Source organism: Bradyrhizobium sp. JR4.3 (genome assembly GCF_040547695.1).
Taxonomy (GTDB): domain Bacteria; phylum Pseudomonadota; class Alphaproteobacteria; order Rhizobiales; family Xanthobacteraceae; genus Bradyrhizobium; species Bradyrhizobium canariense.
On sequence record NZ_JBEPQF010000005.1, the window covers coordinates 282,622 to 326,602 of the forward strand.

At 64.3% G+C, this 43,981-nt stretch carries 39 protein-coding genes (1 of these 39 cut by a window edge); 27 read left to right on the forward strand and 12 right to left on the reverse strand.

The genetic code is table 11. The features are described 5' to 3' along the window. Positions 1-125, reverse strand: the start of a protein-coding gene (locus ABIB91_RS11760) for a hypothetical protein (RefSeq protein ID WP_354168042.1). 313 nt of this gene lie to the left of the window's left edge; 125 of the gene's 438 nt are visible here — the first part of the coding sequence; it begins with the start codon at positions 123-125; its stop codon lies beyond the left edge, outside the window. Positions 126-207: 82 nt separating this feature from the next. Then, positions 208-996, reverse strand: a complete 789-nt coding sequence (locus ABIB91_RS11765) for an SDR family NAD(P)-dependent oxidoreductase (protein ID WP_354168044.1) — start codon at positions 994-996, stop codon at positions 208-210. 151 nt (positions 997-1,147) lie between these two features. Here ABIB91_RS11765 and ABIB91_RS11770 point away from each other — a divergent pair, with 151 nt between their 5' ends. The 5 genes from ABIB91_RS11770 to ABIB91_RS11790 all read left to right on the forward strand — a co-directional run bounded on the left by ABIB91_RS11770 (position 1,148) and on the right by ABIB91_RS11790 (position 3,839). Then, entirely contained in the window at positions 1,148-1,513 is a 366-nt protein-coding gene (locus ABIB91_RS11770; protein ID WP_354168046.1) for a nuclear transport factor 2 family protein, read from the forward strand. Positions 1,514-1,591: 78 nt separating this feature from the next. Further along, complete coding sequence (locus tag ABIB91_RS11775; protein ID WP_354168048.1) at positions 1,592-1,996, forward strand: YciI family protein; 405 nt, start codon at positions 1,592-1,594, stop codon at positions 1,994-1,996. Positions 1,997-2,034: 38 nt separating this feature from the next. Then, entirely contained in the window at positions 2,035-2,397 is a 363-nt protein-coding gene (locus tag ABIB91_RS11780; protein ID WP_354168050.1) for a YciI family protein, read from the forward strand. Between the two features lie 95 nt (positions 2,398-2,492). Further along, the gene (locus tag ABIB91_RS11785; RefSeq protein WP_007596325.1) at positions 2,493-3,233 is read left to right on the forward strand and encodes a TetR/AcrR family transcriptional regulator; all 741 of its coding nucleotides are present in this window, start codon (positions 2,493-2,495) and stop codon (positions 3,231-3,233) included. A 120-nt stretch (positions 3,234-3,353) separates the two neighbouring features. After that, positions 3,354-3,839, forward strand: a complete 486-nt coding sequence (locus ABIB91_RS11790) for a DUF2852 domain-containing protein (protein WP_007596323.1) — start codon at positions 3,354-3,356, stop codon at positions 3,837-3,839. Between the two features lie 188 nt (positions 3,840-4,027). Here ABIB91_RS11790 and ABIB91_RS11795 read toward each other — a convergent pair whose 3' ends face one another. Beyond that, positions 4,028-5,191: an acyl-CoA desaturase gene (locus tag ABIB91_RS11795; RefSeq protein ID WP_354168052.1), complete on the reverse strand. Its 1,164-nt coding sequence runs from the start codon at positions 5,189-5,191 to the stop codon at positions 4,028-4,030. A gap of 317 nt (positions 5,192-5,508) precedes the next feature. Between ABIB91_RS11795 and ABIB91_RS11800 the strand changes: the two genes are divergently transcribed. Continuing rightward, positions 5,509-6,276 carry a serine acetyltransferase domain-containing protein gene (locus ABIB91_RS11800; RefSeq protein ID WP_354168053.1) on the forward strand — a complete coding sequence of 256 codons (768 nt, stop codon included), beginning with the start codon at positions 5,509-5,511 and terminating at the stop codon, positions 6,274-6,276. A gap of 35 nt (positions 6,277-6,311) precedes the next feature. Here ABIB91_RS11800 and ABIB91_RS11805 read toward each other — a convergent pair whose 3' ends face one another. Further along, the gene (locus tag ABIB91_RS11805; protein ID WP_007596320.1) at positions 6,312-6,830 is read right to left on the reverse strand and encodes a DUF2231 domain-containing protein; all 519 of its coding nucleotides are present in this window, start codon (positions 6,828-6,830) and stop codon (positions 6,312-6,314) included. 423 nt (positions 6,831-7,253) lie between these two features. On the opposite strand from ABIB91_RS11805, the gene tolQ reads away from it, so the two are divergent. The 11 genes from tolQ (at position 7,254) to ABIB91_RS11860 (ending at position 21,121) form a co-directional block, all read left to right on the forward strand. Beyond that, positions 7,254-7,970 carry a protein TolQ gene (gene tolQ / locus ABIB91_RS11810; protein ID WP_007596319.1) on the forward strand — a complete coding sequence of 239 codons (717 nt, stop codon included), beginning with the start codon at positions 7,254-7,256 and terminating at the stop codon, positions 7,968-7,970. Positions 7,971-8,013: 43 nt separating this feature from the next. Further along, complete coding sequence (gene tolR / locus ABIB91_RS11815; protein WP_018453789.1) at positions 8,014-8,463, forward strand: protein TolR; 450 nt, start codon at positions 8,014-8,016, stop codon at positions 8,461-8,463. A gap of 3 nt (positions 8,464-8,466) precedes the next feature. Next, entirely contained in the window at positions 8,467-9,426 is a 960-nt protein-coding gene (gene tolA, locus ABIB91_RS11820) for a cell envelope integrity protein TolA (protein WP_007596315.1), read from the forward strand. A gap of 41 nt (positions 9,427-9,467) precedes the next feature. Beyond that, the gene (tolB, locus tag ABIB91_RS11825; RefSeq protein ID WP_007596313.1) at positions 9,468-10,814 is read left to right on the forward strand and encodes a Tol-Pal system beta propeller repeat protein TolB; all 1,347 of its coding nucleotides are present in this window, start codon (positions 9,468-9,470) and stop codon (positions 10,812-10,814) included. 243 nt (positions 10,815-11,057) lie between these two features. Continuing rightward, positions 11,058-13,388, forward strand: coding sequence for a putative bifunctional diguanylate cyclase/phosphodiesterase (locus tag ABIB91_RS11830; RefSeq protein ID WP_354168056.1), 2,331 nt, complete (start codon positions 11,058-11,060; stop codon positions 13,386-13,388). Between the two features lie 165 nt (positions 13,389-13,553). Continuing rightward, positions 13,554-14,318: an N-acyl amino acid synthase FeeM domain-containing protein gene (locus ABIB91_RS11835; protein WP_007596306.1), complete on the forward strand. Its 765-nt coding sequence runs from the start codon at positions 13,554-13,556 to the stop codon at positions 14,316-14,318. 245 nt (positions 14,319-14,563) lie between these two features. Continuing rightward, a complete protein-coding gene (gene pal, locus ABIB91_RS11840; protein WP_007596304.1) occupies positions 14,564-15,052 on the forward strand; it encodes a peptidoglycan-associated lipoprotein Pal in 489 nt (162 codons plus the stop codon). A gap of 187 nt (positions 15,053-15,239) precedes the next feature. Next, positions 15,240-16,295 (forward strand): tol-pal system protein YbgF, encoded by a 1,056-nt coding sequence (gene ybgF, locus ABIB91_RS11845; RefSeq protein WP_354168059.1) that lies wholly within the window; start codon positions 15,240-15,242, stop codon positions 16,293-16,295. 76 nt (positions 16,296-16,371) lie between these two features. Next, positions 16,372-17,427 (forward strand): tRNA lysidine(34) synthetase TilS, encoded by a 1,056-nt coding sequence (gene tilS, locus ABIB91_RS11850; protein WP_354168061.1) that lies wholly within the window; start codon positions 16,372-16,374, stop codon positions 17,425-17,427. A 268-nt stretch (positions 17,428-17,695) separates the two neighbouring features. Continuing rightward, positions 17,696-19,618 (forward strand): ATP-dependent zinc metalloprotease FtsH, encoded by a 1,923-nt coding sequence (ftsH, locus tag ABIB91_RS11855; protein WP_007596301.1) that lies wholly within the window; start codon positions 17,696-17,698, stop codon positions 19,616-19,618. A gap of 288 nt (positions 19,619-19,906) precedes the next feature. After that, complete coding sequence (locus ABIB91_RS11860; RefSeq protein WP_354168093.1) at positions 19,907-21,121, forward strand: ABC transporter substrate-binding protein; 1,215 nt, start codon at positions 19,907-19,909, stop codon at positions 21,119-21,121. A 132-nt stretch (positions 21,122-21,253) separates the two neighbouring features. Here ABIB91_RS11860 and ABIB91_RS11865 read toward each other — a convergent pair whose 3' ends face one another. Both ABIB91_RS11865 and ABIB91_RS11870 read right to left on the reverse strand, forming a co-directional pair. Next, the gene (locus ABIB91_RS11865; protein ID WP_354168064.1) at positions 21,254-22,504 is read right to left on the reverse strand and encodes a glycosyltransferase family 87 protein; all 1,251 of its coding nucleotides are present in this window, start codon (positions 22,502-22,504) and stop codon (positions 21,254-21,256) included. Further along, positions 22,501-24,015 (reverse strand): hypothetical protein, encoded by a 1,515-nt coding sequence (locus ABIB91_RS11870; RefSeq protein ID WP_354168066.1) that lies wholly within the window; start codon positions 24,013-24,015, stop codon positions 22,501-22,503. The genes ABIB91_RS11865 and ABIB91_RS11870 overlap by 4 nt, the downstream gene beginning before the upstream one ends. A 298-nt stretch (positions 24,016-24,313) precedes the next feature. Here ABIB91_RS11870 and ABIB91_RS11875 point away from each other — a divergent pair, with 298 nt between their 5' ends. Continuing rightward, complete coding sequence (locus ABIB91_RS11875; RefSeq protein WP_007596297.1) at positions 24,314-24,478, forward strand: Flp family type IVb pilin; 165 nt, start codon at positions 24,314-24,316, stop codon at positions 24,476-24,478. A 236-nt stretch (positions 24,479-24,714) separates the two neighbouring features. Here the strand turns inward: ABIB91_RS11875 and ABIB91_RS11880 are convergent, their stop codons facing one another. Continuing rightward, the gene (locus ABIB91_RS11880; protein ID WP_219681697.1) at positions 24,715-25,698 is read right to left on the reverse strand and encodes a phosphatase PAP2 family protein; all 984 of its coding nucleotides are present in this window, start codon (positions 25,696-25,698) and stop codon (positions 24,715-24,717) included. Between the two features lie 269 nt (positions 25,699-25,967). On the opposite strand from ABIB91_RS11880, the gene ABIB91_RS11885 reads away from it, so the two are divergent. Continuing rightward, on the forward strand, positions 25,968-26,648 hold the full coding sequence (locus ABIB91_RS11885; protein ID WP_007596290.1) for a TetR/AcrR family transcriptional regulator: 681 nt from the start codon (positions 25,968-25,970) through the stop codon (positions 26,646-26,648). Between the two features lie 151 nt (positions 26,649-26,799). On the opposite strand, the gene pyk is transcribed toward ABIB91_RS11885, so the two are convergent. Both pyk and ABIB91_RS11895 read right to left on the reverse strand, forming a co-directional pair. Next, positions 26,800-28,236 (reverse strand): pyruvate kinase, encoded by a 1,437-nt coding sequence (pyk, locus tag ABIB91_RS11890; RefSeq protein ID WP_354168069.1) that lies wholly within the window; start codon positions 28,234-28,236, stop codon positions 26,800-26,802. Then, positions 28,233-28,826 carry a DUF1036 domain-containing protein gene (locus ABIB91_RS11895; protein WP_007596288.1) on the reverse strand — a complete coding sequence of 198 codons (594 nt, stop codon included), beginning with the start codon at positions 28,824-28,826 and terminating at the stop codon, positions 28,233-28,235. The genes pyk and ABIB91_RS11895 overlap by 4 nt, the downstream gene beginning before the upstream one ends. A gap of 181 nt (positions 28,827-29,007) precedes the next feature. Here ABIB91_RS11895 and ABIB91_RS11900 point away from each other — a divergent pair, with 181 nt between their 5' ends. Further along, complete coding sequence (locus ABIB91_RS11900; RefSeq protein WP_007596287.1) at positions 29,008-29,310, forward strand: DUF1244 domain-containing protein; 303 nt, start codon at positions 29,008-29,010, stop codon at positions 29,308-29,310. 209 nt (positions 29,311-29,519) lie between these two features. Next, on the forward strand, positions 29,520-29,792 hold the full coding sequence (locus ABIB91_RS11905) for a DUF2312 domain-containing protein (RefSeq protein WP_007596286.1): 273 nt from the start codon (positions 29,520-29,522) through the stop codon (positions 29,790-29,792). Between the two features lie 171 nt (positions 29,793-29,963). Here ABIB91_RS11905 and ABIB91_RS11910 read toward each other — a convergent pair whose 3' ends face one another. The 3 genes from ABIB91_RS11910 to ABIB91_RS11920 form a co-directional block, all read right to left on the reverse strand. Then, complete coding sequence (locus tag ABIB91_RS11910) at positions 29,964-31,586, reverse strand: peptidoglycan L,D-endopeptidase MepK (protein ID WP_354168072.1); 1,623 nt, start codon at positions 31,584-31,586, stop codon at positions 29,964-29,966. Positions 31,587-31,874: 288 nt separating this feature from the next. Then, the gene (locus ABIB91_RS11915; RefSeq protein WP_354168074.1) at positions 31,875-34,055 is read right to left on the reverse strand and encodes a L,D-transpeptidase scaffold domain-containing protein; all 2,181 of its coding nucleotides are present in this window, start codon (positions 34,053-34,055) and stop codon (positions 31,875-31,877) included. A gap of 358 nt (positions 34,056-34,413) precedes the next feature. Continuing rightward, positions 34,414-35,907, reverse strand: coding sequence for a sigma-54-dependent transcriptional regulator (locus tag ABIB91_RS11920; protein ID WP_354168076.1), 1,494 nt, complete (start codon positions 35,905-35,907; stop codon positions 34,414-34,416). Between the two features lie 127 nt (positions 35,908-36,034). Here ABIB91_RS11920 and ABIB91_RS11925 point away from each other — a divergent pair, with 127 nt between their 5' ends. The 6 genes from ABIB91_RS11925 to ABIB91_RS11950 all read left to right on the forward strand — a co-directional run. Beyond that, positions 36,035-37,957, forward strand: a complete 1,923-nt coding sequence (locus tag ABIB91_RS11925; protein WP_354168078.1) for a M3 family oligoendopeptidase — start codon at positions 36,035-36,037, stop codon at positions 37,955-37,957. A gap of 211 nt (positions 37,958-38,168) precedes the next feature. Continuing rightward, positions 38,169-41,060 carry a patatin-like phospholipase domain-containing protein gene (locus ABIB91_RS11930; protein WP_354168080.1) on the forward strand — a complete coding sequence of 964 codons (2,892 nt, stop codon included), beginning with the start codon at positions 38,169-38,171 and terminating at the stop codon, positions 41,058-41,060. A 185-nt stretch (positions 41,061-41,245) separates the two neighbouring features. Continuing rightward, entirely contained in the window at positions 41,246-41,398 is a 153-nt protein-coding gene (locus ABIB91_RS11935; RefSeq protein WP_007596280.1) for an aa3-type cytochrome c oxidase subunit IV, read from the forward strand. Positions 41,399-41,535: 137 nt separating this feature from the next. Next, a complete protein-coding gene (locus ABIB91_RS11940; RefSeq protein WP_219681691.1) occupies positions 41,536-42,663 on the forward strand; it encodes a Re/Si-specific NAD(P)(+) transhydrogenase subunit alpha in 1,128 nt (375 codons plus the stop codon). Between the two features lie 11 nt (positions 42,664-42,674). Continuing rightward, a complete protein-coding gene (locus ABIB91_RS11945; protein WP_007596278.1) occupies positions 42,675-42,992 on the forward strand; it encodes a proton-translocating transhydrogenase family protein in 318 nt (105 codons plus the stop codon). Positions 42,993-43,034: 42 nt separating this feature from the next. Beyond that, positions 43,035-43,981: NAD(P)(+) transhydrogenase (Re/Si-specific) subunit beta (locus ABIB91_RS11950; RefSeq protein WP_354172683.1), on the forward strand; the 947-nt coding region annotated here is incomplete at its 3' end.

Here is a 43,981-nt window from a genome sequence, read left to right on the forward strand (position 1 = left end):
AAATCGAGGAACGGCCCGACCTGTCCACCGGGCGACTGGATGATGCGGATTTCGGCCAAGGCAGGCGTGGCGGCGAGCAGCGCGGATACGAGCATCAAGGCGCTGAGGAAGGTGACGCGTCGCATGAAGCCTCCGCGAATTCGAGTCCGTAGGATTGGCCGACGAGAAGAGGTGGGTGACGCTTCGCTAGGCCAACCTACGCCGTGCCTACCCGTTCCGCCGTTCGCCGCGCAGCGTCGGCAGGCCGATGCCCGCCGCATCGAAGCCGCCATCGACGGCCAAAATTTGTCCGGTGATGTAGCTGGATCGTTCCGAGCACAGGAAGTAGATCGCTTCGGCGAGTTCCTCTTCCAGGCCGTAGCGGTTGAGCGGGATGGCGTCGTGGTAGTCGGCGCGGATCTCGCTGGTGTGCACCTGCTTCGCCATCGCGGTATCGACCGGTCCCGGCGCGACCGCATTGACGCGGATGTTGAGGGACGCGAGCTCGACCGCGAGCTGTTTGGTGAGGTGCGCGAGGCCCGCCTTGCTGGTGCCGTAGGCCGAGCGCAGCGTCGAGGCGCGCACCGCCGAGATCGAGGTGATGTTGACGATGGCGCCGCCATTGCCGTCGCGCATCAGCGGCACCGCCGCCTTGGTGCAGAGAAACGGGCCGGTGAGGTTGACCTCGAGCACGCGCCGCCAATCGGTCTCCGACGTCTCCATCAGCGGCGCGAACACGGCAATGCCGGCATTGTTGACGAGCGCGTCGAGCCGGCCGAACCGCCTTTCGACCGACATCATCGCGGCGGCAACCGCGGCTGCGTCCGAGACGTCGCAGGTCAGCGCCAGCGTGGCCTCGTCCCGGCCGATCTCGGCGACCGCGCGGCCGAGCAGCTCGCCCTCGATGTCGAGCAACGCAACCCGCCAGCCCTCGGTCAAAAACTTCTTCGCGGTCGCAAGCCCGATGCCACGCGCGGCTCCGGTGACGAGGGCAACGCGGTGCGGGGTAGGGGGCATTGGCTGATCGGTCCTTATGAAAGATCGCGCGAGCGCGAGCCTCTTTTACTTCGCTTTCGTTCCGACGAGGAAGGCCTTAACTCGAAGCCACGATGTCGGGACGGTCCTCGATGGATCGTCTTCCAGGGGATCATTGCCAGGGAGACCCGGAATGTCCAACGATCACGAGCGCCTGATTCGAGACCTTTTCGCCGCATATCTCGACAACGACCGGCAACGGGTCGCCGACGCGTTGGCGGACGATTTCCGCTTCACCAGCCCGTTCGACGACGACCTCGACAAGGCGGCCTATTTCGAGCGTTGCTGGAGGGACACCGGCTGGATTGCGCGGCACGACATCGAGCGGATTTTCGTCCAAGGTGACGAGGCCTTCGTCACCTATCTCTGCCTGGCGACAGATGGCAGGAGCTTTCGCAACACCGAGTTCTTCACCTTCGCCGGCGGCAAGGTTCGCCGCATCGAGGTTTATTTCGGCGCTGCCCGGCAGGACGGGCGTTTCCTGCCGCAGGCGCGCTAAATAATTGTCGCCACGCTGTCGGTTCCGTCAGGGTTCGCTCGTCTTGGGTAAGGGCGACTAAGCAAGCAAGGAACCTCCATGCGATTCATGATGCTGATGATCCCGCTCGGCTACGAGACCGCAGCGCCCGACGTTCAGCTCGATCCCGAGCGGGTCGCTGCGATGATGCGCTACAACGAGGTGCTGAACGACGCCGGCGTGCTGATCACGCTCGACGGCCTGCACCCGCCCTCGATGGGCGCGCGCGTCTCGTTTGCGGCCGGCAAGCCCATCGTGACCGATGGCCCGTTCGCCGAGGCCAAGGAGGTCCTGGGCGGGTACTGGATGATCGAGGTTGCATCGCGTGCCGAGGCGATCGCCTGGGCCAAGCGGTGTCCGGCCGCACCGAACGAAATCATCGAGATCCGTCAGGTGCAGGAGATGAGCGACTTTCCGCCTGACGTGCAGGAGGCCGCCGCCGGTTTCGGCGACCTCAAGAAATAGCCGCAGCTTTGTCTATCCATCAGCAAAGGAGAGAACCGATGAGCACCGATACCTATCTCGCCGTTTTCCTCGGCAGCAAGACCAGCTCCAAATGGGCCGCATGGGATGCGATGCCCGAGGCCGAGCGCAAGGCGAAGGAGCAGGAGGGCATGGCGGCCTGGAAGGGCTGGGTCGAAAAGCACCAAGGCGCGATCCAGGCCATGGGCGGGCCGCTCGGCAAGACCAAGAAGGTCGACGGCAAGGGCCTCGCCGACATCGCCAACGAGATGGGCGCCTTCACCGTGGTGCGTGCGGCCTCGCACGAAGCCGCGGCGAAGATGTTCGAAAAACACCCGCACTTCACGATCTTCCCCGGCGAACGCGTCGAGATCATGCCGGTGCTGCCGATCCCTGGCGGCTAGGGCTTCGGCCGCTGCCCCGGACCGGGGAGAATACGGGCTGATCAACCCGTCGCCGCTAGTGACCTTCCTGCCCAGCTCATGTAAAGGTCGTTCACATGAGCTGGCGCAAGGAGACGCGCCGCGCCGAGCGCGGCTATCACCACGGCAATCTGAAGGAAGCCCTGCTGCAGGCCGCCCTTGGATTGATCGCCGAGAAGGGCGCGGCCGGCTTCACCTTTGCCGATGCCGCGCGCATGGCCGGCGTCAGTGCGGCGGCACCGTACCGGCATTTTCGCGACCGTGACGAACTGCTGTCCTCGATCGCGCAGCGCGGTTTCGAGCAGTTCGAATCGCGCCTGACCGCGGCCTGGGACGACGGACGGCCCGACACCGTCACGGCGTTCGAGCGTGTCGGCAGGGCCTATCTCGCCTTCGCCCGCGAGGAGCCCGCGTTCTACAACGCGATGTTCGAATCGGGCGTGCCGGTGGATGTCAATCCGGCGCTACAGGCCGCTAGCGAGCGTGCTTTCAACGTCATTCGTGCCGCGGCGGAGCGGCTTGCCGCGCTGGCGCCGCCGGGCACGCCGCGGCCTCCGGCGATGATGATGGCGCTGCACATCTGGTCGATGGCGCATGGCGTGGCCTCGCTGTTCTCCCGCGGCGATGCCGCGCGTCGAAAGCTGCCGATGTCGCCGGACGAGCTGCTCGAAGCCGAGGTGCTGATTTATCTCCGCGGTCTCGGCTTCCCGACCGATCGCCGTCCTCCGGCGAAAAGCGCCGAGCCGCCGCCGGTGCCACCGGAGGCATCCTCCGGTTCCGGCGTGCCGCCCGGTGGTCCCTGGGGCAAGCCGAAATAAAGTTACCCAAATAATTGCCTCGCCCTGTCAGGCGGTCGGCTTGACAAAATCGCGGGATGATCTACCTATGTAAATGTTATTTACATTCACAACGGCGCTGATGCCGTCATGGAGAGGGAAATGGCCTACACCGCTGATGTCAATCGATGGCGCGGCCCTTCGGACCAACACTACGAGCGCCCCCACATGCTCAACACGCCCTGGCATCCCGGCTGGATCGCCGTGACCATCCTCGGCTTCATCATCTGGTGGCCGATCGGACTTGCCCTTCTCTTTTTCACACTCGGGAGCAGAAGAATGTCGTGCTGGAGCAACCAGGATCGCTGGCAGAACAAGATGGAGCGGATGCAGTACAAGATGGACCGTATGCGCGGCCGCATGGAGCGCCACGGTTTCGGCTTTGGCTTCGGCCCGCCCTCGAGCGGCAACCGCGCCTTTGACGAGTACCGCACCGAGACATTGCAGCGGCTCGAGGAAGAGCAGGTCGAGTTCAAGAACTTCCTCGACCGTCTGCGTCACGCCAAGGACAAGGAAGAGTTCGACCAGTTCATGGCGCAACACAAAACGCGCCCGACACCGCCGCCGACCGACCAGCAGCAGGGTTGATCTCAAGGTTGATCTCGAGACTGACGCTTCTCAAAGCCGTCAGGCGCATGCCCCCAAAGTCCTGATGGCCCCAAGCCGCCCGCCTGCGCAACCCGCAGGCGGGCGGTTTGGTTTTGGGAATGCGCGGCAGGCCGCCGCGACGTCCGGATTGCCTTGGTTTGGAAAAATCTTGTCCGCAGAGACCTTGCTCAGCGCGCCGTGGCGAGCTGCGCGCGAACCGACTCCAGGAAGTGTTCGTAGGCGTAGTCCACGATCTCGTTGAGTGATCGCGTACGCGCGAACATCGCCTTGGCCTCGGCGAGAAACTCCTCGCGGGTCGGGATCTTCGGCAAATGCAGATGCGTCAGTGCATCGACGCCTTCATGCGCGCGACTGAGGATGTCGTGCAGCGTCGGCAGTTGCAACTGGGCCAGATCGGCTCGGCGTAGCGCCGACGAGATCGCGTGCGCCAGGGTCTGCGCATCGAACCGTCCGGCAAGCTCGCGGGCCGCCCGGTTGATGACGCGTGCGCCGAGCGGCTGCTCGTTGCGCAGCACCTGCTCGGGCGGCGACTTCATGTTCCAGACGACGCCGAACCAGGACAGCACCTTCAGGATGTAATAGGTGACATCGATTTCCCACCAGCGAAAACCCTGCCGCACGCTGCTCTGGTAGGCGTGGTGATTGTTGTGCCAGCCCTCACCGAGGGTGAATAAGGCCAGCAGCCAATTGTTGCGGGAATCATCGCCGGTCACGTACCGCTTGCGTCCATGCACGTGGGCGAGGGAGTTGATACAGAAGGTCGCGTGATAGACCAGCACGGTGCTCCACAGGAAGCCGACGACGAGACCGGACCATCCGCCGACCAGGAAGCAGAGCGCAGCCAGCGTCACGGCCGGCAGGAGTTCCAGGCGATGCAGCCACATCAGCTCCGGATAGGCAGCGAAATCGCCGACTTTCACGAGGTCGGTGCCATCGTGCTCCCGGTAAAAAATCCAGCCGAGATGGCTATAGAGGAAGCCTCGGTGACGCGGCGAATGCACGTCGTCCTCGGTATCGGAATGCAGATGATGATGTCGATGCTTGGCCGCCCACCACAAAACGCTTTTTTGCGCGGTGCTTTGCGCAAGCCAGGCCAGGATGAACTGAAACACCCGGCCGGTCGCAAAAGCCCGATGGGAGAAATAGCGGTGGTAGCCCGCTCCGATCGCAAACATGCGCACGACATACAGCGAGGCGCAGATCGCGACGGCCTGCCAGGTAATGCCGGTCCAGATGGCGGCAACGCAGCCGAGATGAACCAGCAGGAACGGCAGGGCGGAGGGATACATGATGTCGTCGTGTTGGTCGTCGGCGGGGGCGTTGGGCGACATGTATTGGCGTGACCTTGGATGACAGAGATTCGAGTTTCGCTTCGGCAGCATTGAGGGCCGCTGTGTACGAAAAACCCGGCGATGGCGGACCACCGCGGGGTCTTGAACGAGGTGCTTGGACAACCCTGGCCCAAGGCGGCCGCACGCGGCAAAGTCAACCTGAGGCCATAGCTTCGACCGCGAACTCGACGGCCTATATATGATCCAGGCCGCTTGGCATGCAAGCTCGTAGCGTCACGGGGTCCGTGGCGCGCGGGCTGCCGACGGTTTATATCCGACAGTGAAAAGGAAGCGTCAAAATACCGCAGGCAGCAACGATGGCGGAAGCGGCGATGACGGCGAGCGATACCCTCTGGCAGAAGATCCGCGACGAGGCGCAGCGCGCAGCGGCAGCCGACCCCATATTCGGCAAGGCTCTTGTCGGACTCATCCTCGTCCATGACGATTTTACCGCCGCACTGTCCGACCTGATCGGACGCCGGCTTGGCGACAGCGAGGCCGAACGCGAGCGCTTCACGACGTTTTCCCGCGACGCCTTCCATGGCCAGCCGGATCTGATCGAGGTGGCCGGCTGCGACTTGCAAGCCATCGTTCTCCGCGATCCCGCCATCACCGGACTGTTGGCGCCGCTGCTGCATTTCAAGGGCTACGTCGCCTTGCAGGCATGGCGCGTCTCGAACTGGCTCTGGCATCACGACTATCGCGACGCGGCGCTGCTGTTTCAGAACGAGGCCTCCAACGTCCTGCAGGTCAGCATTCATCCGGCGGCGAGCTTGGGATTATCGGTGTATCTCGACCACGCCACCGGCATCGTGATCGGTGCAGATGTGGCGATCGGCGACGACGCCACCATCCTTCAGAACGTCAGCATCGGTCGTGGCACGGAACTGCCGGCGCGCTCGCCTCGCATCGGTCGCGGCGTCTTCATCGGCTCCGGCGCCACAATTCTCGGCAACGTCAGGATCGGCGCTTGTGCGAAGATCGGCGCCGACACCGTCGTGACGAGCGACGTGCCCCCGGGCTGCACCGCAATCGGCAATCCGGCGCGGCTGACCAATTGCCCCGAACCCGCCTCGGCGGCCTGACTCGCCCTCACGTCATCAAGCGACGTACTCCTCGTTCAGGCGGCGCGGCGGCGGCTCTCGCCGCCATGATGCGGGGTGACCGGTTCCGAACTGGTCTGGCCCGGCGCGTCCAGCACCGCGACATGATGCCGGTAGACCATTTCCCAGCCTTTCCATCCCGTGAACAGGAGGATGCCGACCACGATCAGCGAGAGCACCACGCCCCACGGCTTGACCGCAGCCTCCGCGCCTTGCGCGTAGCGGAGGTAGAAATTGATCGCAGCCAGCACCACCGCCACGAGATTGCCGATCATGTGATACCAGGCATCGTTGAGGCTGCGGATACGGGCGTCGCTGAAGAAGTCGGTGAATCCTGCCACGGCAGCAACGAGCGCCATCACGATGCCGGCGCCGATCAGCCACATGGCGGCTCTGGCCCAGAAGCCGTCGCCGGTTCCGATGAAGGCGAGATCGGCGATGGGCGCGCCGACCAGGAAGGCGACGGGGAACGGGATGATCATGGGGTGGAGCGGATGATCGCCGATGGCGGCGGTCGTCTTGGGGTTGACGCTCATGGCAAAACCTCGCGAGAAGTGATTTTCCAGACAATTTTTCGGGCGAGGGCTGGTTCCTCCGACGTGATGTCAGCAACAGCCGGGGCCGGCAGCTTGCCAACCGCCTGCGCCCGCTCGCTTTCCGGCAGCCAAATCCGCCCGCGGTAACCCAGCATTAACCATCGCCGGGCTCTGGTAATTGCGGACAATCGCGCCCAAAGCCTGAAGTCTGAGCCTTGGGGTCGGGCCCATAGTTTTGACATCTTGGCAGGGAATGCAGGCGGCTGGCTTTGGACGAGCCCTGCACCCCAGAAAGACGAGGCTTTGAGCGGGCTTGCCGGCCGCGCCGGTTCTAGCGCGGCTATTGGGGAACCGGCGGCCATTTGCTGGCCGGGACATTAGGTCGGGACATCAGGTAACGATCGCCTTGAGAGGATACTGCTTATGAATCCGGCCGACGTGGCTCAGTCAGCCCTTCCGGTTGCCGCTTCCGCGGACGTGTCGCTGATCGCGCTGTTCTGGCAGGCTCACTGGATCGTGAAAGCGGTGATGCTGGGGCTGCTCGCCTGCTCGGTCTGGGTCTGGGCGATCGCCATCGACAAGATCTTCCTGTTTGCCCGCACCCGCCGCTCGATGGACCGTTTCGAGCAGGCTTTCTGGTCCGGCGAGTCGATCGAGGACCTCTATCGCACGCTCTCGGCCAAGCCGACGCATTCCATGGCGGCCTGCTTCGTCGCGGCGATGCGCGAGTGGAAGCGTTCGTTCGAGAGCCAGGCCCGCTCGGTCGCAGGCCTTCAGATGCGCATCGACAAGGTCATGAATGTCTCGATCGCTCGCGAGGTCGAGCGGCTGGAACGCAGGCTACTGGTGCTAGCCACCGTCGGCTCCGCCGGCCCCTTCGTCGGCCTGTTCGGCACCGTCTGGGGCATCATGTCGAGCTTCCAGTCGATCGCGGCGTCGAAAAATACCTCTCTGGCGGTGGTGGCCCCTGGTATCGCGGAGGCGCTGTTTGCGACCGCCGTCGGCCTTATCGCCGCCATTCCTGCCACTATTTTCTACAATAAGTTCACCTCCGAGGTGAACCGGCAGGCCCAGCGCCTCGAAGGCTTCGCCGATGAATTTTCAGCCATCCTGTCGCGCCAGATCGACGAGCGGGGCTGACGGACGGCATGTATAGTGTGAAGGGCAATTTGGGCACCAGACCATGGGCATGAACGTCGCGAGTTCGTCCGGAGGCGGTGGGCGCCGTGGCCGGCGTAAGCCGGTCGTGGCCGAAATCAACGTCACGCCGATGGTGGACGTGATGCTGGTGCTGCTCATCATCTTCATGGTGTCGGCGCCAATGCTGACGGTCGGCGTGCCGCTCGACCTGCCGCAGACCCAGGCCAAGAGCCTCGAAAACAACGACCAGAAGCCGATCCAGATGTCGGTCGACATCAAGGGCAAGGTGTTCATCAACGACGCCGAGATCGCGATCAACGAACTGATCCCCAAGCTGAAGGCGATCACGGACGCGCGCGGCGGGCTCGAGGAGCGCATCTATCTGCGTGCCGACAAGAAGGCGGATTACGGGACGGTGGCCAAGGTCATGGGCCAGTTGTCCGGCGCAGGCTTCAAGAAGCTGGCGCTCGTCACGGAAGCGGATCAGGGGTAGACCGTGAAGGTGAAGGTCGACAAGACACTCGTTGCGTCGATTGCCCTCCACGTCCTCGTGCTGGGATGGGGGCTCGTCACCTTTAGCAGCAGGGCTTTCGTTCCGGCCGAAGAGTCGCTGCCGATCGACATCATCTCCACCGACCAGCTCGCGCAGATGATGTCGGGGCAGAAGACCGGCGACAAGAAAGAGCCGAAGCCGAAGGTCGAGAAGATCGCGGAAGCCAAGCCCGAGGAAGACGCCGTCGGCAAGGTCACCGAGAAGAAAGAGCTGATCAAGACCAACTCGACGCCCGAACCGCCGCCAAAACCCGTCGAGAAGCCGGTCGAGAAGAAGCCCGAGCCGCCCAAGCCCGTCGCCGAGGCGAAGCCCAAAGAAGAACCGAAGCCGCCGGAAAAAAAGCCTGACCCGGCCAAGGAAGATCCGATCGCCGAGCTCCAGAAAAAGCTCGAAACCAAGAAGCCGCCGCCCAAGCCGCCGGAGCAGAAGGTCGCAGCGGTGCAGCCGCAGCAGGTGCCGAAGCCCAAGGAGCGCAGCTTCGATCCCGCGCAGATCCAGCGCGATCTCGACAAGCGCGCGGCGACCCGGCACGAACTCGCCGGCTCGACGCTGAATGCGTCGGCCTCGCTGGGATCGACGAGCGGAACGGCCGCCAACAACATTGCGACCTGGCGGGGGGCGTTCCAGGGAGCGGTGAAGCGCTGCTTCACGCCGACCTATAACGGGCAGGATGCAGATCAATACGAAGCCGACATCGACATTCCCATGAAGATCGACGGATCGCTCGCGTCCGAGCCGATCGTCGTCGCGGTGAGGGGGCCGTCGCGGTCGATCGCACAGGCGGTGGCGGAGAGTGCCAGACGCGCCATCGTGCAGTGTCAGGTCTATTCGTTCATGCCGAAGCAGCAATACGAGAGCTGGAAGCTCATTCCGATGACTTTCGGCCTGAAAGACATGTTGTGACATCCGAACAAAAGAATTTTGCGATGAATGACGTCCGCTCGATGAACCGCCGCCGCTTCATGACCCTGACCGGATCGACGCTCGCGATGCTCGGAGGCGGGCAGGCCTTCGCCCAGCAGCCGCAGGGACGCCTTCGCATCGATCCCACCGAGTTTCGGCCGATTCCGATCGCGATCACCAACTTCGTGCCCGGCTCGCCCGCCGACGGCGACGTCGGCAACGGCGTCACGCAGGTCATCACCAACAATCTGAAACGCTCGGGCCTGTTCGCGCCGGTCGACCAGGCCGCCTTCATCGAGCGCATCAGCAACATCGACGTCGCGCCGCAATTCGAGAACTGGAAGACGCTCAACGCACAGGCCCTCGTCACCGGCCGCATGACGCGGCAGCCGGACGGGCGCCTCAAGGCCGAATTCCGCTTGTGGGATGTGGTCACCGGCCAGCAGCTCGCCGGCCAGCAATATTTCACCTCGCCGGAATATTGGCGCCGCATCGCCCACATCATCTCCGACCAGATCTATGAGAAGCTGACCGGCGAGAAGGGCTATTTCGACAGCCGCGTGGTGTTCGTCGACGAGACCGGGCCGAAGGAGCGCCGCGTCAAGCGGCTCGCGATGATGGACCAGGACGGCGCCAATGTGCGCTATCTGACCCGCGGCTCCGACCTCGTGCTGACGCCGCGCTTCTCGCCGAACTCGCAAGAGATCACCTACATGGAGTTCGGGCAGGGCGATCCGAAGGTCTACCTGTTCAACATCGAGACCGGCCAGCGCGAGATCGTCGGCAACTTCCCGGGCATGACCTTTGCCCCGAGGTTCTCGCCGGACGGCCAGCGCGTCATCATGAGCCTGCAGCAGGGCGGCAATTCCAACCTGTTCGTGATGGATCTGCGCTCGCGCTCGACCACGCGCCTCACCGACACGCCCGCGATCGACACCTCTCCGTCCTACTCCCCGGACGGCGCCCGCATCTGCTTCGAGTCCGATCGCGGCGGCAGATCGCAGATCTATGTCATGGCCGCGGGCGGCGGAGCGGCGCAGCGCATCTCCTTCTCCAAGGACGACAACAACGCCACCTATTCGACGCCGGTGTGGTCGCCGCGCGGCGATTACATCGCCTTCACCAGGCAAGGTGGCGGGCAGTTCTCGATCGGCGTCATGAAGCCGGACGGCTCCGGCGAACGGCTTCTCACCTCCGGCTACCACAACGAAGGCCCGACCTTCTCGCCGAACGGCCGCGTGCTGATGTTCTTCCGCGATCCCGGCGGCAGCGGCGGGCCATCGCTGTTCTCGGTCGACATCTCGGGCCGCAACGAGCTGAAGGTGCCGACGCCGGGCTTCGCCTCCGACCCCGCATGGTCGCCGCTATTGTCCTCGACATCGGGCTAGCCGCCCGTCCTCGATGCGCAATGATTTGACCGCGCGCCTTTTTCGAAAACTTGGCGCGATGTTTCCCCGCGATAATTGTTCTTTAAGGTTGCACTCGGCAAACTTTTCCCATGGGTTTGTTTCTATTGATGTATTTCGACTGTTGCTCGTTCAAAACAACTCGACTTTAACGATATTCCCTCAGAAAGACTTCATACCGGATCGGTAAAACTGCGCTCCAGACAGGACGCGCGTAAACACCAGATGCAGTTTGCAAGTCAGAGCGGAGAGCCGGAACAGCGGCCGCCGAAAACTTCGGCGGCGCAAATCGATTCGCTGTTCGAAGCGCCTGGTCCGTTGCTGGCCGGACTCATTTTCGTGTCGATCGGTGCGGCCCTGACCGCGCTGAGGACGGGCGAGCCTCTGATCTGGGCGTGCGTCGCACTTCTTGTCCTGGCCGGGACTGCGCGGGCGATCGACCTGCGCCTCTATCAGGCACGTCAGTCGGTCATGACCATCGAGGCGGCAGCACGCTGGCAGAAGCGCTATCAGATCGGGGCAAAGATCCAGGCGGCTGCGATCGGCATCTGGTGCGCCACCGCCCTGCTGGCCACGGACGACGCTGTGGCCCACATGATCGCCTTGTCGGTCACCACCGGAATCGCGGCGGGCGGCGCGGGCAGGGCATATGGCCGGCCTGCGATCTTCCACCTCCAGGCCGTGCTGATTTTCGGTCCGGCCGTGCTTGCCTTGGCACTGCGTGGAACGCCCTACTACATCGCGATGGCGCTGGTCAGCGCCGCGTTCCTGATGGCGATCATGCAGCTCTCGGTGAATCTGCACCGAATCTTCATGGGAGCGGTCGTGGCACGGGAGCGTGAAGCCGCGCTCGCCGGCCAGTTCGATACGGCGCTGAACAACATGCCGCACGGCCTCTGCATGTTCCGCGTCGACGGACAGCTGGCGGTCATGAACCACCGCTTCGGCGCAATGATGAATCTGCCGGAAGGTCTGGCGCAACGCGGCGTCAACGCGCGTGACATCGTCGCGGCATGCGTCAGCGCCGGATCCATCTCGGCTGGGAGCGGCGAGCGGATCGTCACGGACATCGAGAGTTCGCAAGCCAAGGAGATCATCACAGCCGATCCCGATACGCAGCGAAACAGGTCGTTGTCCTGGACTGTCCAGCCGATGGCTGACGGTGGCGCGGTGGTGCTGCTCGAGGACATTACCGACCGTCGCAGCGCCGAGGCCAAGATCACGCATCTGGCGCGCTACGACGACCTCACCGCGCTTCCCAACCGCGTTCATTTCCGCGACGAGATCGAAAGGCTGCTGGCGATCTCGCACGACGCCGAGCGCCTGTCCGCGCTGCTGTTCGTCGACCTCGACCAGTTCAAGCAGGTCAACGACACGCTCGGCCATCCCTGCGGCGACCAGCTGCTGTGCGCGGTCGCCAACCGTCTGCGCGAGATGCTGCGCCCCGAGGATTTCGTCGCCCGCTTCGGCGGTGACGAATTCGTCGTGTTCCAGGAGAACATCTCCTCGCCCGAGGACGCCGCTGCGCTGGCGCGCCGGATCGTCGAGCGGCTGAGCGAGCGTTACCGCATCGACAATCATCTGGTCGAGATCGGCGCCAGCGTCGGCATCGCGTTGACCGCGCCGGAGGGCATCAGCGCGGACACGCTGCTCAAGAACGCCGACATGGCGCTGTACCGGGCCAAGGCCGACGGTCGCGGCACCTTCTGCTTCTTCCGCGACGAGATGGCGGCGACCGTCGAGGCGCGCCGCATCCTCGAGCTCGATCTGCGCAAGGCGCTCGCCAACGAGGAGTTCGAGCTGTTCTACCAGCCGCTGGTCAATCTGAAGTCCGGCAAGATCACGACTTGCGAGGCGCTGCTGCGCTGGAATCATCCGGTGCGCGGCACGGTCTCGCCGGTCGACATTATCCCGGTCGCCGAGGACATGGGGCTGATCGTCGATCTCGGCCGCTGGATCCTGCGCCGCGCCTGCATGGAATGCATGAAATGGCCGGAGGGTGTCAGCGTCGCCGTCAACTTCTCGCCGCAGCAATTCCACCAGCGCGACGTCTTGAGCGAAATCCGCTACGCGCTCGAGGTTTCGGGGCTGCCGGCGCATCGGCTGGAGATCGAGATCACCGAATCCTCGCTGTTGCGCAACACCCAGCTCACGCACGACATCCTGTCGCAATTGCATGCGATCGGCGTGGGCATTTCGCTGGATGATTTCGGCACCGGCTATTCGAGCCTCAGCTACCTGCACAATTTCCCGATGCAGAAGGTGAAGATCGACCGCTCCTTCCTCGAAGGCATCGATGCCGACCGGCCGCTGACGCTGCTGCGCGGCGTGGCGCGGCTGTCGGCCGATCTCGGCATGGCCGTCGTGGTCGAGGGCATCGAGACCAATGATCAGCTCGAGCTGATCAGCGCCGACGGCACCGTGACCGAAGGGCAGGGCTATCTGTTCAGCCGGCCGGTGCCGGCAGTCCGGATTCGCCAATTGCTCAATGCCTCGCATGGCCGTCGCGGGGCTGAGGACCAGATCGTCATGGTGTCCTCGCGATCGATCGCCTGATCTTTCGCTGCCCCACTTCTTCAACGCCCTTGGCTCTCGTTCGCGCCCCGTGTTTTTGCGGGCCGCAAAGGTTAACCCTAACGTTTCTAAGCCTTTGCAATTCCGTTAATGAACCATTAATCTCGTCACACTCGCAGAAGTTGCTTTGGAGTGTAGGGGTACTGGATGACGTCTGGGGCTGAACCGCAAACGGTGCTCCTTCCGCGGGGAGCCGCTCTGTTTGACCGCATCGATTACCGCCTGATCGAAACTCCTGAGGACCGAGACAACCTCTATCTGATGCGGTACCGGGCCTATCTGCACGCCGGACTGATCGAGCCGTCGGAGTCGCGGCGCGTGACCGATCGCTTCGACGATGCGCCCAACACCTGGAATTTCGGGGTCTATGTCGATGGAGAGCTCTGCAGCTCCGTTCGCATTCACGTCCTGACGTCCGACTGGCGAATGTCCTACACGACCGAAGTGTTTGGCGACGTCCTGCATCCCCGGCTCGACCGCGGCGAAGTCCTCATCGATCCGTGCCGGTTTGTTGCCGATCCCGAAAAGCACCAGCGTTTTCCGGAGCTGCCCTATCTGACGGTGCGGCTGGCTTTTGTGGCTTGCGATCATTTCAACGCCGATACCGGGCTGGCCATGATCCGGACCGATCATCAGGCGTTCTATCGTCGCATCTTCCTGCACGAGACCATTTCACCGGAGCCACGCGGGTTTCCGGGCTGGCCCACCAAGAAGGCCGTGCTGATGGCGTCCGATTTCCGCAACCAGCGGGAAAAGGTTTTGACGCGCTTTCCGATCATGCGCTCCAGCGCTTTTGAGCGGCGCATGTTGTTTCAACGCAGCGGCCCGCGCCAGGCGGCCCCGCGCCCGGTGTCGCTCGCCACGCAGCGGACGCCGGACGTAGCGGCCTCGGCAACGGGTTCTGCCCGCTAGGCGCTAGGGTCTCCACACGACGAGCCTAAAATTCCAGCAAAGCCCGCGGTTTTTGCCGGTCGGCGCGGCTTGCCTTCACCATCGCGCCACATTTACAACCCATTAACCATGACCGTTGCTTTTCGCTGGTTGGGGGCATTTGACCGGCTGTGGCAAGGTTCCATCAAGGTTGACGGAACGTTCGCTTAACCAACCCCCTGTAGACCGGACAGCAGTGGACGAAACGTGAGCGTGGAGGCTCCGGAATGAAACATCCTATGCGCATCCTCCAGGGATTGAAGCTGGCCGCGGTGCTTGCCGTCGCGTTGTCGATGGGGGCCTGTGCCAACAAGAACGCTGCCACGGATGCGATGGCCAACGCGGCGACGCCGGGCAGCCAGCAAGACTTCGTCGTCAATGTCGGCGACCGCGTGTTCTTCGAAAGCGACCAGACCGATCTGACCCCGCAGGCGATCGTGACCCTGGAGAAGCAGGCGCAGTGGCTCCAGAGCTATCCGCGCTACAGCTTCACCGTCGAAGGTCATGCCGACGAACGCGGCACCCGCGAATACAATATCGCGCTCGGCGCCCGCCGTGCCCAGTCGGTCCGTTCGTTCCTCGCCTCGCGCGGCATCGATCCGAACCGCATGCGAACGATCTCGTACGGCAAGGAGCGGCCGGTGGCCGTTTGCAACGACATCTCCTGCTGGTCGCAGAACCGCCGCGCCGTCACCGTGCTGAACGCGAGCTCCTGACGATCGGTCAGGCGCCGTTCATCTTCAGAAACCGATTATGCCGGCGCCCTCTTGGGCGCCGGTTTCGTTTCAGCGATCTGTGACAGAAACCCGTTTGTTACAGTCACAGTTTTGGCGTACTCCCCTTCAATGTGTGGCGCGTCGAATGTTCGGTCGCAGGCCATTTCGCTTTCGTCGTCAGGGCAAGATGTCATCCAGATTTAAGGTTTTCACCGGCACCGTGGCGATCGCCGCGCTGCTCTCTTTGTGCTCGCCCGCCCTCGCACAATCGGACGATGCAGATCCCGAGATGCGGATCGAGCGGCTGGAGAATCAGCTGCGCCAGCTCACCGGCCAGAACGAAGAGCTGCAATATCGCAACCGCCAGCTCGAAGAGCGGCTGCGAGCGCTCGAGGGCGGCGCGCAAGCTGCACCCGGCCAGGCGCCGGTCCAGCCCAATGTCGCGGCCATGCCGCCCGCGCAAGCCTCGCCGGCCTATCGCCAGCCGCCGCACCAGCAGGCGGCCCAGCCGAATTACGAGCAGCCGCAGATCGCCTCTCCCGCGCCGATCGTTCAGGAGCAGCCTGCGCCCGGCGCGCCGGGCACGCGCCGCCGCGGAGATGCCTTCGACCCGAACCAGAGCCCGAATGCGCCGGGTGCGCCACGCGCGCTCGGCGGCGGGCAGCAACCGATGCCCGCAGGTGCCCCGAGCGGCGCGCCCGGTGGCCGTGGCGCTGGCGAACCGCTCGATCTCGCCAACAGCAGCCCCCGCTATCCGCAAGCGGCCGCGCCTCAGGCCGCGCAGCCCGGCTATCCGCCGGCCCCATCCGGCTCTCCCGCGCCAGCAGGCGCCCCGGCGCTGACGACGCTGCCGCCCTCGGCCACGCCGCGCGACGAATTCGACCTCGGCATCGGCTACATGCAGCGCAAGGACTATGCGCTGGCCGAGCAGACCATGAAGAATTTCTCGCAGAAATATCCGAGCGACCCGCTGCTCGGCGACGCGCAATACTGGCTCGGCGAGAGCTATTTCCAGCGCCAGCAATATCGCGACTCCGCGGAAGCCTTCCTCGCCGTCACCACCAAATACGACAAATCCGCCAAGGCGCCGGACGCCCTGCTGCGGCTCGGCCAGTCGCTGGCGGCGCTGAAGGAGAAGGAGGCCGCCTGCGCCGCCTTCGGCGAAGTCGGCCGCAAATATCCGCGCGCTTCCGCCGGCGTCAAAGCCGCGGTCGACCGCGAGCAGAAGCGGGTGAAGTGCTGACTGGCGGCGATTGATCCTGACAAGATTGATGGCGCTGCGCTAAACATTCGGTCCATCCGCGGACGATTGCAGCGCCATGTCTGACGACGATAATTCACCGATCTCGGCGCGTGAAGCCAAGCGCCTCTTCGCAGGCCTGAAAGGCGCGCGGGGACTGTTGCTCGCGGTCTCCGGCGGGCCCGACTCGGTGGCGCTGATGTGGCTTGCGGCGCGCTGGCACCGCAGCCTCGCGCGCGGCCCGCGTCTCACCGTCGTCACCATCGACCACGGCTTGCGGGCGGAAGCGGCGCGCGAGGCGCGCGAGGTCAAGCATCTCGCGACCGGGCTTGGCTTGCCGCACCGGACGGTGCGCTGGCGCGGGGCAAAGCCGAAAACGGGACTGCCGGCCGCCGCGCGCGAAGCCCGCTACCGCCTGCTCACGCAGGCCGCGCGCAAGGCCGGTGCGAGCCACGTGCTGACCGCCCACACCCGAGACGACCAGGCCGAGACCCTGTTGATGCGGCTTGTCCGCGGCAGCGGATTAGCCGGGCTGTCGGCGATGGCCCGTCTCACCGAGCGCGACGGCGTCGTCCTTGCGCGTCCATTGCTCGACGTTCCGAAGTCGCAGCTGATCGCGACCTTGAAGCGGGCGAAGATCGGCTTTGCCGACGATCCCACCAACCACGACGCTGCCTTCACCCGGCCGCGGCTGCGTGCGCTGCTGCCGCAGCTCGCGGCCGAGGGCGGTGATGCCCGCAGCCTGGCTCGGCTCGCGGCAAGGCTGGCGCGCGCCAATGCGGCCGTCGAGGTGCTGACCGATGGAGCCGAGCGCTTCCTCCGTTTGCGGGATCGCGGCGATGCGCCGCAGGCCGGCGTTCGAAGCTTCGAGGCCCCCGTGTTTGCCGCCCTGCCGGAGGAGGTCCGGCTGCGGATCCTGCTGCGGGCCATCAACGCGTTCGGGCATGAGGGACCGGCGGAACTCGGCAAGGCCGAATCTCTCCTGGCCGTGCTCGATCAGGCCATGGCGGCGGGAAGTACGGCTGCAAATGGCCGGCCGGTGCTGAAGCAGACCCTTGCGGGAGCCTTGATCAGCCTTGCTGGGGGGCGTATCCACATCGCGCCGGCGCCGGCGCGGCGGCGCAAGGAGAGCTAAGCCGCGGACCATGACACCAGCCGTTTCGGCGGCGCGGCGTCAGGTCACCTTAACCAGGCGGGAAAAACCCCTGTCCGGGCGCCATTATTTCAGCGGGAATCGCTCTAAGATGGGATAAATAGTCCCATCTCGTTCCCTTGGCAGCGACCGGGGCGGCACCTAAATTGTAATGCGTCTAACCGAGAGGATTCCTTGGGATTTCCTCGTACGGCTTAAAGTAACTGCCCGAGGATCAGGCCGCGATCCGCGCGACCACGAAGGAAGATCGATGAACGCCAATCTGCGCAATTTCGCCCTCTGGGTCATCATTGTCCTGCTGCTGTTGGCGTTGTTCACGCTCTTCCAGAATCCGGGTCAGCGCGCCTCCTCGCAGGACATCGCCTTCTCCCAGCTCTTGAGCGAGGTTGATCGCGGCAATGTGCGCGACGTCGTGATCCAGGGGCCGGACATTCACGGCACCTTCACCAACGGCTCGAGCTTCCAGACCTATGCCCCGAGCGACCCGACGCTCGTGAAGCGCCTCTATGACAGCAAGGTGCAGATCACCGCGAAGCCGCCCGGCGACAACGTGCCGTGGTTCGTCTCGCTGCTGGTCTCCTGGCTGCCCTTCATCGCGCTGATCGGCGTGTGGATCTTCCTGTCGCGGCAGATGCAGGGCGGCGCCGGCAAGGCAATGGGCTTCGGCAAGTCGCGCGCAAAAATGCTGACTGAAGCGCATGGCCGCGTCACCTTCGAGGACGTCGCGGGCGTCGACGAGGCCAAGCAGGACCTGCAGGAGATCGTCGAATTCCTGCGCGACCCCGGCAAATTCCAGCGCCTCGGCGGCCGCATTCCGCGCGGCGTGCTGCTGGTCGGCCCTCCCGGCACCGGCAAGACCCTGATCGCGCGTGCGGTCGCGGGCGAAGCCAACGTGCCGTTCTTCACCATTTCGGGTTCTGACTTCGTCGAGATGTTCGTCGGCGTTGGCGCTTCCCGCGTCCGCGACATGTTCGAGCAGGCCAAAAAGAACGCGCCCTGCATCATCTTCATCGACGAAATCGACGCCGTCGGTCGTCACCGTGGCGCCGGCCTCGGCGGCGGCAATGACGAGCGCGAGCAGACGCTGAACCAGTTGCTGGTCGAGATGGACGGCTTCGAGGCCAACGAGGGCGTGATCCTGATCGCCGCGACCAACCGTCCCGACGTGCTCGACCCCGCGCTGCTGCGTCCCGGCCGCTTCGACCGTCAGGTCGTGGTGCCCAACCCGGACGTCGTCGGCCGCGAGCAGATCCTCAAGGTCCACGTCCGCAAGGTGCCGCTGGCGCCCGATATCAACCTCAAGACCATCGCGCGCGGCACCCCGGGCTTCTCCGGCGCCGACCTGATGAACCTCGTCAACGAAGCTGCGCTCACCGCCGCCCGCCGCAACAAGCGGATGGTGACCCAGGCCGAGTTCGAGGAAGCCAAGGACAAGGTGATGATGGGCGCCGAACGCAAGTCGCTCGTCATGACCGAGGAAGAGAAGCTTCTGACGGCCTATCACGAGGGCGGCCACGCCATCGTCGGCCTCAACGTCGTCGCGACCGATCCGATCCACAAGGCGACCATCATTCCGCGCGGTCGTGCGCTGGGTATGGTCATGCAGCTGCCCGAGCGCGACAAGCTGTCGATGTCGCTGGAACAGATGACATCGCGCCTTGCCATCATGATGGGTGGCCGCGTCGCCGAAGAGCTGATCTTCGGCCGCGAGAAGGTGACTTCGGGTGCGTCGTCGGACATCGAGCAGGCGACGCGTCTTGCGCGCATGATGGTGACGCGCTGGGGCCTGTCCGAGGCGCTCGGCACCGTGTCCTACGGCGAGAACCAGGACGAGGTTTTCTTGGGCATGTCGGTGTCGCGCACCCAGAACGCATCGGAAGCGACGGTTCAGAAGATCGACACCGAGATCCGGCGCTTCGTCGAAGAAGGCTACAACGAAGCAACGCGTATTCTCACCGAGAAGCGCGCCGATCTCGAAGCTCTCGCCAAGGGTCTGCTCGAATTCGAGACGCTTTCCGGCGACGAAATCATCGACCTGCTCAAGGGCAAGAAGCCGAACCGCGAATCCGTGCTCGAGCCGACCACGCCGCGCGCCTCGGCCGTGCCGCCGGCCGGCAAGTCGCGTCCGCGGCCCGATCCGGATCCCGGCCTGGAGCCGCAGCCGCAGGCGTAATCGCGTACGGCAGATAGAATTGAAAAACGCGGCGGAAACGCCGCGTTTTTTGTTGGGTGATGCTTTTCGAACGTGGCAGCTGAGCATCTCGCGACGAACAGGTAGGTGCGCAAAGCCGCCCTTGCGCAGTGCCGACCATCTATGGGGCGCCGCAGTTGGGGCACCCTTACCTTTGCTCGCTCTCCGATCCCCGCGACTCATAGCGATTGGAGTCTGCGGTGAAGTCGTGGCATGCTCTTCCCAATTAAGGCGCGGCTCGACCGCGCAGACAAAGGGGAGGGCAAGCCGATGCGCTTTGCGAGGGCATTGGGCGCGCTTGGCGCCGTTTCGTCCCTGATAGTCTCATTCCCGTCCGCTCCATCCGCCGCCGCCGAAATGCGCGGCGTCACCGCGACCGAGATCAAGATCGGCCAGACCATGCCCTACAGCGGGCCGGTGTCGGCCTTCGGGGCGCTCGGCAAGGGCGAGGTCGGCTATTTCAAGATGCTGAACGAGAAGGGCGGCATCAACGGCCGCAAGGTCAATCTGATCTCGCTCGACGACAGCTATGCGCCGCCCAAATCGGTCGAGCAGACCCGCAGGCTGGTGGAGAGCGACGAGGTCGCGCTGATCTTCTCCTCGATCGGTACCGCCCACAACACGGCGATCGCGAAATACCTCCAGTCCAGGAACGTGCCGCAGCTCTTCATCGGCTCCGGCGCCTCGAAATTCGCCGACGTCGCGCAATATCCGCAGGCGACGATGGGCGTGCAGGCGCCGTTCCGCTACGAAGCGCGGCTCTATGCGCGTTATGCGCTGGCGAAGAATCCGAACGCGAAGTTCGCCGTTATCTCGCAGAACGACGATTACGGCCGCGATTATCTCGCCGGGCTGAAGGACGTGCTCGGCGAGAAATACGATACAGTGGTTACCGGCGCGACCTACGAAATCCAGGACCCGACCATCGATTCCCAGATCGTGAAGCTCAAGGCGTCGGGCGCCGATGTATTCGTGATCGCGGCGACCCCAAAATTCGCGGCGCAAGCGATCCGCAAATCCTTCGAGATCGGCTGGCGACCCATGACGTTCCTGTCAAACGTTGCGGTGTGGGTTTCGACGGTGATGGAGCCTGCGGGACTGGAAGCCGGCACCGGCATCCTCTCCACCGCTTACGTGAAGGACCCCGACGATCCCGCCTGGAAGGACGATTCCGGCGTCATGGGCTGGCGCGAGTTCATGACCAAATATTTGCCGGAGGCCGACCAGCACGACACCAATTATGTCAACGCCTACAACAGTGCGATGGCGCTGGAGGCTGTGCTGAAAGCCTGCGGCAATGATCTGTCGACCGAGAACATCCTCAAGCAGGCTTTTGCAATTCGCGATCTCGAATTGCCGATGCTGCTGCCCGGCATCAAGGTCAACACCGGCACGACCGACCATGTCCCGGTCGACCAGATGCAGTTCATGCGCTTCAACGGCAAGAGCTGGGATAGATTCGGCGAACTGCAGACGGGCAATTGATGATTGATCGGGCCGATGCGAGTCCAGAACTCGGATCATCTTTCCCTACCGATAAGTCCGATCTGCCCGCGAATGCATGTCCTGTCCGCTACTCATCACTTCGGCGTCCCCATCGCCAGCCGCAGATTGGATTCAGGAATGCGGCGACATTGCCGGCTCGCCAGACCCTGCCGGACCGCGCAACGCGCCGAAGACGATGCCAATGAGAGCGACGATGAGGAGCGGCGATAGTCGTCCCGCCGGAATATACACCGCCGGGCTGAGCAACGGCACCATCCAGATGCCGAGCCCGATCAGCCAGTCGCGAAAGCGTGGAGCATCGATCGATGCGGCAAGCCACAGCACGACGGCGACCGTCAGCAGCGTCGCGTCATAAGGGCCCGAATGCGGGGCCGCCAGCACGGTTGCCGCAAGCAGTACGATCAGCTTGTTGTTGGTGCTGAGCGAGGAGCGAAAGGCCGCGAACGTCGCCGCCGAGCTCGAAAGGATCGCGGCCAGCTGAAGGATGGAGGCCAGCCGCTCCGGCAGGCCCAGCAGCATTGCGCAGGCCCACACGCTGTGACCCCAGATGCGGCCATAGGCGAGCCATTTCGCGTCGGGGTTGACCAGATTGTTGTATGCCTGCGGTATCCACCAAAGCCACAATTCGACGCCAAAAATCATGGCACTTGCAGCCGCCAATGCGAATGCCGAGCATGCAGCAGCGCACAGGCTGCCATAACGGCGCGACCCCACCAGCGCGAGCGGGACGAGCAGGAAGAATTGCGGCTTGAAACTCAGCAGCCCGAGAATTGCCCCGGCCAGGAGCGGTCGTGATCCGAGCAGCCTGACACCCGTGACCAGCAGTGCGGCAACGAGAAAAGCGCATTGTCCATCGGCCAGGTTGAGAGATGCCGATGGCGAGACCAGCACGGCCGCGATGATGTAGGGCGTCAGTTGCGGCTGATCGGCCCGGTTGCGAAGCGCCCAGGCCAGGAAGCCTGCGGTCGCGGCCTGGAATGCGACATAGGAGCCGATGAAGCCAAGCGGCGCGAATGGCAGCAGCAGAACGAGGAAGCCGGGCGGATAGAACCATGGACGGAACTCCAGAGGCACCGTGAGCCATGATGCCAACGACTGGTTGAGATAGGCCGTGAACGCCTCACCGTCGATGACCAGCGCAAGATTGCCGGCGAGCAACGATCTGACGGCGCCGTAAAACACCATCCAGTCGGTGCCGGGCGCGACGTGGTTCAGCCCGATCCAACCGGGATGGGTGAAGGTGGAGATCAGGACGCCCCAGCCGAAGAGCGTTGCGATCGAAAACGCTGGCAACATCACGAGGGGAATTCCGATCCAGCGGCGCGATGGACCGGATATCTGCTGTTGAGCGGACGCGCTCACTTGACGGCTTCCTTCGAGGACTCCTCTTCCGGCGTCGCCCCGGCCTCTGCGCCGCCGCTTCGCACGTGGATCACGGCGATGTTGTCGGCGTAGAGCCGCTTCCAGCCCTTGATGTGGTCCAGCACCTGGGCGGCCGGCGCGTCCGCGACCATGAGCGTGGCGTCGATCTTGTACGCGTCGAGGAGCCGCGTCAGGGTGTCGAGCTTCTTGAGCTCCACGGCCTTGAAGACGTCCATGGCGAAGGTTTCGCCGTAGAGCTCGGCGCGGCCGTCGATGAAGACAGGGATGTCGCGCGAGATCAGATAGCCGCCGAACTGGTAGGCGTTGAAGATGCGCTGCGCCTGGCGTTTCTCGAGCAGATCGACGGCAGCGACCGGTGTCTGATCCATCGTGAAGGTGAAGCGGTGATGCGCCATGTAAAGTGAGGTCGAGGTCCAGCCGGCGGCCACGATCATCAGCGCACCGGTTGCGGTGACGTAGCGGGCGGCCCAACTCTCGCCGCCCTGCGTGCCAGGCTGTAGCAGCGCAGTCCGTTCGCCGAGGGGCTTGGCCAGCACCAGCGGTACCAGGAAGGCAAAGGCCTCGATGCTCCTGACGTGGGTGAGCGCCATCCAGGTCAGAAGCAGGATCAGAAGAATACGCGGCGGCGAGAGCGTCAGGCCGCGATACAGCCCGATCGCAATCAGGCCGAACAGCGCGCCTTCGAATGCGTTGAAGGATGCGAAGCTCGCGGGCGACCATTCGGAGATGACCGTCAGCAACTCGCCGAGATTGAGGATGTTGATCGCGCCGAGCAATGTGCGCCAGCCATAGGGCGTGACGCAGCTTGCGGCGAGTGCCGCAACACCGAACAGGAACCAGCGCGACAGCAGCCGGACCTGCTTGCTGGACTCCATGCCCCAGAGCGCCACAAACGACATCGGGCCGATCAGCGCCAGGCCCAGCACGAAGCCGCCATGCAGGTTCGACCACAGCGACATCAGCGGCAGCCAGTACCATGACGGGGCGCCCTTGCGGTCGGCTGCGGCCATCAACACGCCGACCCACGCGATCATCACGGGCAGCGCCAGCATATGCGGCCGCGCCAGAATATGGTGCAGCGATAGCAACAGCGCGAACATCGCGAACAGGACCGCGCGCGGAATTTCCAGATGGGCCTCGAGCAGACCGACCAGGATCGCCGCCGACAATGCGACAGCAAGTGCGGTGAGGATCACCGGGCCGGCCCAGTCCCATTGCGCGTAGGAGAGAGCGAACAGCACCTGCGACAACCACGAAGTCGAAACCCAGGGCGCCCCCGGCCGGGTGAAGGAATAGAAGTCGGTGTAGGGAAGCGCGTGGTGATCGAGGATCCATTGCCCGATCTTGATCTGCCAGAGCGAGTCGGAGTCCTGAAGCAGCGTGTCGCCGACATACAGGAAGAAGAGATAGGCGCCCGCACCGACGCACAGCGGCACCAGCGCTCGCGCACGACTCTGCACCGTGATGCTGTTGGCAAAGGAAAGGGACATGCCGCCTCGTCGTCCTGGTGTTTTTGTCGTTGTGCCGAGCGATCGACATTGGACCATGGCGGTCATAATTCCGGGTAAACCGGCGGTGCCGGGCCGGCTTGATGTCTCGACAATTTAACGGATCGTTTTAGATTTCGGTTTACCATCGGCGAATACATGCAAACCGCTCTGTGTTTCCGCAGTCGAATTAACTGCGGCGCAATTCTTTGCCACTACGTTTGGTTCCATGGTCAAGCGGCGCTGGGAAGCCAAAAAGACCAGATCAGTTGTAGCCTCGTGTACTCATTTGGAGCTCTTTATGAAGAACCTCGTTGCGCGTTTCGCGAAAGATGAATCCGGCGCCACCGCCATTGAATACGGTCTGATCGCCGCCGGCATCGCGCTGGCGATCATCACTGTCATCAACAGCCTGGGCACCACGTTGAACGCCAAGTTCACCTCGATCTCGAGCAGCCTCAAGTAAGGCTGGACTCATCGCGAACTGAGAGAGCTCCGTCGTTGACGGGGCTCTTTTTCTTTTGGTCGACGATTTCCTGGTCTGGGACATCGTGAAGCCGTAGCAAGCTTGTAGGACGGCAAAGCGTCCGCCTCAGCTCCAAGAGCGCAGGCGGAAACGTTCCCGCTGTCGAGAACATCGAACATTGAAAGTTGCTGATGGGCACAGCGCTACGCGCGGCCCCCTCGGTAACTTGCCGCCCGTCATTCCGCGAGGCCGGGCTGCCAGACCGCCGACGGCGCAGGCGCGGCAGACGTTTGCCGCGCGCGGCCGTGCCATTCGAGATAGAATTTCGCCGCCCAGATCGACGCTGCGGCGACTGCGATTCCGCCGGCGACGTCGATGATGTAGTGCGCGCCGATCACTGGTGTCGCCGCGATCATCAGCAGATTCAGCGCGGCCGCGATGCCGCCGAGGCCGCGCACCGGCCACAGCGCCCACATGTAGAGCACGGCGGATGCGGCGTGGAAGCTCGGAAACGAGACGATGCCGGCGAGAAAGAACAACCGGAGCTCGTGCAGGCTACCGTCGCGAAGCGCGAGGATGTCGCGCAACTGCCCGGCATAGACCGCGGTGTTGATTTCGGGAAAATGCGCGGCGGACAGCTGCAGCCCCCAATAGGTGCCGATCGCGGGCACGATGGCGGAGATCGCGATGGTGACCGCGAGCGCGAGGCTCATCGCGAGCATGAACAATTGCAGCCGCATATAGCGCGCCGTCAGTGCCAGCACGACGGGAATGCCGAGCAGCGGCAATTTGATCAGCCCGTATCCGCGAGCCAGGCTGTCCGCGAGCCAGGGATGGTCGTTGACGTAGCGCGCGATCGGTTCGGGATCGAGGCCGAGTGCACGGTCGATCGCAAGCAGTGCTTGGTCCTGCAGTGGCCAGTTCAGCTTGGCCGCGACATAGCTGAGCGGTCCGACGATGGCGCAAGTGAGAATGATCTGTCCGATCGTTCCGAGCGAAAACAGCAACTTCGGGTCGGCAAGCTCGCCTTTGAGGATGCGGTGGCCATAGGCCAGCGCGAGCAGGAGTGCAGCGACTGCCAGCGTCACGCCGTAGGCGACCGGTTCGAGGCTCAGGCCAGTGAAGGGGAGGCCCAGCGCCAGCAGGCTGCCCATGGCTGCGATGGGAAGCCAGTTCAGGTGGAAGAGCTGCCAGGCGGTCCGGGCGTCCGTGTCGACCATGCTGCACCGAGGTGGGATCGCAATACCGCAGCACAGTCGCGGAGCAGGTTTAAGATGGCGGTAACGATCGTGGTTACCCCTTCACCAAAGCAGTTCGCGAGGTTTTCAGCTGTTCGAGCTCGCGCTTTTCTTGGCGTGACGCTTCATGCATTTGCACCTTGTCATCCCCTCTGAATAGTTGTTCAGTCCTTGCGGGGCGATTTGCGACATCAGTGACGAAGCGTTCGGCCGCAGGGCGTGCGGCCGGCGTGTGGGACAGGAAGCGCGCCATGGTTTATCGGCGGACGCATCAAGTGGTGAAGCGCCTTGCGGCCCGGCGCAGTGCGATACTGGCGGCGGCGCGGGAGGCGGCGGCGGAAGGCGGGATGGCGGCGGTGCAGATTGCGCCGGTCGCGGTTCGCGCCAGCGTCGCTGCGGGTACGGTCTACCGCTACTTCCCCTCCAAGGCCGATTTGATCTCCGAATTGATCGCCGAAGTCTCCCGCGACGAGCTCACGGCGATCCGGCGAGCCGCCGATGCGGCGCCGGGGCCGTCCTCGGCGCTGGCGGCCGCGGTGACCACCGTAGCGGTCCATACCCTGTCGCAGCGCAGGCTCGCCTGGGGCATCCTGGCCGAGCCGGTCGACGTTGATGTCAGCGCTTCGCGCCTCGCCAGCCGGCGCGAGATCGCAGGTGAGATGGCCTCGCGCATCGACGCCGCCGTGCGCGCCGGGCACCTGCCGGCGCAGGACACCGCGCTCGCCGCCACCGCGCTGCTCGGCGCCCTGCACGAAGCCCTGGTCGGACCGCTTGCGCCGGATAATCTCGAAGATCCCGCCAGGATGCGCGATGCCGTGCAGACTGTGACCTTGCTGGCGCTCCGCGCGGTCGGCGTCATGGACGCCCGCGCCAGGGGTCTCGTTGTGCAGCAGACGCTGCTGCCGACCGCGAAAGCGCTGGTTGGGGCCTAAAACGTCCGCCTGATCGACCGAGGGACCTGATCGCGCCCAGGCCATTCCCCGAGTTCGCCTTTGCGAAAAACCCCAGCACATTCGCCGGACCAGCCTGCTACTGTGCATGGGGTTGTTTTCGACGTTTTTTGTTTGCCGCGTGCTGGCGGACCTAGATATTCGCTTCGCCCTCGGGGCCGACCGAGGCGATGCGCACCATGTTGGTGGTGCCGGGGATGCCGAGCGGCACGCCGGCGACGATGATCACGCGTTGGCCGGCCCGGACGAAGCCGTCGCGGAACGCGATCTGGCCGGCGCGGCTCACCATGTCGTCCTGGTCGCGCGCATCCTCCGCCACCACGCAATGCACGCCCCAGACGACCGACAGCCGGCGTCCCGCCGCGACGTTCGGCGTGATCGCCACGATCGGCGGCTTCGGCCGCTCGCGCGCCACGCGCACGGCGGTCGATCCCGAGCTGGTCCAGCAGATCAGGGCCGGCAGGTCGAGCGTCTCGGCGATCTGCCGCGCGGCGTCCGCGATGGCATCGCCGGCGGTGGCTTCCGGCGCGGGGCGCTGTGCGGTGATGACGGAGCGATAGATCGGGTCGCGCTCGACCTCCTCGCCGATGCGGTTCATGGTCGAGACGGCCTCGACCGGGAATTTGCCGGCCGCCGATTCCGCCGACAGCATGATGGCGTCGGCGCCTTCGTAGACGGCGGTGGCGACGTCGGAGACCTCGGCACGGGTCGGCACCGGCGACTGGATCATCGATTCCAGCATCTGGGTCGCGATCACCACCGGCTTGCCGGCGCGCCGCGCCATGCGCGTCATCTGCTTCTGCAGGCTCGGCACGCGTTCCAGCGGCAGCTCGACGCCGAGGTCGCCGCGCGCCACCATCAGGGCGTCGGAGGCGTCGATGATGTCGGCGAGGCGATCGATCGCCTGCGGCTTCTCGATCTTGGCCATCACCGCGGCGCGGCCGCGGATCATCTTCTTGGCCTCGAGCACGTCATCCGCGCGCTGCACGAAGGACAGCGCGATCCAGTCGACGCCGGTGACCAGCGCCGCTTCGAGGTCGGCGCGGTCCTTCGGCGTCATTGCCGAGACCGGCAGGTCGGTGTCCGGCAGGCTGACGCCCTTGCGATCGGACATCCGGCCGCCGACCACGACGCGCGTCACCGCATGATCTTTCGAGGTCTCCTCGGCGATCAGCCGCACCTTGCCGTCGTCGAGCAGCAGCGAATGGCCCGGACGCAGCGCGGCTAGGATCTCCGGATGCGGGAGCTGGACGCGGGTGGTGTCACCCGGCGTCTTGTCCGAATCGAGCGTGAAGGTCTGGCCGTTCTGGAGCTGGACCGCGCCTTCGGCGAAGGCGCCGAGCCGGAGCTTTGGGCCTTGGAGGTCGACCAGAATGCCGATCGGCCTGCCATAGCTGCTCTCGACGTTGCGGATCGTCGCCACCAGCTCCCGCATCTTGTCATGCGGGGTGTGGCTCATGTTGATGCGGAACAGGTCGGCGCCGGCCTCGAACAGGCGGCGGATCATCGCAAGGTCCGAAGAAGCGGGTCCAAGCGTCGCGAGAATCTTGATACGGCGAAGACGCCTCATGGCTTATTTCCAGACGGGGGCGAGGGAGCGGGCGGGAGGCCAGGCGCGGCGGGGGGCGTACCACCGGGCGGGCCATTGGGCAAACCGGGAACCCCCGGGCCAACCGGGCCGGGCATTCCCGGCACGCGCTGCTGTTTTGACGGCTGCTCGTTGGCATCGGTGAGCTGCACCGTCCAGGCCCGCTGCTCGCCGGTATCGACCTCGAAATAGCCGGTGCGGTCATAGCCCCGTGCAAGGCAATCCTCGGTGCCGCGGATGGTGAACTCCTTGTCGCGCGAGCACATGAAGGCTTGGCCCGACCATTCGCCGCCGCGGTCATAGTCGATGGCGTAGATGTAATAGAAGCGGGCCACCAAGGTTCCCCGCAGCAGGGTCTCGCAGGAACGGGACGAGATGTTCCACCAGCCTTCGGTGGTCCAGCCCTCGGCATCCTTGTAGCCGAGCGCGATGCCGACCCGGCTCGATGTGTTGTTGCAAAGCCGGAAATCGGCGGAGGCCGGGCTGGCCCAGAGGCACAGCAGGCCAACCACCAGCACCGGGACCAACCGGGCGAGCAGGCGAAAGGGGGAGCGGGGAGATTCGGCGATCATTGTCGCGGAAGCTATATCAGATCATTGACGATTTGGCGTAGGGCCTGGGAACTGCCTGAAGCCGGCTTCGCGCCCGTTTGCGCCGCGATATGGCAAAATCTGTGACAGGCCCCCACCTGATCTCGTAAGGGTGACCCCATCCAGGTCACAGCCAATTTCGCAAAGCCGAGGGGATCCAGCCATGGCAATCGACGACAAAACCAGAACGGAGCTCGAGGCTGCCGCTTTCCGGCGCCTGGTCGATCATTTGAAGACGCGGACAGACGTCCAGAATATCGACCTGATGAACCTCGCAGGCTTCTGCCGCAACTGCCTGTCGAACTGGCTCAAGGACGCCGCCGACGCCCAAGGCGTCGCCTTGAGCAAGGATGAGAGCCGGGAAGCCGTCTATGGCATGCCCTACGAGGCCTGGAAGTCGAAATACCAGGGCGCGGCCACGCCTGAGCAGCTCGATGCCATGAAGAAGGTTCATCCGGGGCACTGAACGGCCGCGCCGGCAGGCCGATGTGCGGTGCCTTTGAGTCGCATCACACAACAGCTTTCTTCGACCCGCCGCAGGAAGGTGTGGGCGCGCTGTGGACGAGCGCGATGCTGCCTTGAACGCGAGAGGTCCGAACCCTAAGGGTCTAACCAGCACGCGCGGTGAGGATGCCGGCGTCACCTCGTTTTGCCAGTTCCATTGGGAGTACCAAGATGGCCACCTCCGCCGCCGTCCGCGACGACGAGCCCGCGACGAAATTTGCCAAGGACCAACTCAAGTCCATCATCGAGCGCATCGAGCGGCTGGAGGAAGAGAAGAAGGCGATCTCCGACGACATCCGCGACGTCTTCGCCGAGGCCAAGGGCAACGGCTACGATGTCAAGGCGCTGCGCACCATCGTGCGCATGCGCAAGCAGGACCCGAACGAGCGCGCCGAGGCCGAGACGATCCTCGAGACCTATATGCAAGCACTGGGGATGATCTGAGCCCGGTGTCGTGTCCTGGCGAAGGCCAGGAGCCATTATCCCAGGGAGCAGTTTGGCGAAAATTCGTCGCTTGGTATCCGTACCGCGTGAGCCAGATGGATCACGCGGTACGGATCCTGGCCTTCGCCAGGACGACGACAGAGATTTTGGTAACGGCGCGGCTTATCAGCCTCAGCGCAGCGAAGCCGTCCGCATGACGAAGGACGTTGTCTCGAGCTTGGCGGTGGCGGTGCCCGAGAAACTGTCGCAGGACAGGCCCTGCATCGGATCGTCGGCAAAACCCATTGCGATCACGGATTGCGGCTTGACGAAGTAGGCGCGCATTGCGGCCGTGTCGACCTCGCCCATCAGCGTGACCGACATCGCGCGGCTGGCGCTCGGCGACAGCATCACGATCTTGAGCCAGATGCTTTCGCCCTTGGCTGCGGAGAGCCGGGTCGCGGTTGCGACCATGCCGTCGACGCGCTTGCCGACCACCGTGTTGATCTCGGTCGCGGGCGCAACGTTGCGCGACGCGGCAGTGGGACGGGCGGAGCGCGGGATCGGCGCGGAGGCAGCGACGACATTGGCGCGGTCGACCGGGGAGGCGGACGCCGGCGCGTAGGCCAGGGCCTGATAGGCGGCGCTGGACACGCTCGCGGTCGGCTGCGGATCGGTGGCGGCGGCAAGCGCCTGGCGCGCCTTCAGCGCAGCCACTTGAGCGGGCGTCGCCTGTTGCGGCGTAGCCGGGGCGTCCCAGAAGCCACGGGCATTGATGATGTCGGCGGGGGTCTCGGGCTTCGCGTCAGCAGATTTGCCGGCGGCCGGCTTGTCAGCCACGGGCGCCGGCTTCGACTTGGGCAGCGTGACGATCTGCGCATCGGCCGAGGCGAGCTGAATGGTCGCCGCGACTGACGGCTTGGCGCGCGGCGTCGGCACCGGATCGGCCGGCTTGGTCGCGGCGGCGACCACGGTCGGCGCGACAGTCTTCGCGGACGGGGCGGGCGCGCTCTCGTCATCCTCGTCGTTGCTCGTGGCGGCCGGAGCCGGCTTGCCCTTGAACAGGGCGGCAAAGAAATTCGACTTGTTGCCGGAATCCTCGCCGCTGCCGCGCCGCTCGATCTCGGCCTTGGCAAGCTCATAGCCCTTCAGCGGCGTGCCGTCGGTCGGAACATGGACGGTGCGTCCGTCCGGGAAGACCCTGGCGAGCTGGTCATGCGTCATGCGCGGCCAGTGCCGGATGCTGCCGGTGTCCAGATGCACGAAGGGCGAGCCTGAGGTCGGGTAGAAGCCGACGCCGCCGCGCTGGAGGCGCAGGCCGGCGAAGCGGATCTGCTCCAGCGGCACGTTCGGGATGTAGAAGTCCATCGCATGCCCCAGCATGTGCTGGCTGAAGCGCGCCACGCCGGCGGAGCGGCGGCGGAGCATGGCGTTGGTGGCGGGCGAGCGGTAGGAGGAGATGATCTGGATCGGCTGCTTGGCATCGACGTCGCGATAGACTTCCCAGAGGATGTCGAACAGGTGACGGTCCATGACCGTCTCGTCCTGGGTACGCCAGTCGCGCAGGAAGTGGTTGAGCTGCTTCAGCGCCGTTTCGTCGTAGCGTCCGTCACGCTTGAAGGTGACGGTGAGGTCTTCGCCGGAATGGGTGTGGTGGAAGGAGAGCGTCTTGGTCTCGTTGAGCGCGGCGGCGTCATGAACTGAACCCGCGGCAGCAAGCAGCAATACGGCAGCGAGGCCGATCCTGGAACCGGCCTTCACTCCCGCATGGGACAACGACAGCACAGCAAATTGGCGTGCGATTCCAGTCAGCACGTTAGAGCCCACCCAGTCGACGAGCGTTCAAAATGGACTCTCCCGCTAACCCCGTAGCGCGCGAAAGAGGATGAACGCTTTGTTAAAGCGAGAAGGTTAATTCGAGGTTGACCTTCCCGCCCCCAAACCAAGTCAGATCGCGAACCTAACCGGGTGAGTGTGGCAAAAAAACGCCCGCTGCCCGAGGTCAGGTGGAGAATGGTTAACGTTAAGCGACCCCATCCAAAGGATGAGGTCGCTGATTTTATTGCAGAATTTCAGGAAATCAGGCCCTGGGGCGGGCTTGGCTCAGCGGGTGAACACCCGCTGCTGCTGCGGCCGGCGGCCGATCGGGGCCGGCGGCGGGGTCGGCGCTCCGAACAGCCGCTCGAAGAAGTTCGGGCCAGACGAGCCGCCATTGTTGGCCGCCAGCACGCCGTTCGGCAGCGTCGTTGCCGGGCGTGAATAGCTCGGCTGGGAGTGGGCGACGACGTTCTCGAGATCCTTGCCGCGACCGTTCTTCAGGATGTTGATCATGGTCGCGTCGCGGCCATAGACGTCCTTGCGGAATTGCAGCTTGCCGCCCTCGTCCACGAATGCGGTCTGATAGGTGATGTTGACCGGGATCGGGGTCGGGAATTTCAGGTCGATCTCGCTCTTGCCGTACATGCTGCGCACGCGCTCCGGCGTGTACTTCTCGTTCGGCATCGCGATGTTGAGCAGCACCGAGGCGTACTGATCCGGGTTCTGCACGCGCATGCAGCCGTGGCTGAAGGCGCGTTCGTCCCGGGCGAACAGGTTCTTGTCCGGCGTGTCGTGCTGATAGACCAGGAACTTGTTCGGGAAGTTGAAGCGGATGCGGCCGAGCGCATTGGCTTCACCGGGCGGCTGCGAGATGTGGACCGAACCGTCGCGGTTCTGCTCGAGCTTGAGGCCCATGCGCTGGAGCACGGTCGGGTCCTGCTGAAGCGCCGGCAGGTATTCGTTGTAGACGATCGACGGCGGCACGTTCCAGGTCGGATTGACCGTGATGTACTTCATCGTCTCGGTGAGCAGCGGGGTCGCATGTGTGCCGGGCTTGCCGGTGACGACGCGGGTGGTCCAGACCTGCTGGCCGCGCTGCATCACCTTCAGCGTGTAGTCGGGAATGTTGAGGATGACGTAGGCATCGCCCAGCGAGGGAACGCCCAGGTCGCGCGGCAGCCAGCGCCAGCGCTCCATGTTCACCAGCACCACGTCGATCTGCTTGTCGCGCTTCGGGGTGTTGATCGCCTTGACCGTCTTGTCGTCGAGGATGCCGGTCGCCTTGAGCTCGGCGCTGTTCTGGAATTTGCGCACGGCTTCTGCGACTGCCGCGTCATAGCGAGTATCGTTGGCATTCTCGGCGATGCCAAGCTTGGCCCGCAGCTGCGGCACGCGCGGATCTTCAACGACGATTTCAGCCTGCTTCTTGCCGGCCGGCGTGTATTTCAGCGTTGGACCATCGGCGATCTCGATCACCGGGCCGTTGCCCTGGCCGCGGAGCTCCGCGAGCTTCGCCTTCAGCTCCTTGTAGAGCTTCTGCGGCGGATTGTAGCTGTCGAGCGCCGCGGAGGCGTCCGCTGCGGTCGTGACCTTGGCGAGCACCTCGTTCGGATCGACCGGATGCTCGGGGTAGAGGATGTCGCCGCTGACCTGCGACCAGTGCATGCGGCCGCTCTGGGCCTGACGCGCATAGTCGAACATGCTGGCGGTGAGCTTGAGCTCGGCATTGGCGAGCGCATCGGGTGTCGTGGCGGTTGCGAAGTCCGGCAGCGGGTAATCGGCGGGATTGAGACCGTCGGACGCCGCGTCCTTCAGCCGTGCGATCACTCCCTTGGCCGCAGTGGTCAGGCTGCCGGCCTGGGTCCAGACCGGTGCGAAGTCGCGTGCGCCGTAAAACTTCTCGATCGCCGCGCGTTCGTTCTTACGGTCGAAATAGCGCGAAGCGTTGGCGCCGATGATGTCCTTGAGCTTGTCGGCGACCGGCTGGTCGGCCGCGGGAACGTTGCTCGCGGCCTTCACCGGCTCCGAGGCCGGAGCAGCGGCGGTGGCGGGCGCGGCCGGCGTTGGGATCGCCGTGTCGGCCTTGGCAGGTTCGGACTTGGCAGGCTCAGTCTTCGCAGTCTCGCTCTTCGTCGCCTCGGCGGCGGGCGTGGTGGCCACGTCGGAAGGCTTGGTCTCGACCTTGTCCGGCGCGGGAGCGGCTTCGGCCTTCACGGGTTCCTTGACCGGCTCCTTTGCCGAGTCCTGAACCGTGGCGGTGGTGTCGAGCTTGATGTCGGATGCGGTCGGGGGCGGGACGTTTGCGGGTTCGGGGCGCGGGATCGCAGCTTCGATCGCGAGCTCGGCAGCGCTGCTGCGCGCCTGATCCTGCGCCAGGGCCGAGCTGGCCGATACCGTGAGGAAGGTCGCCGCGACCGTCACCAAGACACGGTCAAAGCCTGCACGGTGGTTCAAACAGTCACGCATTGTGTCGCACCCCTCGGGTGAACTGTTCCTCGTGGAACAGCTTCGTTATCGCCTATTGAGTTTCGGCTAAACCGCGCCGGCCTCTCGAAAGTTGCACGCCTGCACGCAACGAATCCTACGCAGACGATATACAGGCCCCGATTTCGCGGCCAGCGCTACCCGGGACAACTCACGACAAACTGACTTCAAGCAAGCCGCTTGGCAACGGATTGTGCGCTTCTGCCACGCGCTTTTCCCTGTGTCTGTCACTTCCAAGTCACGGTCGAGTCACGGTTCACGTCGCAGTCGAATTCCGTCGTCATGCGAACGGCTTACAGTCCTCTCGCGCCGCCCGGACGAACCTCCGTTCGCATCAGGCTCAGTGCGTCTCCTCACCGCTTTTGCCGCCATGGCCGGGAACTCCGGCTTCATCGAGTTTGCGGTAGAGGGTGGACCGGCCGATTTTGAGGCGGCGGGCGACCTCCGACATCTGCCCGCGATAATGCGAGATCGCGAAACGGATGATCTCGTTCTCGATCTCCTCCAGCGGCCGGACGTCGCCGGTCGCGGTCAGCATGGAGAGCGCACCCGCCACGGGTAGCGGCGCGATCGGTATTTCATTACCTGATACGACGGAGGGGGCCGCGATCGGCTCCAGCATCAGCGGCGCGGTCGGAATGTCTGTTCCCGGATGCGGCTGCGAGGCGATCAGGGGGAAGTCGTCAAGGCCAAGCTGGTCGCCGTCGCTCATCACCACGGCGCGGTAGACCGCGTTTTCAAGCTGGCGGATGTTGCCGGGCCAATCGAGCTGGGCGAGGTGCGCAACAGCCTCGCCGCTGATGCCGGTGATGGGGCGGTTCTCCTCCGCGGCAAAGCGGGCCAGGAAATGCCTGAGGAGATGTGGAATGTCCTCGCGCCGGGCGCGCAGCGAGGGGATCGTCAGCGGCAGCACGTGCAGGCGATAGAACAAGTCTTCCCGGAAGTGGCCCTGCTTGACCCGCTCAAGCAGCCTGCGGTTGGTCGCCGAGATGATGCGGACGTCGACCTTCACGGGTTTGCGGCCGCCGACCGCCTCGACCGCGCCTTCCTGGAGCGCGCGAAGCAGCTTGACCTGCGCGCTCAGCGGCAGCTCGCTGACCTCGTCCAGAAACAGCGTGCCGCCATGGGCTTCGACGAACTTGCCGGTGTGGCGTTCGGTGGCGCCGGTAAAGGCACCCTTCTCGTGACCGAACAGGATGGATTCGACGAGGTTGTCGGGGATCGCGCCGCAATTGACCGCCACGAACGGCTTTGCCTTGCGCTCGCCGCTGCCATGAATCGCACGCGCGAACATCTCCTTGCCGACGCCGGACTCGCCCTCGATCAGCACGGGGATCGAGGAGTTTGTTGCTTTCTGCGCCGCGCGCATCACGCCCGCCATCGCCTCGGCGCGGGTGATGATGTCGGAGAAGGTCAGCCGGCCCTCGCGGCTGTGACGGATGCGCTGCAATTCGCCCTTGAGCGCGGACGAATTGAGCGCGTTGCGAAGAGAGACCTGGAGCCGCTCCAGGCCGACCGGCTTGACCACGAAATCGGCCGCGCCCGCGCGCATCGCCGAGATCACATTGTCGATGCCGCCATGGGCCGTCTGCACGATGACGGGGATGCTGAGACCCGCTTCGCGGATTTTCGCCAGCACGCCCATGCCGTCGAGGCCGGGCATCACGAGATCGAGGATGACGCCGTCGATGGCCGCGTCAGGGGCGGTGAGGGCGGCGATCGCGGCGTCGCCGGAGTCCACCACGATCGTCTCATAGCCGCATTTCTGCACCATGTTTTCGACCAGCCGGCGGGCTACAGCGTCGTCGTCGGCGATCAAAATACTGGCAGCCATGGTGTTCCCCGCACGCTACTACTATCTGTCTCGAATCGGGGCACTCTGGCCGAAGCCGATTAACGCACTGTTAAACCCTGATGCCCCCGCCCGCCGTTGCGATTGTTGAACACAGGTTTCCCACACAATGAATTCGCGCTCCAAGCCTGCAGTTAAGAAGTCCGCCATCAGCAAGCTCGCTCTTCGCAAGCCGAACACCAAGACATCCGCAGCCAAGGTCAAATCCTCCAAGCCGTCGCTTGCCAAGCCTTCATCCGCGAAGCCTGCGAGCAAGACCGGCAAGCTTCCGGAGTGGAACCTCGCCGACCTCTATTCCGGGATCGATGCGCCGGACGTGGCGCGCGATCTCGCAAAGATGGATGCCGATTGCGTCGCGTTCGAGACGGACTACAAGGGCAAGCTCGCAACAGGAACAGCAAAGGAAGATGGCGGAAAATGGCTCGCTGAAGCCGTGCGACGCTATGAGGCGATCGACGACCTTGCCGGCCGGCTCGGCTCGTACGCCGGCCTCGTTCATGCAGGCGACAGCGTGGACCCCAAGATTTCAAAGTTTTACGGCGACGTTTCCGAGCGCCTGACGGCGGCATCGACGCATCTGTTGTTCTTCGCGCTCGAGCTCAATCGAGTCGATGACGATATTTTGAACCGCGCGATGCAGGCCGCCGAGCTCGCGCACTACCGTCCCTGGATCGAGGATCTGCGCAAGGAGAAGCCGTACCAGCTCGACGACAAGCTCGAGCAGCTCTTCCTGGAGAAGGCGCAGACCGGCTATTCCGCCTTCAACCGGCTGTTCGACCAGACCATCTCCGGCCTGCGTTTCAAGGTCGGGTCCAAGGAGCTCGCGATCGAGCCGACGCTCAATCTGTTGCAGGACCGCGACGGCGCCAAGCGCAAGGCCGCAGCAGAGGCGCTCGCAAAGACCTTCAAGGCCAATGAGCGCACCTTTGCGCTGATCACCAACACTCTGGCCAAGGACAAGGACATCTCCGACAGCTGGCGCGGCTTCAAGGACGTGGCGGATTCCCGGCATCTCAACAACCGGGTCGAGCGCGAGGTGGTGGATGCGCTGGTCGCCTCGGTGCGCGCGGCCTATCCAAAATTGTCGCATCGCTACTACGCGCTGAAGGCACGCTGGTTCGGCAGGAGGCGCCTGGCCTATTGGGACCGCAACGCGCCGCTGCCTTTTGCGGCGACGGACGTGATCGGCTGGCCCGATGCGCGGAACATGGTGCTGACCGCCTATCGCGGCTTCTCGCCAAAGATGGCTGACATCGCCGAGCGCTTCTTCACCGACCGCTGGATCGACGCGCCGGTGCGCCCGGGCAAGGCGCCGGGTGCCTTCTCGCATCCGACCACGCCGTCCGCGCACCCCTACGTGCTGATGAACTACCAGGGCAAGCCGCGCGACGTGATGACGCTCGCCCATGAGCTCGGCCACGGCGTGCATCAGGTGCTGGCGGCCAGGAACGGCGCGTTGATGGCGCCGACGCCGCTGACGCTGGCGGAGACGGCAAGCGTCTTCGGCGAGATGCTGACCTTCCGGCGGCTGCTGGCGCAGACCAGGAGCGCAAAGCAGCGCCAGGCGCTGCTCGCCGGCAAGGTCGAGGACATGATCAACACCGTGGTGCGGCAGATCGCGTTCTATTCCTTCGAGCGCGCGGTCCACACCGAACGCAAGAACGGCGAGCTCACCGCGACGCGGCTCGGCGAGATCTGGCTCTCGGTGCAGGGCGAGAGCCTCGGGCCGGCAATCGAGATCAAAGCGGGCTACGAGAACTACTGGATGTACATCCCGCATTTCATCCATTCGCCGTTCTACGTCTACGCCTATGCGTTCGGCGATTGTCTGGTGAACTCGCTCTACGCCGTCTACGAGAACGTGGCCGAAGGCTTTGCCGAACGCTATCTCGACATGCTCGCCGCCGGCGGCACCAAGCATTATTCCGAACTGCTGCGGCCGTTCGGGCTCGACGCCAAGGATCCAAAGTTCTGGGACGGCGGCCTGAGCGTCATCGCCGGCATGATCGACGAACTGGAAGCGATGGGCTGAGCCGAACCGTCTTCAGCGCTGCAGCGGGCAGGTCGGGTCGGCCGTCCGAGTGTCCCGTTGTTCCGACAACGGGGGAGGCGGGTTGTAAAGTTCCCGCCCTGCACATTGAACGTTTGTGCCTGAGGCCAGACTAATTCTTGCAGGCGGGTTCGACCTGCAATGCAATCTATGATTGTTGATTGTCGTGGTGTGCTCGGCCAGGGAGGCGAACATGGCCAGGATCAGTGCCCCAGACCCCAAGGTGGAGCCGCCACGGGCTGTCGAGGAACAGCAGCTGTGGGGGACGCAGCACCGGAAGATCGTCAAGCGCGAGCTCGCAGCCATCAACAACCGCCGCCGCGCCCAGGGCGTGGATCCCGTCGCATACCCTGGCGACGAAAAGGCGATCGACACGGTCGGCCTTGCGCTGTCAGGCGGCGGGATCCGATCCTCCGCAATCTGCCTCGGCGTCCTGCAGGCTTTCAATCACCACGGGCTGGTCAAGCACATCGACTATCTGTCGACCGTATCGGGCGGCGGTTACACCGGATGTTCGTTCACGGCGACCATGACCCGGGCGCAGAATTTCGTCTTCGGAAGCACGCCGACACCCGGAGCCGAGAGCGCCAACGAGATCAGTGACACGCCTGCGGTGGGCCATATCCGGAATTACTCGAACTACCTCGTTCCGGCCGGCGCGCGCGACCTGATCACCGGCGTCGCAATCGTCGTGCGTGGGCTCGTTGCCAATCTGAGCCTGACGCTGCCGGTCGTACTGCTCGTTGCCGTGATCACGATCCTGTCCAACGCCGCACGCTCGTCACTCTATACGACCAATTTCTTCGGGCTGAGCGTCGACGACACCAGCAATCTTGGTCCCCTCTCCAGCCTGGGATTGATGCCTGCCTTCTTTCTTGGCGGCCTTGTTGCCGCCTTGCTGCTTTTGCTGGTCGGGCGCCTTTTCAAAGTCGGGCGGCGCGAGCTTTTTCGCTACCTGGCCGGTCTTGCGTTTGCGCTGGGACTCATCTGCGCGATCGCCAGCTGCCTGAACGTCGATCACTTTGGCCTTTCGCTTGCAGCGCTCCTGCTCGGCCTCGTGCTTTTCTTCGGCTGGGCGGTGCTACGATCGATTTCGTCGACCAAGGGAGGTGAATTCCGCGGCTATCCGTCGACTATCGGCGCGACCTATCTCGTTCTGCTTGCCGCCATCTGCTTCTTCGAATTCCAGCCCTTCATGATCGCCCAGATGTTCGATGTCGCCGACGCCAACACAGTTCAGTCCGGCGGCATCATTGGGGGCGTTGCAATCAAATGGCTCCAATCGCTTGCGGCCATCACTGCGCCGGTTGCGGCGGCCGTCACGCTGTTCCGGCAGCAATTCGCCGACCTGCTGAAGGGCGCCGGCGCCTCGGACCTTGGCTCACGCCTGCTCGCCCATGCGGCGAAAGCAGCCGTGCTTGTCGCGGGACTGGCGCTGCCCTTACTGATCTGGGTCGGATATCTCTATCTTTGCTATTGGGGCATCGCGAACGACAAGACGCTCGACGCCGCCTACCGCCAATATCCCATGATCGAGGAGTGGGGAGCGGCTGGCGTGCAACCCGTGCCGCCCGCGGCCGGTGTCGACGTCAAGGGAAATGTCCAGTTCGACTCGGCGACGCGCAAGCTCTCGGCCGAGATCACCAACGGCGAAGCGAAGGCCGTCGCCTCCAAGCCGGTGGGGCCGATCTCGCACATCCCCGCATGGCTGTTTTCCGTTGCATCATTGCAGTCCCCGAACACATTCACTTGGTCGAAGTACCAGTTCGGCAACAGTGTCAGCTGGCGGATGGTGCTGCTCTACTTCTTGTCGGGCTCGGCCCTGTTCGGCCTGTCGTGGGTTCTCGGGCCGAATGCCAATTCGTTGCACCGGCTCTATCGTGATCGCCTGAGCAAGGCCTTCTTGTTCAATCCGCTCTACTACGCTGACGGGGAGCCGTCGCGGAACATGCCGAGCCTGGACCAGGGGAGGGATTTCCTTCCGCTCGACGAGGAGAAGCTGAGCGGTCTGCTACATCAGATGGTCTACGGCGCTGATCCAGCGGGAGCGATGACGGTCACGACATCGAAAAAAAGCAGCCTGGCCTCGCCATATCCCATCATCAACGCCGCCCTGAACATCCAGGGATCCGATTTCGCCAATCGGCGGGGACGGAACGCTGATTTCTTCATATTCTCGCCGCTGCACGTCGGCAGCGAGGCCACCGGCTATGCGAATACACCGGCATTCGAGAAGGTCGCGCCGGGCCTCGATCTTGCGACCGCGATGGCGATCTCCGGGGCCGCCGCTTCGTCGAACATGGGCTCGGGGTCGATCCGCTCGCTGACCCCGACCCTGGCGCTCCTCAACGTGCGCCTGGGGTACTGGTTGAAGAACCCGCGCTGGGTCTCGACAAAGGACAAGCCGCAGCACCACTCGACCCCTTTGTTTCTATGGTCTGAGATCTCGGGCCGGCTCTACGAGAATGCCGATGCGGTCTACCTGACGGACGGCGGACACATCGAGAATCTCGGCGTCTACGAGTTGTTGCGGCGACGCTGCAAGGTGATCATCGCGGTTGACGCCGAAGCCGATGCGCCGATGAATTTCTCGTCCCTGGTGACCCTGCAGCGCTATGCGCGCATCGATCTCGGGATCATCATCGACCTGCCGTGGACGCCGATCCGCAACACGACGCTCGAGTGGATGAAGTGCAACGCCACCAAATCCCCGGCCGCGGCCCGGCGCGCGGCGAGCGGACCGCACATGGCGGTCGGCACCATCGACTACGGCTCGGGGGAAAAGGGGCACCTCGTGTACATCAAATCGTCCCTGACCGGAGACGAGAACGACTACATCCGCGACTATGCACGCCGCAACGACACCTTCCCGCACGAAACCACCGGTGACCAGTTCTTCTCGGAGGAGCAGTTCGAGGTCTACCGCGCGCTGGGTTTCCACATGACCCACGGTTTTCTCACCGAGGATGCCGGCGCGGATGCGATCGTCGTCAACGTTCCGGGAGAACGCTGTGCAAAGCGAAACTTCTGCGACAGCAAGGTGGAGCCGATCAGCGCAGTCCGCCGTGCGCTCGGCCTGCGCTGAGAGGCCTTCGGTTCGTGGCACCGGAGACCGCCTCCAACGGGCGGACCACCGGTCTGACCGGGATTCCGCCAATCGGAATTCCAAATGACCCGATTTGCCGGGAAACCGCGCCTCCGTGCCGTTGCCCTGCCCGAAAGTTTGCGGTATCCCAGCCATGAAATTCGACTTTCGACTGGGGACAATTCATGGCTGACCATAGCGAAGTGGCGTACAGCACCGCCGACGGCAACGACTACGTTGCCCACGAGCAGACCTACGAGGGCTTCATCAAGCTGGTGAAGTACGGCACGGTCTCGGTCGCGCTTATCGTGATCCTGATGGCGATCTTTCTGACCTGATCCATCGCCTGCAGCACCGCCAGCGTCGTCGGTGCCCATAAAATTTGCAATCAAGCCGGATTGAAAACCGGTATCCAACGTTGCGGGAGTAACGCTAAGTTCGCGTGCGCGCTCTTTCCCGCGTCGCCGGAGGGCCTATGAAGATCGCCGTTGCCAAGGAAATCGATCCGTCGGAGCCGCGGGTCGCCGCTTCGCCGGATACGGTGAAGAAGTTCAAGGCGCTGGGCGCCGAGATCGCCGTCGAGCCGGGCGCCGGCCTCAAGTCGGGTCTGCCGGACTCCGAATTCACCGCCGTGGGCGCCACCGTCAGCGCCGACGCGCTGAAGGACGCCGACATCATCATCAAGGTGAAGCGCCCTGAAGCCTCCGAGTTGGCGCAGTACAAGCGCGGCGCGCTCGTCATCGCCATCATGGACCCCTACGGCAACGAGGCCGCGCTGAAGACGATCGCCGATGCCGGCGTCTCCGCCTTCGCGATGGAATTGATGCCGCGCATCACGCGCGCGCAGGTGATGGACGTGCTGTCCTCGCAGGCCAACCTTGCCGGCTACCGCGCCGTGATCGAGGGCGCCGAGGCCTTCGGACGCGCCTTCCCGATGATGATGACCGCAGCCGGCACGGTGCCCGCCGCCAAAGTGTTCGTGATGGGCGTCGGCGTCGCCGGCCTCCAGGCGATCGCGACCGCGCGCCGTCTCGGCGCCGTCGTTACCGCGACCGACGTCCGGCCCGCCACCAAGGAGCAGGTCGAATCGCTCGGCGCAAAATTCCTCGCCGTCGAGGACGAGGAATTCAAGAACGCGCAGACCGCCGGCGGCTACGCCAAGGAAATGTCCAAGGAGTATCAGGCCAAGCAGGCCGCGCTCACCGCCGAGCACATCAAGAAGCAGGACATCGTGATCACCACCGCGCTGATTCCGGGCCGGCCTGCGCCGAGGCTCGTCACGGCCGACATGGTCAAGTCGATGAAGCCAGGGTCGGTGCTGGTCGATCTCGCCGTCGAGCGCGGCGGCAATGTCGAAGGCGTCAAGGCGGGCGAGGTCGCCGATGTCGATGGCATCAAGATCGTCGGCTACACAAACGTTGCCGGCCGCGTCGCCGCGTCGGCCTCCAGCCTCTACGCGCGCAATTTGTTCAACTTCATCGAAACGATGGTCGACAAGACCAGCAAGGCGCTGGCCGTGAACTGGGACGACGAACTCGTCAAAGCGACCGCGCTGACCAGAGACGGCGCCGTCATCCACCCGAACTTCCAGCCGAAAGCGTAAGGAGAGCCGTCATGGAGCATATTGCACAAGTCGTCGATCCCTTCGTCTTCCGGCTGTCGATCTTCGTTCTCGCCGTCTTCGTCGGCTATTTCGTGGTGTGGTCGGTGACCCCGGCGCTGCATACGCCGCTGATGAGCGTGACCAACGCGATCTCCTCGGTGATCGTGGTCGGCGCGCTGCTCGCGGTCGGCGTCGGCATGATCTCGAGCGGCTCGGGCTGGGCGCGCGGCTTCGGCTTCATCGCGCTCATCTTTGCCTGCGTGAATATCTTCGGGGGCTTCCTTGTCACCCAGCGCATGCTGGCGATGTACAAGAAGAAGGTGAAGTGAGCGGCGTGCACCTCGGGGTGACGAAGACAAAGGGGACCTGAGATGAACGCCAATCTGGCTGCAGTTCTGTATCTCGTGGCGGGTGTGCTGTTCATCCTGTCACTGCGCGGGCTGTCCAGCCCCGCCTCATCGCGGCAGGGCAATTTCTTCGGCATGATCGGCATGGCGATCGCGGTCGCCACCACGCTGGCCAGCCATCCGCCGGCGGACGGCCTCGCCTGGATCCTCGTGATCCTTGGCATCGCGATCGGCGGCAGCGTCGGCGCGGTGATCGCCCGCCGCGTGCCGATGACCTCGATGCCGGAACTGGTCGCCGCCTTCCATTCGCTGGTCGGCATGGCCGCGGTGCTGGTCGCCGCCGGTGCGTTCTACGCGCCGGAGGCCTTCGACATCGGCAGCCCCGGCAACATCCATCCGCAGAGCCTGGTCGAGATGTCGCTCGGCGTCGCCATCGGCGCGCTGACCTTCACCGGCTCGGTGATCGCGTTCCTGAAGCTGTCCGCGCGGATGAGCGGCGCGCCGATCATCCTGCCGTTCCGCCACGTCATCAACATCGCGCTCGCGGTCGCCCTCGTCGTCTTCATCGTCGGGCTGGTGATGTCGGGCAGCGCGCTCGACTTCTGGCTGATCGTCATCATCGCGCTGGCGCTCGGCGTCCTCATGATCATCCCGATCGGCGGCGCCGACATGCCGGTCGTGATTTCGATGCTGAACTCGTACTCGGGCTGGGCCGCGGCCGGCATCGGCTTCACTCTCGGCAATTCCGCGCTGATCATCACCGGCGCGCTGGTGGGATCGAGCGGCGCGATCCTGTCCTACATCATGTGCCACGCGATGAACCGCTCTTTCATCTCGGTCATCCTCGGCGGCTTCGGCGGCGAGACCGCGGCGGCCGGCGGTGGCGGCGGCGAGCAGAAGCCGGCCAAGCTCGGCTCGGCGGATGATGCGGCCTTCATCATGAAGAACGCGCAGAAGGTCATCATCGTGCC

Excerpts from the sequence above, each read along its gene's own strand:
- tolB (WP_007596313.1), top strand. The coding sequence starts at position 9,468 with ATGAACCGCCGCCGCTTCATGACCCTGACCGGATCGACGCTCGCGATG.
- ABIB91_RS11785 (WP_007596325.1), top strand. The coding sequence starts at position 2,493 with ATGAGCTGGCGCAAGGAGACGCGCCGCGCCGAGCGCGGCTATCACCAC.
- pal (WP_007596304.1), top strand. The coding sequence starts at position 14,564 with ATGAAACATCCTATGCGCATCCTCCAGGGATTGAAGCTGGCCGCGGTG.
- ftsH (WP_007596301.1), top strand. The coding sequence starts at position 17,696 with ATGAACGCCAATCTGCGCAATTTCGCCCTCTGGGTCATCATTGTCCTG.
- ABIB91_RS11795 (WP_354168052.1), bottom strand. The coding sequence starts at position 5,191 with ATGTCGCCCAACGCCCCCGCCGACGACCAACACGACGACATCATGTAT.
- ybgF (WP_354168059.1), top strand. The coding sequence starts at position 15,240 with ATGTCATCCAGATTTAAGGTTTTCACCGGCACCGTGGCGATCGCCGCG.
- ABIB91_RS11920 (WP_354168076.1), bottom strand. The coding sequence starts at position 35,907 with ATGGCTGCCAGTATTTTGATCGCCGACGACGACGCTGTAGCCCGCCGG.
- ABIB91_RS11945 (WP_007596278.1), top strand. The coding sequence starts at position 42,675 with ATGGAGCATATTGCACAAGTCGTCGATCCCTTCGTCTTCCGGCTGTCG.
- ABIB91_RS11860 (WP_354168093.1), top strand. The coding sequence starts at position 19,907 with ATGCGCTTTGCGAGGGCATTGGGCGCGCTTGGCGCCGTTTCGTCCCTG.
- ABIB91_RS11870 (WP_354168066.1), bottom strand. The coding sequence starts at position 24,015 with ATGTCCCTTTCCTTTGCCAACAGCATCACGGTGCAGAGTCGTGCGCGA.
- ABIB91_RS11875 (WP_007596297.1), top strand. The coding sequence starts at position 24,314 with ATGAAGAACCTCGTTGCGCGTTTCGCGAAAGATGAATCCGGCGCCACC.
- ABIB91_RS11895 (WP_007596288.1), bottom strand. The coding sequence starts at position 28,826 with ATGATCGCCGAATCTCCCCGCTCCCCCTTTCGCCTGCTCGCCCGGTTG.
- ABIB91_RS11765 (WP_354168044.1), bottom strand. The coding sequence starts at position 996 with ATGCCCCCTACCCCGCACCGCGTTGCCCTCGTCACCGGAGCCGCGCGT.
- ABIB91_RS11930 (WP_354168080.1), top strand. The coding sequence starts at position 38,169 with ATGGCCAGGATCAGTGCCCCAGACCCCAAGGTGGAGCCGCCACGGGCT.
- ABIB91_RS11880 (WP_219681697.1), bottom strand. The coding sequence starts at position 25,698 with ATGGTCGACACGGACGCCCGGACCGCCTGGCAGCTCTTCCACCTGAAC.
- ABIB91_RS11800 (WP_354168053.1), top strand. The coding sequence starts at position 5,509 with ATGGCGGAAGCGGCGATGACGGCGAGCGATACCCTCTGGCAGAAGATC.
- tilS (WP_354168061.1), top strand. The coding sequence starts at position 16,372 with ATGTCTGACGACGATAATTCACCGATCTCGGCGCGTGAAGCCAAGCGC.
- ABIB91_RS11940 (WP_219681691.1), top strand. The coding sequence starts at position 41,536 with ATGAAGATCGCCGTTGCCAAGGAAATCGATCCGTCGGAGCCGCGGGTC.
- pyk (WP_354168069.1), bottom strand. The coding sequence starts at position 28,236 with ATGAGGCGTCTTCGCCGTATCAAGATTCTCGCGACGCTTGGACCCGCT.
- ABIB91_RS11805 (WP_007596320.1), bottom strand. The coding sequence starts at position 6,830 with ATGAGCGTCAACCCCAAGACGACCGCCGCCATCGGCGATCATCCGCTC.
- ABIB91_RS11770 (WP_354168046.1), top strand. The coding sequence starts at position 1,148 with ATGTCCAACGATCACGAGCGCCTGATTCGAGACCTTTTCGCCGCATAT.
- ABIB91_RS11830 (WP_354168056.1), top strand. The coding sequence starts at position 11,058 with ATGCAGTTTGCAAGTCAGAGCGGAGAGCCGGAACAGCGGCCGCCGAAA.
- ABIB91_RS11780 (WP_354168050.1), top strand. The coding sequence starts at position 2,035 with ATGAGCACCGATACCTATCTCGCCGTTTTCCTCGGCAGCAAGACCAGC.
- tolR (WP_018453789.1), top strand. The coding sequence starts at position 8,014 with ATGGGCATGAACGTCGCGAGTTCGTCCGGAGGCGGTGGGCGCCGTGGC.
- ABIB91_RS11790 (WP_007596323.1), top strand. The coding sequence starts at position 3,354 with ATGGCCTACACCGCTGATGTCAATCGATGGCGCGGCCCTTCGGACCAA.
- ABIB91_RS11905 (WP_007596286.1), top strand. The coding sequence starts at position 29,520 with ATGGCCACCTCCGCCGCCGTCCGCGACGACGAGCCCGCGACGAAATTT.
- ABIB91_RS11900 (WP_007596287.1), top strand. The coding sequence starts at position 29,008 with ATGGCAATCGACGACAAAACCAGAACGGAGCTCGAGGCTGCCGCTTTC.
- ABIB91_RS11775 (WP_354168048.1), top strand. The coding sequence starts at position 1,592 with ATGCGATTCATGATGCTGATGATCCCGCTCGGCTACGAGACCGCAGCG.
- ABIB91_RS11885 (WP_007596290.1), top strand. The coding sequence starts at position 25,968 with ATGGTTTATCGGCGGACGCATCAAGTGGTGAAGCGCCTTGCGGCCCGG.
- ABIB91_RS11835 (WP_007596306.1), top strand. The coding sequence starts at position 13,554 with ATGACGTCTGGGGCTGAACCGCAAACGGTGCTCCTTCCGCGGGGAGCC.
- ABIB91_RS11915 (WP_354168074.1), bottom strand. The coding sequence starts at position 34,055 with ATGCGTGACTGTTTGAACCACCGTGCAGGCTTTGACCGTGTCTTGGTG.
- tolQ (WP_007596319.1), top strand. The coding sequence starts at position 7,254 with ATGAATCCGGCCGACGTGGCTCAGTCAGCCCTTCCGGTTGCCGCTTCC.
- ABIB91_RS11935 (WP_007596280.1), top strand. The coding sequence starts at position 41,246 with ATGGCTGACCATAGCGAAGTGGCGTACAGCACCGCCGACGGCAACGAC.
- ABIB91_RS11925 (WP_354168078.1), top strand. The coding sequence starts at position 36,035 with ATGAATTCGCGCTCCAAGCCTGCAGTTAAGAAGTCCGCCATCAGCAAG.